Source organism: Vreelandella aquamarina, assembly GCF_044805175.1.
Classification (GTDB): domain Bacteria; phylum Pseudomonadota; class Gammaproteobacteria; order Pseudomonadales; family Halomonadaceae; genus Vreelandella; species Vreelandella aquamarina_B.
The window spans coordinates 344541-401587 of sequence record NZ_CP085232.1 but is presented as its reverse complement, the minus strand read 5'-3'; the positions used below and the strand labels follow the sequence as shown (position 1 = coordinate 401587).

The window sequence follows — 57047 nt, the reverse complement described above, 5'->3', positions numbered from 1 at the left end:
CCGATACAGCAATAGCAGTTTTATTGAACATTTTGTTTCTCCTAGCGTTTTTATTAATTGTTTTTGGCTTACAGACTCGTAAGGCTGTGTTCGGAGCTTACTGCTCGGCTTTGTTAAGGCACAACGCGACCGCCCCACAGAAATGACCAATTTGGTTTTTTTACTGCGCTTCGTTCTGCATCCCTCCAACGATGGCCAACATCCGCTACGCTGGATTAGGGTCACCCGGATGAAGGCAGACTCTCTATAGACAGCTCTTGTACACACCGCCCACTTTGGGTTAATAGTTAATAACCAAGCTAACTTCCTATCTCTACACGGCGGGCTTTACCGGGGCACGCTTCACTCCACAGCGCATTATTTGCATTAAAAACAAAAGGATAATCCACATGCAACATGACCAAAGCTCAACCCCTGTACGTAGAAGCGTTGTTGTTCAAGAGTTCACCAACAGCGTATTAGACCCTAATGCCCCGATGCTGGGACCGGTGGAGAATGGCGGTACCATCATCGCGAACACGGCTCCTGGCTGTTGGGGGCCGATGATTACACCCCGTTTGCGTGGCGGACATGAAGTGACCACCCCAGTGTTTATCGAGGGTGCAGAGGTGGGCGATGGCGTGGCGATACGGATACGCGAGATTACCATCACCTCAATTGCGACGGCCTCCGGGCACGATAGTTCACCGGAAGGCTTTTGCCTTGGCGACCCCTACGTGGCAGCGCGCTGCCCTACCTGCGACACCGTGTGGCCTGAAACGCACATCGAAGGTATCGGGCAAGATGCTGTGAGATGTGATGTGTGCAACAACCCCGTCAAACCCTTCGAGATTGTGCATGGCTATACCATCACGTTTGACGACACGCGCACCGTTGGCCTCACTGTGCCCAGCGATGTCGCCGCCACGTTTGCACAGCGTGCTGACCACTATTCGGCGCTACCCGACGGCAGCAAGCAGCACTCTATTCTTAACTATGCGCCTTCTGATATGCCGGGCACGCTCATTCGCACACGCCCGTTTATGGGCCAGCTAGGTACGTGCCCTTCCATGCCGATGCCGGATAGCCACAACGCCGGAGATTTCGGCGCGTTTCTGGTAGGCGCGCCCCATAAGTACGCGATCACACCCGAGCAGTTAGCAGAGCACAAAACCGATGGCCATATGGACATTGATGCCGTACGTGCAGGTGCCATCATTATTGCGCCAGTGAAGGTGCCAGGCGCGGGCGTTTATATGGGTGATATGCACGCAGGCCAGGGCGATGGTGAAATTGCCGGACACACCATGGACGTTGCCGGCAGCGTTACCCTACAGGTGGAAGTCGTCAAACACTACCCGTTAGATGGCCCAGTACTCTTTCCGCTACTGGAAGATTTGCCACCCCTAGCCAAACCGTTCAGCGCCTCGGAAAAGGCCAAAGGACAACGGCTTGCGGAAAAATGGGGCGTTTCTCATATTGAGCCGCTAGCGCCTATTTCGGTGGTTGGCACCGCCGCCAACCTGAACGACGCTATCGAAAACGGCCTGGAACGGGCAGCCAAACTGCTGAAGTTGAGCGTAGCGGAGGTCCGCAACCGAGCCACCGTTAACGGCGCCATTGAAATTGGCCGGGCACCGGGCGTTATTCAGGTGACGTTTTTAGCGCCTCTCGCGAAGCTTGACGAGGTGGGACTGGGAGATTTTGCCAGGGAGCAATACGACTTATAGGTTAACCAGTAATCACTCCGAAAATTTTAATTATTTTTTATTGTTTGAGCTACTCTATAGCGGTCAGCCAAGCTTCAAAGCGAGGGCAAGCTGCCCTCGCCTCCTGCAAACCATCTTCTAAAGTCACTGGATCGTGGAATTTTTTATCATACTGAGGGGCAATCGCTTTGATACGCCGAGAAGGACAGGTGTCATAACCATCGTTGAATAATTCAGCTCCTCCATATTGATCAACTACTCGACGGATCTACTCACCCAAGTCATTGATACCAAAGACATTTTATGCATTCTCAGGTACTACGAGCACTAGCGCTTCAAATTCATACTGCTGAACGTATGGAGTAAATTGATGGCGTTTATCGGCTAGCACCAAATCGTTGACCGCTGCCTCTAAAGCTTCAACACTCCCCTCTGGGCGTTTGTGAAACCCGTAAAAATCGTAAAACGTGGTCACATGGTCAAACATCGCAAGCAGCTTGCTAAGCTCTTTTTGTTCAACTCGCTCCAGCGAAACACGCCCTTGCATATCAATGGAGTAAGCAAATACTTAGCTATGAGCAATTGCAGGAGCCAATACTCTCGTCACAAACTCACACTCCGTTGCCCTTTCAACGCTAATGCCCAATCGGATCATGCTGGTGTACCTCCCAGCAATTTTTTCTCCCAGAGATCTCCTAAGCGATAGTCTTCTAACCATGCTGCTAGCGAGCTTGCCTCTAAGCGTTTCAAGGTAGAGCGATTTTGGTGATGCTCAACAGCGACCACATCGTCAGCGCCAACCTCATTAGCCAGCGATACTGACTGAGTAGAGATAATAATCTGGGTCGATTGGCTAACCAGCCTATAGATTCGGCTATCAAACCGCCGCCCTGCCGATACAGCAGCGCGAACTGCCTACCGGTTTCTTCGTTCTCCAGCAACGGCATGCTTAGCTTCCCGTGATCGTTCATAGCATCTAACACGGCATCGGTGACGCGTTTAGGGAATAAGCCGTGCATTACCTGAGCTTCCTTATGCTCAATGCGCTTGGTAAGACGATAGCTATCAAGTTCGAGCTCACTGATATCAATAGGATCTACTCGCTAGGCTTTTTACGAACACCTAGGCAATACGCTCAGCGGCGGTTTTCAACAGCCGTTCGGTGGTCTCCCAACTGACGCAAGCATCGGTGACCGAGACGCCGTAACGTAGCGCGTTGGGCGCAAGCGCTTGCTTGCCTTCGAACAGGTGACTCTCCAGCATCAGCGCTACCAGGTTGGTATCCCCTGCTTGGCGCTGGGCCAATACATCCAGCATCACTTCGCTTTGGCGGCGGTGGTCTTTACGGGCGTTAGCGTGGCTGCAATCCACCATCAAGCGGGGATTCTGGCCCGCATCGCGCAGCGTATTCACCGCTGCACGCACATGGTGCGCTTGATAGTTGGGTTCGCCGTGGCCGCCGCGCAGCACCACATGGGTATGCGGATTGCCCGCGGTCTCTTGCATCACCGGGCGTCCCTGGCTGTCCATAGCGAAGCGCTGATGGGAGTGGGCGGCGGCCTGCATGGCATCAATTGCCACCTGCACGTCGCCGCTAGTGGCATTCTTGAAGCCTACGGCGGCGCTCAAGTCGCTGGCCAGCTCCCGGTGTAGCTGGGATTCCGTGGTACGTGCGCCAATCGCTACCCAACTCAGCAGATCATCCAGGTACGGCGCCAACATAGGCTGTAGCAGCTCAGTAGCCACCGGCAGGCCGCGGGATGCAACAGCGTGCATCAGCACACGGGAGAGCGATATACCTCGTGGCATATCGCCACTACCATCTAGGTCAGGGTCGTAGGCAAGGCCTTTCCAGCCTACCGTAGTGCGCGGCTTTTCAACGTAAACCCGCATCACCGGTAAAATTTGCTCGCTTACCTCATCGCTGAGCGCCGCTAGCCGGTCGGCGTACTCTAAGGCAGCATCTGGATCGTGGATGGAACATGGGCCAACGACCACTAACAACCGGTTATCCTGGCCATTGAGAATATGCTGTACCGCTTGGCGCTGTTCGGCAATTTGTGCGCCGAGGGCGCTATTAACCGCTACTCTGCGACGAAGCTCGGCGGGTAGCGGTAGCGCGGTGGCAGACATAAGCGTTGAGACCTGGGTAAGTGAAGAGCAGGTAGGATTGATAGGGGCGTTCATAGGATTAACTCTCCGAATTCGTATGGCATAAAACGTGACATCGCATCATCAACTTGCCACCCAGGTGGGCACGATCGGAGGTGGCAGCTTGCACCGACCGCGCGTCGCTAAATCGCCAGCCATAGCCATAACCGGTGTAGCGGATGGCATTTGGGCGAGCGATTGAGTGGGCGCGATAAGACATGGTGCAGCTCCTTAATAATCTACCTATGAAAAATGAGTGTTACTAAAACGAAAGAAGCCTCGGTGGAGTTACCCACCGAGGCTTCTTTGCATGCGGCAGGCAACCAGAGCGGTGTGCCTGTTGGCGCGACGCTAGGCGTCGGCCAGGGGCACACCGTGGCTAAACCAATACGCTGCATAGTTAAAGCTGCAGGAAACACCAACGCCCGCGCAGGCATCGGCCACCGTTTCCGGTTTGGCGTGAATGCGCTGTGAAGGGCTGCCGTATGGCATGAGTGCTTCCTCGATCTAAGATATTGCTTACTTACTTTACTGACCTAATCCTGCCTGCCTGAGCGCTAAATGGCAACTAGCAATTAACGGGGAGAGGTCAATTTTCTAGCGCTGGACTTAGCTGAATGCCTGAATCCAGCCAATGGTAGCCGGTAGTGCGCTCATGCCTACCAATACTACGGTACCCAGAATAATCGGTAGAATGCCTGAGTCGTCTTTAAAGTTGTCGTCGTGATGGGCCATGACAGCCTCCTCATTATTAGTAGTAACGGCGAACGCCGTGCGTCAGGGAGTGGTCGGCCATTTTAGTGAGGCCGGGGAGCATAGGCAAATACATCCGAGAACATTCGCTCACTGCTGACCCCAAGTCGCTCCAGCACGTCCACGCAGGCATACACCATGCCCGGCGAGCCAGAGAGGTAGATATCGCAGTCACTAGGAGCCACCGGAGAGTTGGAAAGCTCGCTCTCTATCACCAAGTCAACACGCCCCTGATGATGAGCAATGCGCTCACCCGCCGCCAGCGGCTCGGTCAGCGGAAACTCGGTCACCGCATGAAACGTAACGTTGTCATATTGTTGCGCCCACTCGCAGGCAAGGTCTTCTGCGTAGAGATCACGATGTTCACGATTAGCCCACCACAGTGAAATGGGCCGCTTTGGTTGATCCCGGAGTACCGCTTCAACAATCGCCTTCATTTGGGCAAAGCCAGTGCCTGCCGCAACTAGCAGCAGCGGCCGCTCGCTTTGGGTATCCAGCACACAATCACCGCTGGGCAGGCGTACCGTTAGCTGGTTGGCCACCTGTAGCAGCTGGCGCAGCCGCTGGGAATTATCACGCTCAGGCCAGTGCTGGATTTGTAGCTCCAAGGTGCCATCGCCACGGTCACAGCTGGCAATCGAAAACGGCACCCAGGTAGACTCATCCAGCTTGACCTCAAGGTATTGGCCAGGAGCGTGCTGCATTGCTTCAGCGCGCCCGGCGAGCGTAACTTTGAACACGTCAGGATTAAGATCCTCAACGGCAGTGACCTGGCAAGTTAGCGTTTTACACGTTAACGTCCTAGCGCTCATGAAAGCCTCTTTGTAGAAAGTCGTTCGGACCACACTGCCGATTAGCCGTGGCGCGGCGTGGGTAACGGGATATCAATGCCCAGCTCATCCCAGCGTTCGTCGACGCGGGTTTTCACCGCCTCGTCCATGACAATGGGCGTGCCCCACTCCCGGTCGGTTTCACCGGGCCACTTATTCGTTGCATCCAGTCCCATCTTGGAGCCCAGGCCCGATATCGGCGAGGCAAAGTCGAGGTAGTCGATAGGCGTATTTTCCACCATCACAGTATCCCGCGCCGGATCCATGCGCGTGGTGATCGCCCACATCACGTCTTCCCAATTACGAGCATCCACATCGTCGTCTAACACAATGACAAATTTGGTGTACATAAACTGGCGCAGGAAGCTCCAGACCCCCATCATCACGCGCTTGGCGTGGCCGGGGTACTGCTTCTTCATGGTCACTACCGCCATGCGGTAGGAGCAGCCTTCCGGCGGTAGATAGAAGTCGACAATCTCAGGGAACTGCTTGCACAGAATGGGCACGAACACTTCGTTGAGCGCTACGCCTAAAATGGCAGGCTCATCGGGTGGTCGACCGGTATAGGTGGAGTGATAGATCGCATCGCGACGCATGGTCATCCGCGTCACAGTAAAGACTGGGAAATGATCCACTTCGTTATAGTAACCGGTATGGTCGCCAAACGGCCCTTCAGGTGCCATATCATCCGGATAGATGAAGCCTTCCAGAATAATTTCGCTGGACGCTGGAACTTCCAGGTCCGCATGGCCGCACTTCACCAGCTCGGTGCGGGAGCCGCGCAGCAGGCCCGCAAATGCATACTCGGAGAGCGAATCGGGCACCGGTGTGACCGCGCCTAAGATGGTTGCTGGGTCAGCGCCTAGAGCCACTGCCACGGGGAAAGGTTCACCGGGATGGGCTTTTTGAAACTCAAGAAAATCCAGGGCCCCACCGCGGTGGGAAAGCCAGCGCATAATCAGGCGATTTTTGCCGATTTTCTGCTGACGATAGATCCCCAGATTCTGGCGCTTTTTGTGGGGGCCTTTGGTAATCACCAGTGGCCAAGTAACCAGCGGCGCCGCATCGCCAGGCCAGCAGTGCTGAATCGGTAGGCGGCCAAGATCTACCTCATCACCTTCATAAACGACTTCCTGCACAGGCGCTCGCTTGACGCTTTTGGGTCCCATGCTCAGCACTTGCTTGAAGATCGGCAGCTTATCCCAGGCATCTTTCAAGCCTTTGGGCGGGTCTGGCTCTTTTAAGAAGGCCAGCAGCTTACCTACTTCACGCAGCGCTTCTACCGACTCCTGCCCCATACCCAGCGCCACCCGTTTCGGCGTGCCGAACAGGTTGCCCAGCAGCGGCATATCGTGACCCTTCACATTTTCAAACAGCAGTGCAGGGCCACCGGCACGCAGCGTGCGGTCGCAGATTTCGGTAATTTCTAGATAAGGATCAACCTCTGCTTTAATTCGCTTTAGCTCGCCCTGGGCTTCAAGCGCCGCAATAAAGTCGCGCAAGTCGTTATACTTCAAAGCACTCTCCTCAACCCGGCTGTCAGACGCTGCTCTTGCCAGCGCAGCCGCAATGCAGCGCCTTAGCGGCGCTTCATTGCCTCAAAGAATTCCAGGTTCGTCTTGGTGTCTTTCAGACGATCAATCAAGAACTCGGTCGCTGCGGTATCTTCCATCGGGTTAAGTAGCTTGCGCAGAATCCACATACGCTGCATTTCTTCTTCGGACGCCAGCAGGTCTTCGCGACGCGTACCGCTGCGGCGAATGTTGATCGCAGGGAAGACGCGTTTCTCAGCCAGCTTGCGGTCAAGGTGCGCTTCCATGTTACCTGTGCCCTTGAACTCTTCGAAGATAACCTCGTCCATTTTCGAGCCGGTATCCACCAGCGCGGTGGCGATTATCGTCAGGCTACCGCCCTCTTCGATGTTACGCGCCGCACCAAAGAAGCGTTTCGGCTTCTCCAGGGCATGGGCATCCACACCACCGGTCAGCACCTTACCGGAGCTAGGTACCACGGTATTGTAGGCACGCGCCAGTCGGGTGATGGAGTCGAGCAGAATCACCACGTCTTTTTTGTGCTCAACCAAGCGCTTGGCTTTCTCGATGACCATTTCGGCCACCTGAACGTGGCGGGCAGGCGGTTCGTCGAAGGTAGAAGCAACCACTTCACCGCGCACGGTGCGGGACATCTCGGTCACTTCCTCCGGGCGCTCATCGATCAATAGCACGATCAGATGGCACTCGGGGTTATTACGCGTGATGGAGGTAGCAATGTTCTGCAGCATCAGCGTCTTACCCGCTTTCGGCGGAGACACCAGCAGGCCGCGCTGGCCCTTACCAATCGGTGCGGTCAGATCAATGATCCGAGCGGTTAAGTCTTCGGTAGACCCGTTGCCGATCTCCATGCGTAGACGGTCGTCCGGGAACAGCGGCGTTAAGTTCTCAAAGAGAATCTTATGCTTGGCGTTTTCCGGGCGGTCAAAGTTGATCTGGCTAACCTTGAGCAGCGCAAAGTAGCGCTCACCCTCTTTGGGCGGGCGGATTTTGCCGGAAATGGAATCGCCTTTGCGCAGATTGAAACGACGAATCTGTGAAGGCGATACGTAGATATCGTCCGGTCCGGCGAGATACGAGCTGTCGGCGCTACGCAGGAAGCCGAAGCCATCCTGGAGAATTTCCAGCACACCGTCGCCATAAATATCCTCGCCGCTTTTAGCGTGTTTCTTGAGGATGGCGAAAATGATGTCCTGCTTGCGCGAACGGGCTAAGTTGTCGATACCCATTTCGCGGGCGATATCGAGCAGCTCGGGAACGGTTTTTTGCTTGAGTTCAGTGAGATTCATCGGTGTGTTAGAAAATTGCTCATGAAAGCTAGGCGCCAGGCGCCGGGAATAAGACAGGAGGCGTGGCCTAAATCATAGGGCTAAGCGCCGAGTGATGCGTTCAGACTCCCATCTAGGCACACGCTCGTAAAAGCTGGGCAGTCGTCGCAACAATGCCTGAAAACATAGAAGTGGCATCACTGACTGCTTAGCATGAGGGTGCAAACAAACTAGTTAATCTGATTGGCACAGAAAAATGCTGTTTCAGCGGGTTATCTGACGACTTGGACATCTGGCTGATGCCATCTGGATACGTACTGCTCGGGGTGCCCGAGTCAGTGCACTTGTTTAGACAACAAGCCAACTCGGATCAAGCCAGTAGCTCGATGGTAGTCAAGCCCCGCGACAAACGCAAGCCTTTGGCAATTGACAATAGTCAGAGGGCACCGCAACCTTGGCATAGCCAATTTGAAGGATAGCTCATGCCCAAGGACATTTCGCTCCCCACTGCCGCGCCCGCCACCGAATTCGAGAGCGGAGAACCGCAGCGCCTAGCCGCCATTGACCTTGGCTCCAATAGCTTTCACCTGCTGGTGGCCAACTACCAAAACGAGCGCTTACAGGTGGTCGCTCGCCTGGGTGAAAAGGTCCAGCTGGCGGCAGGGCTTGATGAAAACGGTTACCTCAGCGAAGCCGCCATGCAGCGCGCGCTAGACTGCCTAGGCCGTTTTGCCCCTTTTTTAGCCGACATTGAAGGACCCAATCTTCGCGTGGTGGGCACCAATGCCCTGCGCGATGCCCACAACAGCCAGACGTTTATCGAACGCGCGGAAGCCCAGCTTGGCCATTCCATCGAAATTATTGCTGGGCGCGAAGAGGCCCGCCTGATCTATTTAGGTGCCGCCCACGCTCTGGCCGAAAGCGGCCGCCGCTTGATTGTCGATATTGGCGGCGGCTCTACCGAGTTTATTATTGGCGAAGCCTTTGAGCCCAAAGCGCTGGAGAGCCTGCGTATGGGCTGCGTTACTTTTACTGGACGCTTTTTTGCCGATGGCGAACTCACCGAAAAGCGTATGCGCCGCGCCGAGTTGGCAGCGCTTTCGGAGCTGGCCAATATCCAGCGCCCCTACCAGCGCCTAGGGTGGGATGATCCGGTCGGCTCCAGCGGCACAATTAAAGCCGCCGCCAATGTGCTGTATGCCTACGGCGACACCCCCCAAGAGGGGGTGATTACCCGCAGTGGCTTGAAAAAACTGCGCGAGCGCCTGTTGAAATGCAAACATCTGGAAAAAGTCGAGCTGGACGGACTCAAACCCGATAGGGCACGAGTATTTCCGGCGGGTATTGCTATTTTGAGCGCCATTTTTGAAGCCTTCGACCTACAACAAATGCGCTTTGCCGATGGTGCGCTGCGTGAAGGCGTGCTCTATGACATGGCGGGCCGCAACAGCGCCGAAGATACCCGCTCAAAAACCCTAGATATGCTCAAGCGCGTGTATGACGTGGATACCCGCCAAGCCGATAACGTAGCCGAAACCGCCAAGCGCCTGTTTGCCGTAGTGAAACATCCATGGGGATTAACCACCGAGCAGGGTCACTTCCTCAGCTGGGCAAGCCATGTGCATGAGATTGGGCTGGCGATCTCCCACAGCCAGTTCCACCGCCACGGCGCTTACCTGTTAGAGCACTCGGACCTAGCCGGTTTTTCACGTCCCGAGCAACGCTTGCTGGCGTTCTTAGTGCGCGCCCACCGGCGCAAATTCCCGCTCAAGGAGTGGCAGGCACTGCCTGCCTCCCAACAGCCGAGTGCGGCAAAACTCGCCCGCTTGCTACGCTTAGCTGTACTGATTAACCATTCGCGGCCAGAAGGTGCTCCCGCGCTGCCCAGGGTTGAAGCCGATAGCAGCGACGACGCGTTAACCCTTACTCTACCCCCCAGCGATGAGCCCACGTTGCTCAGTACGGACTTAGAGCAGGAGCAAGCCTATATGGCTAGCGCAGGCTTTACGCTGAATCTGGATACTTAATCCTAGCCGGTATGAAACACTACCCCTGCCGCCTGCCACAGCACGTTGGCAGGTGGCTGGAGTGCCCCTAAGCAGTGCTCTCCCGCCATCACGACGATTAACCGTTCCCGTTCCCAGGGGGGCAATGCCCGCTCTTGCAGCAAGCGTTTTAGGTCGCGTCGGCCACGCCCAGGCAGCACGAGCACTTCCCCGCCTTGTCGCCAGCGTAGGATCACCGGCGCTGCCGAGGAGGAGTCGCGCTCTAAACGAAGCTGCAACGCACCCAGCGGCGTCGGCACACCCGGCTCTCCGTTCCAGGTCGTTTGCCAGTCGGGCTGTGTTGGCAGTGGTGCCATAAGATAAAGTCTGCGCCGCCACACCCGTGCCTGGGTTCCGGGCCACTCCACCAGTACCTGGGCATCCTGGGCGGCGGTGAGCTGGCCAAGCAGGCTGGCGAGGCGCACCTGGGGCGGGGTGGGCAGCCCTAGCTGCTGGCAGAGCGTGCGAATCAGCAGCCGCTGGCGAGGAGGCGGCAACTCCGCCAGCGCCGCCGCGTCTAGGCAGCCGGCGCCAAGTGCCAGCGTTGCCAACTCCTCGGCAGCATAGCTCGCCAGGAGCGCGTCGGCCTCACCGGCTAAGCCCGCGCTTTGCGCCAGCGAGCGCACCGCACCTGGCCAGCGCTGGGTCAGCGTTGGCAGCACTTCGTGGCGCAGCCGGTTACGATCCAGAGCGATATCTTGGTTGGTAGGGTCTTCACACCAGCGAAGCGCCATGGCGTGGGCTGCATCCGCCAAGGTTTGACGGCTGACGCTAAGCCAGGGGCGTAGGAGCGTAATGCCCTGCCACTCACGCCGGTACGGCATCCCCGCCAGCCCGCGAATCCCGCTGCCGCGCAGCGCTGCCAACAACAGGGTTTCCGCTTGATCATCTTGATGCTGGGCCAGCCACAGCGCATCACCCGGCGCCACATGCTGTGCAAAGGCCGCGTAGCGGGCACGCCGTGCCGCGCCCTCTACCCCTTCGCCCTGCACCTCAACCGCCACACGCTCGATGGCCAACGGTACGCCCAAGTGCTGGCATAGCTGCTGGCAGTGGGTTTCAAACTCACTTGCTGCTGCCTGTAGGCCGTGATTTACATGCAGGGCGCGCAGGGGGCGGCCACTGGTGTGGCAAGCCTCGGCGGCAAGCGTCAGCAACAGCGACGAATCCAGGCCACCGGAAAGGGCAACCCAAACGCAACGCCCCGGCGGGGTTTCCGCCAGGGCGTCGTGAAGCAGGCGTAACAGCCGTTTAGGCGGCTGGGGCGCCATAGCTCATTAAGCGCTGGTAGCGGCGCTCAAGCAGGGCATCGCTGTCCAGCGCCTGCAGGCGCTCAAGGCTGGCAGAGAGCGCCTCTTTCACCCGCTTCGCGGTATCCACCGGGTGGCGGTGAGCGCCACCTAGCGGCTCTTTGATGAGCGAGTCCACAAAGCCCAGCTCTTTTAAGCGCTCAGCAGTAATACCCATCGCCTGGGCCGCTTCCGAGGCTTTTTCGGCGCTCTTCCATAGAATGGAGGCGCAGCCTTCCGGCGAAATCACCGAGTAAGTGGAGTACTGCAGCATGTGCAGCTCATCGCACACACCAATGGCCAGCGCTCCGCCGGAGCCGCCTTCGCCCACGACGGTGGAGATGATCGGTGTCTTCAGGCGCGACATCACCGCCAGGTTATAGGCGATCGCTTCCGATTGGCCGCGCTCTTCGGCGTCGATACCCGGGTAGGCCCCTGGGGTGTCGATGAAGGTCAGGATCGGCATCTTGAAGCGCTCGGCCATCTCCATCAGGCGGCAGGCTTTGCGATAGCCTTCCGGACGCGGCATACCGAAGTTACGGCGCACCTTCTCTTTCACATCGCGACCTTTTTGATGGCCAATCACCATCACCGGCGCATCGTTCAAGCGGGCAATACCGCCGACGAGGGCCGCGTCATCCGCAAAGTTACGGTCGCCGTGCAGCTCGTCGAAATCGGTAAAGATGTGCTCCAGATAATCCAGCGTATAGGGGCGCTGGGGGTGCCGCGAGAGCTGGGAAACCTGCCAGGGGGTCAAATCCTTGAAGATGGATTCCGTTAACTTGCGGCTCTTCTCCTCCAGCCGTGAAATCTCATCAGAGAGGTTCACCTGGCTGTCGGAGCCCACCAAACGCAGCTCCTCAATTTTTGCCTGGAGTTCGGCAACGGGCTGTTCAAAATCGAGATAGTTAGGATTCATCGGCTCTGCCTGTAAGCTGCCTATAAAAAATAAGCCTTGTCGAAACGAGCATATTGGGCGCCATTATCGCACCCTGACCCTGCCACGCAAGGCACTGCCCGTTCAATTCAGCGTGAGCGCCTCTCACGGCGCTTGCGCTCTTGTTGATTAACGGTAGCGTAACTGGATGCCCACCTGCCCTTGCACATCGCGCAGAGCGAGCAGCAGGTCATCGCTAGGGGCGACTTTCCACTCTTCCGCCAGCTCCAGCCAGGCGACGGCATCGGGGTGGCGGTATTGAAGGCGCACGGGCAGCCCGCTGTCATCCCGGTACGGTGTCAAACTATCCCGTAGGCTTTCGACCAGCCGCCCGTTGATCTGCCCGGCATCCAGCGCCAGTTCAATGGCCTGGCCGTAGCGCACCCGCGCGGTAACCATCGGCGTCACGTCTTTACCGCGCAGGCGTAGCCCGCCGGAGAAGTCGTCGCTAGAGACTTCGCCCTCTACGATGATGACTTGATCCGACTCAATTTGGCCCCGTAGCTGCTCAAAGAGTTCACCAAATAGCGATGCTTCGATGCGCCCGGTACGATCATCCAGGGTGATAAACGCCATGGTGTCGCCCCGCTTGGACTTCATGGTCCGCATGGCGACCACCAATCCCGCCACCCGCTGCGGCTCCCGGGAGGGCTTCAAGTCGCTAATACGGGTGGAGACAAAGCGCTTTAGCTCGCGCTCGTACTCATCAATGGGGTGCCCGGTCAGGTAGAGTCCCAGGGTGTCTTTTTCACCGGAGAGCCGCTCGCGATCCGTCCACTCGCGCACATGGCGATACTCGGCGTAGACATCGCTAGCCTCTTCCTCGGCAGCAAAGGCATCGCCAAACATATCCATCATGCCCAGGTTCTGGTTGGCGTGGTTCTGCGCGGCGGCTTTCAGCGCGTCTTCCATCGCTGCAAACAGCACCGCTCGGTTGGGCCCCAGGTTGTCCAACGCGCCAGAGCGAATCAGCGCTTCCAAGGTGCGCTTATTCATCCGCTTCGGGTCGATGCGGCGGCAGAAGTCGAACAGGTCTTTAAACGGGCCATCCGCATTACGCGCTTCCACAATGGCACCAATCGGGCCTTCCCCGACGCCTCGGATAGCGCCCAAGCCATACACGACGCGGCCATCGGTATCCACGGTGAACTTGTAGCCCCCCACGTTGACATCCGGCGGCGTCACGGTGAGCTTCAAGTGGCGACACTCTTCGATCAGCGGCACCACTTTGTCCAGGTTGTCCATCTCCGTGGACATCACCGCCGCCATAAACGGCCCCGGATAGTGCGCTTTCAGCCAAGCGGTTTGGTAAGACACCAGCGCGTAGGCTGCTGAGTGCGATTTGTTGAAGCCATAACCGGCAAACTTTTCTACCAGGTCGAAAATGTTGCCCGCCAGGTCTTTATCGATACCGTTGGCCGCGCAGCCCTCCATAAAGCCTGCCCGCTGCTTGGCCATCTCTTCGGGCTTTTTCTTACCCATGGCACGGCGCAGCATATCGGCTTGGCCAAGGGTATACCCCGCCATCACCTGGGCAATCTGCATGACCTGCTCTTGGTAGAGAATGATGCCGTAGGTGGGCGTCAGCACCGGTTTCAGCAGCTCGTGCTGGTAATCCGGGTGTGGATAAGAGACTTCCGCCCGACCATGCTTACGGTTGATGAAGTCATCCACCATGCCCGACTGCAGCGGGCCGGGGCGGAACAGCGCCACCAGGGCGATCATATCGTCCAGGGAGTCGGGCAGCAGGCGCTTGATCAGCTCCTTCATGCCGCGGGATTCGAGCTGGAAGACCGCGGTGGTCTCTGCCCGTTTAAGCATCTCGAAGGTTTTGCCGTCGTCCAGGGGGATGGCGTCGATATTGAGCGGGCCCTGGCCGGCGGCGTCGCGCACCTTGTCCACCATCTCCAGCGCCCAGTCGATGATGGTCAGCGTCCGCAGGCCCAGGAAGTCGAACTTCACCAGCCCGGCGTCCTCGATGTCGTTCTTATCGAACTGTACCACCAAGCCCGAGCCATCTTCGTCGCACAGCAGTGGCGAAAAATCGGTGAGTTTGGTGGGGGCGATCACCACACCGCCCGCGTGCTTACCGGTGCCACGGGTGGTGCCCTCGAGCTTCAGGGCCATTTCCCAGATCTCTTCGGCCTCTTCGTCGTTCTCGATGAACTCTTTGAGGGCCGGTTCCTGCTCGATGGCCTTGGCCAGCGTCATGCCCACTTCAAAGGGGATCAGCTTGGAGAGCTTGTCACCCAGCGAATAGGGCTTGCCTTGGGCTCGGGCCACGTCCCGCACCACCGCCTTGGCGGCCATGGTGCCGAAGGTGACGATCTGGGAAACCGCGTTACGGCCGTATCGGTCGGCCACGTACTCAATGACCTTGTCGCGCTTCTCCATGCAGAAATCGACGTCGAAGTCGGGCATGGAGACACGCTCGGGGTTAAGAAAACGCTCGAACAGCAGGTCGTAGCCGATAGGGTCCAAGTCGGTGATTTTCTGCGCGTAGGCCACCAGAGAACCGGCACCGGAGCCACGCCCCGGCCCCACCGGCACGTTGTTGTCCTTGGCCCACTGGATAAAGTCCATCACGATCAGGAAGTAGCCAGGGAACCCCATCTGAATGATAACGTTGAGTTCGAACTCCAGCCGGTCGCGGTAACGCTGTTCAATCTCGCGAAACGCCTCGCTATCCCGAGGGTACTGTTCGGCGGGAAACAGAAAATCGAGCCGCTCTGTTAGGCCATCGTGGGAAACCTTGCGGAAAAACTCGTCCTGAGTCATGCCTTCGGGAATGCCGAATTCAGGCAGGAAGATCTCCCCAAGCCGCACATCCACACTGCAGCGCTCGGCAATCATCACGCTGTTTTCCAGCGCTTCAGGGATGTCGGCAAACAGCGCTGCCATCTCTTCCGGGCTTTTTAGGTACTGCTCTTCGGTGTAGCGGCGCTCGCGGCGCGGGTCGTCCAGCGCTTTGCCTTCACCAATGGCAACACGGGTCTCGTGGGCCCAGAAGTCTTCGCGCTCCAAAAAGCGCACGTCGTTGGTGGCGACAACCGGCGTGCCGGTCTCAATTGCCAGTTGCACGCTGGCATGCACACAGGCCTCTTCCAGCGGGCGACCGGTGCGGATGAGCTCCAAGTAGAAGCGGTCGGGAAACGCCTGCTGCCACTCCGCCAGCAGTTGGCGCGCTTCGCGCTCGTGCTCGGAGAGCAGGTAACGACCAATTTCGCCTTCGCGCCCACCTGACAGGGCAATCAGCCCGTCACTTTGCGCTAGCACCCACTGCTTATCGAGTATCGCCCGCCCCTGGCGCTGACCGTCGGTCCAGCCCTTGGAGATCAGCTCGGTCAGGTTGCGGTAGCCCACATCGTTCATCGCCAGCAGCGTGATGCGATACGGGTGGGCTTCGTCGTGGGGGTTTGCCAGCCAGAGGTCGCTGCCGATGATCGGCTTCAGCCCGGCGCCCTGGGCAGCTTTGTAGAATTTGACCAAGCCAAACAAGTTGGCTTCATCGGTGAGCGCCAGCGCCGGCATCCCGCGCTCAGCGGTCGTACTGACCAGTGACTTGAGTTTGACCAAGCCATCGACCAGAGAGTATTCACTGTGCAAACGAAGATGAACGAACGGAACCGTCATGGGACTCTCAGCATTAAACGCTAAATAAAATGAAGTGTGCGGCTACAGCAGCGCTAACTGGCGCTGTACCGGCGCGAAGCTTTTGCGGTGCTCTGCCAGCGGCCCGTGGGCTTCCAGCGCTGCTAGGTGCTCTTTGGTGGGGTAACCCTTGTGGCGGGCAAACCCGTATTCAGGATAGCGCAGGTCTAGCTCTGCCATCTGCGAATCCCGTGCCACCTTGGCAAGAATAGAGGCGGCGGCAATGGCCGGATGGCGGGCATCGCCCTTCACCACGGCCTGGCCCGGCAGCGCGTGCCCCGGCAGCCGGTTGCCATCCACCAGCAAGTACTCGGCCTGGGGGAATAACGCATCCACCGCACGGCGCATGGCCAGGTGGGTAGCGTGGTAGATATTGAGCGAGTCGACCTCTTCCGCGCTCGCTTCCGCCACCGCAAAGGCCAGCGCACGCTCGCGAATCAGCCCATCCAGCGCCTCGCGCCTGCGGGCAGTGAGCTTCTTGGAGTCGGTTAAGCCGTCGATAGGTGCCTTGGGGTCAAGAATCACGGCGGCGGCCACCACGCTACCCACCAGCGGCCCGCGCCCGACTTCGTCAACCCCCGCCAGAAAATCTCCCGCATACTCCACCACGAGCGGCGGAAAGTCGGCTGGTTTAGTCGCCATCAGGTTTAGCCTCCAGCGGCTCGCCTGCGACCAGGGCGGTAATGGCCTGCGCGGCATGTTCGCTGGCATTACGCTGCAGCGTCGCATGCATTGCCGCAAAGCGCGCCTCCAGACCGTGGCGCATCTTGGCATCGCTAAGTAGCTGGCTTATTTGCTCGGCAATCGCTTCTGGTGTGGCCGCGTGCTGAATCAGCTCTGGCACCACGCTCTCCTGGGCAATCAGGTTAGGCAGCGAGATCCACTGGGTTTTCACCAGTCGTTTGGCAAGCCAATGGGTCGCGGGAGCCATTTTGTACGCCACCAGCATGGCACGGTGGCACAGCATGGCTTCCAACGCCGCCGTGCCGGAGGTAAGCAGTACCGCATCACTGGCTACCATCGCCTCACGGGCTTGACCGTCCAGCAGCGTTACCTGTTGGGCTAACGCGGGGTAGCCTGCCAGCAGCTCGCGCAGCTCTTGATAGCGCTGGGCGGTGGCCGCAGGAATCACCACCTGTAAGCCCACGTGGCGCTGGCACAGCAACGTGACCGCATCCAAGAACGTGGCGCCCATAAAGCGGATTTCGTTACCCCGGGAGCCGGGCAGCAGCGCTAGTACCGGCACGTCCGAGACCAACCCCAGCGCACGGCGGGCCGCGTCACGATCATTCTCCAGCGGCAGCTCGTCGGCAAGCGGATGTCCCACAAAGGCTACCGGCACCCGATGACGGTGGTAAAAATCCGCTTCAAAGGGCAGCAGCGTGAGCATGGCATCCACGGCTTTGGCGATCTTCTTCACCCGCCCCTGTCGCCATGCCCATACCGAGGGGCTAACGTAGTGGGCGGTGGTCACCCCAGCCTCCCGCAGCTGCTTCTCCAGGCCGATATTGAAGTCGGGGGCGTCGATACCGATCATGATATCCGGCTGCCAGACCAACGCCTCTTCGCGTAGGGTGCGGCGCACGCGGATCAATTCGGGAAGGTGCTTGAGCACCTCGACCAGCCCCATTACCGAGAGGGTTTCCAGAGGGAAGCGGCTAACTAGCCCTTGGGCTTCCATGCGGGGGCCGCCCATGCCGCGAAACTCCACGTGGGGATGCCGGTCGCGCAGCGCTTGCATCAGCCCAGCGCCGAGGATATCGCCGGAGAGTTCGCCTGCCACAAGGTATACGCGCTGCAGTGTCATAGTGACGGGAGAGCCGGTTGAATGAGTATTAGCGAACGATGCCGCGTGTTGAGCGCTCGATGGAGTCGGCGAACAGGGCAATTTCGGGTAAATCGAAGCGGCTACGCATCTCGCTAATTGCCTGCTCGACGGTTAGGCCTTGGCGATATACGAGTTTATAGGCCGTACCTAACGCGGCAATCGCTTCGCGGCTAAATCCACGGCGCTTCAGCCCCACCAGGTTAAGGCCTCGGGCTTCCGCCGGGTTGCCGTTAATCATCACATAGGCGGGCGTGTCTTTAGTGATAATCGAACCGCCGCCCGCCATCGCATGATCGCCAAAATGGCAGAACTGATGCACTGCTGACAAACCGCCCAAAATGGCATGGTCGCCCAGGGTGACGTGACCGGCCAACGTGACTTGGTTGGCTAAAATGCAGTCGTTACCGATCACACAGTCATGCCCAACGTGGACGTAGGCCATAAACAGATTGCGTGAGCCGATGGTAGTTTCGCTGCGATCTTGAACGGTACCGCGATGCAGCGTGACGCCTTCACGGATGACGTTATCGTCACCCATCACCAGGCGCGTTGGCTCGCCTGCGTACTTTTTGTCCTGGCAGTCTTCACCCACCGAGGCAAACTGAAAAATACGCGTGCGCTCGCCTAGCACCGTGGGGCCTTTCACCACTACATGGGGGCCAATGACGGAGCCGGCGCCAATCGTGACGCCTGGCCCGATAACGCTAAACGGGCCAACCTCAACGTCGTCAGCAAGCTGCGCTGCTGGGTCAACCAATGCTGTAGGATGTATCAAGCCACCTTCCTCTCGGCACAAATGATTTCCGCTTCGCAGGCTAGCTCGCCGTCCACCGTGGCACGGCAGGCAAATTTCCAAATACCGCGTTTACCGCGAATCACGTTCGCTTCCAGTTTCAACTGGTCGCCGGGCATCACTGGACGCTTAAAACGCACATTGTCGCTGCCAACAAGATAGTAAACGTAGCCATCGGCGGGCAGTTTGTTAACCGTTTTAAAGCCCAGGATACCGCACGCTTGCGCTAATGCCTCAATCACCAGAACACCCGGCATAATCGGGTGATGAGGAAAGTGGCCATTGAAAAACGGCTCGTTGATGCTGACATTTTTATACGCAACGATGGTTTCGCCCACGGTTAACTGCGTGACTCGATCCACCAGCAAAAAAGGATAGCGGTGGGGCAAGTATTCGCGAATTTCGTTGATATCCATAACCATCGTAACGACCTCTAAAATGACAAAAGGCCTGAGCAGTATCAGGCGCGCACCAGCACTCCCGCTGGTAAAAAGGCAGTGGATTATAACCTGCTGCTATTAAGCCTCAAGCCATCTGCCCGGTAATTCTTTCTTCGGGACGCAGCGCCTTATGTGCCACGCTGGTTTTTTTCCAGCCGTGCCAACCGTTTGGCAATATCGTCGAGCTGCTTAAAGCGCACGGCATTTTTACGCCATTGGGTATTACTCATGGCACCGGTGCCGGAGGAGTAGACGCCAGGCTCATGGATCGAGTTAGTCACCAGGCTCATACCGGTGACCTGGACACCGTCGCAGATGGTAAGGTGTCCCGATAATCCAACGCCACCGCCCAACATACAGTGCTTGCCCACCTTGGTGGAGCCTGCAATGCCGACACAGCCTGCCAATGCACTGTGGTCACCAATGGTGACGTTATGGGCAATCTGTACCTGGCTGTCGATTTTGACATCGTTGCCGATGATCGTGTCCCCCAGCGCGCCTCGGTCGATGCTGGAGCAGCTGCCAACTTCCACGTCGTCGCCGAGCACCACGCCACCGAGCTGGGCAATTTTATGCCAGCCTGCACCATCATGGGCAAACCCGAAACCGTCGCCGCCAATCACACAGCCGCTTTGCAGAATCCCCCGTTTACCCACGATCACACCGTGGCAAACGGTGACATTGGCGTGCAGCCGTGTATCGTCACCAATGACACAGTCGGCGCCAATCACGCTACCTGCCCCCACGACTACACGATCCCCCAGCACCACGCCTGGCTCAATTACTGCGTTAGCCTGTACGCATACGTCCACACCAAGAGTGACGCCCTCAGCAACCACCGCCGAAGGGTGGATACCGGGCACATCCCGCGCTGGTAGGGGGTCAAACAGTTGAGAGAGCTTGGCGTAGCCTAAATAGGGATTCTCCAGCTCCAGGCGCGGCACCGGACAGTTTTTTCCATGCTCGGGGTGCAGCAGCACCGCCGCCGCTTTTGTGTTGGCTAAATCTTTTAAGTACGCACGATTGGCGAGAAAAGCGACCTGATCCGGCGCTGCTTCCTTGAGCGTTGCCAAACCACGAATTGGCTGGTCGGCGTCGCCTTCGAAATCAACGTTCAGGTGACGTGCGATATCCGCAAGAGTGAGGTGATGAGAAGCGTGCGTCATGGGAGCCCAAGGAAGCAGTGGTGCGGCTAAGCCGCACCCGTCAACATTAAATTAGTTTAGCGAATCGAAAATCTGCGTGACTTCGTTGGTCACGTTGGGCAGGTCCGTCGAGGAGTGCAGCACGCCCTGAGGCTCTACCAGCACGTCAATGTTATGACGCTCTAGCACCTGCTCGACCGCCTGCTCCAGTTTGGCTTCTGCGCCCTGGAGGAACTGCTGCTCGGAAGCCTGCTGGGCCTGCAGCACTTCACGGCGTAGCTGCTCAAAGCGGCCACCCTTCTGCTGCAGCTCGGCAATCAGCGATTCGCGCTCGGACTGGGACATAGTCTCCCCTTCCTGCTGTAGGCGGGTTTGCAGCTGCTGCAGCTCACCGCCTAGCGCTTCCGCCTCGCGCTGTTGGCTGCCGATTTGCCCTTCCAGCTGACTCAATGACGCCTGGGCCGACTGGGTGTTCATCAACGCAGCGCGCCAGTCCAGAACAGCCACTTCGGCAGCATAGGCAGGCAGGGTCATCGCCCCGAGCAGACACACGGCAGCGGTCAGTTTACGCATCATAGCGAGACTCCTTATATTAGAACGTTTGACCCAGCGAGAACTGGAAGAACTGCGTATCGTCACCACTTTCGTCGTTTAGCGGCTCAGCCACGCTGAAGGTCAGCGGGCCAACGGGGGTTAACCAGGAGAGGCCGATACCGACACTGTAGCGCAGCTCACCCAGATCAACCCCTGAGCTACACTGCTGACGCTCGGCATCCGCTTCTAGTACGTCGTAGCACGAACTTAGGAAGGTGTTACCGGCATCCAGGAACAGAGAGGGCTGAACCGAGCGCTGATTTTCCACAAACGGCATGGGGAAGAGCACTTCGGCAGAACCTTCTACCAGAACGTTACCGCCCATTGTCCGGTCACGACCACCCTCGCGAGCAGGCGTGGTCCGCTCCCCCAAGGTATTGGAAGTAAAGCCACGCACCGAGCCTAAGCCACCCGCGTAGAAGTTCTCATAGAATGGGTAGGGGTCGTTACTTCCTAGGGTGTCGGCATAGCCGAGGTTGCCGCTAAACTTCAGCGCCCAGGTTTCATCGTCGTTCATCGGGAATAGCTGCTGAGCACGGGCCTGGAACTTGTAGTATTCCGCGTCGCTGCCCGGCACGCCGGTTTCCAGCGATACGCGCTGGTAGTTACCAGCGGTGGGCATAATGCCACGGTTCAGGTTGTTGCGCGTCCAGCTAGCGGTCAGCTTCAAGCTTTGTGCATTCTCGCCCTGATCTTCCACATAGCGACGGATCTCGGAGGCGGTGTCGAAGTAGGTCTTCACCGTGATCTCTTCAACGCTGGCACCAAAGTTCAGGCGGGACAGCTCGCTGATCGGGTAGCCAAAGTTGATACCGGCACCGTAGGCATCGGTCGAGAAGGTGGAAATATCCGAGTCGGCGTAGTCGGTTTCCCGGTAGAACAAGTTATAGCCACGGGAAATGCCGTCCAGCGTCCAGTAGGGGTCGGTAAAGGCGAAGTTGACGCTGGTAAAAGTATCACTGCGCTGGGCGCCAACGTTAACGCGGTTACCGGTACCCAGGAAATTGTTCTGGGCCAGCCCTACCCCGTAAATCACCCCGGCGCTTTGAGAGAAACCGACGCTGGCCGAGACCGAACCAGAGGGCTGCTCCTCCACGGTATAGGTGACATCCAGCATATCCGGCTCACCCGGAACCGGCTGGGTATCCACTTCTACCTGGCTGAAGAAGCCCAACCGCTCCAGGCGCTGACGCGACTGGGTGATCGACTCCGTGGAGGCAGGCGCGCCTTCTAACTGAATCATTTCACGCCGCAGCACTTCGTCCTGGGTGGTGGTGTTGCCGTAAAACTCGATGCGGCGCACGTAAGCACGCTGGCCAGGGTTGACGGCAATCACCAGGTCTACGGTTTCACCGTCATCTGCCATTTCAGGGACACCCTGAACATCGGCAAAGGCAAAGCCCTCTGCACCTAAACGCTGGCGCAGCGCTTCCGTGGAGGCATTGACCTCGCCCCGGGAGAAGATATCGCCGCTATTGATTTCCAGCAGGCTACGGGCTTCGTTCTCGCTGATCTGCAGATCCCCGGCAAAGCGGATGTCGCCCACGCGGTACTGATTGCCTTCATCAATATTCAGGGTAATGAAGATTTCCGATTTCTCGGGACCGATTGATACCTGGGTTGAGGTGACATCGAAGTTGACGTAACCACGGTCCAGGTAGAACGAGCGCAAGCGCTCAATATCTCCAGAGAGTGCTTCACGGGAGTACTCATCGTTGGAGAACCAGCCAAAAATGCGGCCGGGACGGTCATCTAACTCGAACACTTCGCGCAGGGTTTCATCATCGAAATCCTGGTTGCCGACAATATTGATCTGGCGGATCTTGGCGACTTCACCTTCGTTGATATTAATGTTGACCTGGACGCGGCCCTCATCAATTTCTTCCACCTCAACGTCGATACCTGCGCTGTAGCGCCCCTGGGACTGATACACCCCCTCTAGCTCCCGCTCAATCTCCTCAAGGGTGGAGAGCTGAAGCACCTGGCCTTCCGAGAGTCCCGACTCGCGCAGACCGTTGCGCAGGTCTTCATCAGAAATCTGGTCGTTGCCTTCGATATTCAGGCGCGCAATGGTCGGCCGCTCAACGACCTGGATCACCAGCACGTCGCCCTCCCGCGCCAGCGATACATCTTCAAACAGGCCGGTGGCGAACAGGTCCCGAGCGGCAGCGGCTAGCTGTTGCTCGTCAACGCGGTCATTCGCACTGACAGGGAACGCATTAAAGACCGAGGCGGCCGAAACCCGCTGTAGTCCTTCCACACGAATGTCTGAAACATCAAAGGATTGTGCTTGGGCGCCGCTGGCACCTACCAGCAAGAGAGCCGCCATTCCAAGGGTCTTGATTTTCATGCAGTCAGTTCGCTCGCGTTGGTCTGCCCGTCGATTAAGATAGGCACCATATACATTTGTGCAGGCAGATGACAAGGCATCCTGCGCGCTACACGCGTTATTACCACAGGCGCATCAAATCGAAATAGAGCGCCATTAGCATCAGGGTGCCAACCATGGCAAGCCCGATGCGTAGCCCTATCGCTTGTGTCTGCTCAGATACCGGCCGCCCACGCACGACTTCGACAAAATAGTAAAGCAGATGGCCGCCGTCGAGCACGGGAATAGGCAGCAAGTTCAGCACGCCTAAACTGATTGAAAGATACGCTAGAAAGCCCACAAAGGCTTCCACACCCGCACGCGCCGAGTCGCCAGAAATCTGCGCAATCGTAATCGGCCCCGACAGGTTAGAGGGGGAAATCAGCCCTACTAACATTTTGCGGATGGCATCCACCGTCAGCAGTACCATTTCACCGGTACGTGACAGCGCTTGGCCTACGGCCTCAATCGGCCCATAACGAATTTCGCGCTGCAGCGATTCAGGCCAGCTAAACGGCGCTGCACCTGCACCAATGTACCCAACCTCGGCACCACTCTCCAGCGTATTACGCCTCGGCGTGAGTGAAAGCGTTCCTGCGTCGCCATCGCGCTGATAGCCAACGCTGAGCGTCTCCCCTGCACTATCGCGGATCACCGCAACAAACTGCATCCAGTCATTGATAGGCTCGCCGTTAAGGGAAACGATGTGATCCCCCGGCCGGAGCCCAGCCTCCGCGGCGGCTTGCCCATCTACCACCTGGCCAAGCACAGCAGGCACGTCAGGCCGCCAGGGTGAAAAGCCAAGGCTCTGCAACGGCTGGGGTGGGTCCTGGCGAACCATATAGTTGCTGACCGGCAGCCGATAGCTGCGGGTGGCGCTGGCACCTTCCGGTGTCGCCTCAATGGTTAAATCGCCGCTGAAGCCAATCATAGAGACCAGCTTGAGGTTGATCTCCTCCCAGGAGCGCATGGCATCGCCCTGGATCGCGGTAATTTCGCTGCCCTGCTCCAGCCCCGCCTCTGCGGCGGGGGAGTTAGGCGTAATATCGCCGACCACGGGAGCTACGGTGGTTGTGCCCGCTACAAACAGGGCCCAGTAAGCCACAATGGCCAGTAGGAAGTTAGCGATGGGGCCTGCGGCCACAATGGCAATGCGCTGCCACACGGTTTTGCGGTTAAAAGCTTGATCAAGCTGCTCTTGCGGTACGGGCGCTTCGCGCTCGTCGAGCATCTTGACATAGCCGCCCAGCGGGATGGCAGCCACCGCAAACTCGGTGCCATGGCGGTCCACCGTTGTCCATAGCGGCTTGCCGAAACCCACCGAGAAGCGCAGCACCTTGACACCACAGCGGCGTGCAACCCAAAAGTGACCAAACTCGTGAAAGGTGACTAGCAGCCCCAACACGACGATGACGGCTAAAATATTCTGTATCAGGCCCACTTTTCACTCCTTTGTACAACACGCTGCTCAACGAAAGCTGAGGCTAGGCGGTTAACTGGCGTATGGTTAACGTGGCCTGCTCCCGCGCCCAGCGGTCCGCAGCAAGCACGCGCTCCAGGGAATCAGCCTGCCCTTGATATGGCATAGCCATCACCTTCGCAACAACGTTCGGTATCGCACCAAATGCGATGCCTCCTGACAAGAACGCTTCAACGGCGACTTCATTAGCAGCGTTAAGCACTGCCGGAGCAGCACCGCCTATCTGCATCGCCTCCCGCGCTAGGCGCAGGCAAGGGAAGCGCGTCTCATCCGGCGCTTCAAAGTCGAGCCGTGCGACTTGGAACAGGTCTAACGCTTCCACACCTGCATCAATACGCTCAGGCCAAGCCAGCCCATAGGCGATCGGAGTCCGCATATCGGGGTTACCCAACTGGGCAATGACAGAACCATCGTCATAGGCCGCCATGGAATGAATCACGCTTTGCGGATGAACAACGACCTGAATCTGCTCGGGGGCGGCGTCAAACAGCCAACACGCCTCAATGAGCTCAAGGCCTTTATTCATCAGCGTGGCGCTATCCACGGAAATCTTACGCCCCATGGACCAGTTAGGGTGGGCGCAGGCCTGCTCCGGCGTAGCGTTTGCAATATCGGCGGCCGACCAGCCGCGAAACGGCCCGCCCGATGCCGTCAGCAGCAGCTGTCGTACACCATGCTTTGCTAATCCACCGCGATGCTCGCTGGGTAGACACTGATAGATGGCATTATGTTCAGAATCGATGGGCAGCAAAGTAGCGCCAGAGCGGGCAACGGCATCCATAAACAGCGCACCGCTCATTACCAGCGCCTCCTTATTGGCCAGCAGTACGCGCTTACCCGCTTCGGCCGCCGCCAGCGAAGGCAGCAGGCCCGCTGCCCCCACGATAGCCGCCATCACGATATCTACCCCAGGTGCTCGGGCCACTTCGCAAAGTGCCCCCGCCCCCGCCATGACGACGGTATCTAGGCCTGCCTGAGACAGCGACTGCTGCAGCCACTGCGCGTCAGCCTCCTTATCCAGCACCGCGAACTGCGGAGCATGGGCTTTGCACTGGGCAAAAAGCGCCTCTTTCGAGGTATGCGCCGTTAGCGCATAAACGCGGTAGCGCTCGGGATGACGTGCAATCACGTCCAGCGTGCTTTTGCCGATAGAGCCGGTGGCGCCTAGCACGGTGACAAACTTGACGGAGGAGTGGCTCATAGCGCGCCCACCTGGAGAGGCAGTACCTGCAGATAGAACAGCGCAAAGATGGGAATGGCAGCCGTCAGGCTGTCGATACGATCCAGCACGCCACCGTGACCCGGCAATAACTGGCTGGAGTCTTTAATATTACGGTGGCGCTTCAGCATACTTTCAAGCAAATCGCCCAGCACGGAGATGAGGGTAACGACGGCAGTAATGACGACCAGTGCGACGCCCCCCATCGCTCCAAGGGGCTGCCAAATGGCAAACAGCAGCGCTAGCAGCGTCGTGGCAGCTAACCCACCATAGACACCCTCCCAGGACTTACCCGGGCTAACCCGTGGGGCGAGCTTGCGCTTTCCCCAGCGGCGCCCAGCAAAGTAGGCGCCGATATCGGCTGTCCAGACCAGCAGTAGTACAAACAGTAGCCACACCGCACCGCTCTCACGCAACACGTTAAAGCCTACCCAGCACGGCAACAGCACCCAAACGCCCATCAGCAGGCGGCGCGAGGTGGCTTGCCACTGCTGGCTGCTATCGGGGTAATGGGTCACCCAATAGAGGTTCAGCAGCCAACCGGCGGCTGCCAGCCACAAGGGCCAAACCGCAAAGGCGGCACCACTTAGCCACAGCAGCGCCATGAGCACCGCCATACCGGCCACCAGCGCTAAACGCGTACGCGCGGCGATAACGCCCGCTAAGTTTGTCCATTCCCAGGTACCTAACAGCACAATGAGCGCTGTAAAGAGCGCAAAGGCACCTCCCTGTAATCCAAACAGACCAATTAGCGTTACGGGGGCTAACCAGGCTGCGGTGATCATCCGCTGTTTAAGCACCTTGCGCCTCTATTTGTTCGTCGGTCATGCCAAAGCGGCGACGTCGTAAGCAAAAGTCGTCAAGCGCTTTGTCAAAAGCCGCCCCATCAAAATCTGGCCATAGCAGGGGCGAAAAGTGCAGTTCGGCGTAGGCCAGCTGCCATAGCATAAAGTTCGAGAGCCGCTGCTCGCCACTAGTACGAATACAAAGGTCCACGGGTGGCACCTGGTCAGTATTCATAGCGGCATCCAAGCGTGCCTCATCAATCGCCTCAGGTGCCAACTCACCGGCAGCAACCTGTTCGGCCAGCTGGCGCGCGGCCCTGGCAATATCCCACTGGCCGCCGTAATTGGCGGCAATCACCAGATGCAGCCCGGTATTATCTGCCGTCAGCGCTTCGGCGCGTTGGATGTGCTTTTGAATCGCATGGGAGAACCCGCGTTGCTCGCCAATGATCGTCAGGCGAATATTGCGCTCATTAAGCTTTTTGACTTCACGCTTGAGCGCCATCAAAAACAGCTCCATCAGCGCATTCACTTCAGCGGCGGGGCGCTTCCAGTTTTCGCTGGAGAATGCAAACAGGCTCAGCGTTTGAATGCCTCGCTCGGCCGCACGCTCAATCACCGCGCGCACGGCCTCAACACCTGCGCGATGGCCGCGTACACCCGAAAGCCCACGTGCCCGCGCCCAGCGGTTGTTACCATCCATAATGATAGCAACATGGGACGGCAGCGCTTCCTCGGATCGAGAAGGCGTCGTGCCGCCCGGCTGCTCTTGGGGAAGCTGCGGAGACGTCATGGGTTCTCGCACCAAAGATCAGTCATAAATAAGCCAAGCGATGGCCCACGGGCAGACGCGCCGCCCGTGGCTAAATGAACGCAGGGATTAAACCTGCATGAGATCCTGCTCTTTCGCGGCAAGTGCCTTGTCGATTTCGGCAATATACTTGTCGGTTAGCTTCTGGATTTCATCTTCACCCTGACGCTGATCGTCCTCGGTAATCTCTTTCTCCTTGAGCAGAGATTTGAAGTCACCGTTGGCGTCGCGGCGCACGTTACGTACCGCCACGCGGGCGGTTTCCGCTTCGCTGCGCGCCTGCTTGATATAGCCTTTACGCGTCTCTTCGGTCAGCATCGGCATCGGTACGCGAATCACGTTACCAGCGCTGGACGGGTTCAGGCCCAGGTCGGAGGTCATAATCGCTTTTTCGATTTTCGGCACCATGCCCTGCTCCCAGGGAGCGACGGTCAGGGTACGGGCATCTTCAACGTTCACAGAAGCTACTTGGTTCAGCGGCACCTGACCACCGTAATATTCAACAGTCACGGCATCCAGGATGCTGGGGTGAGCACGGCCCGTGCGGATTTTATTGAAGTTGCTGTGCAGCGCCTCAACGCTCTTCTTCATGCGAGACTCTGCATCTTTCTTGATGTCGTTGATCACGTTGTTACCCTCTGTCTATCAGCGTGCCTTCCTTGCCCCCAACCACGAGGTTAAGCAGGGCACCAGGCTTGTTCATATCAAATACCCGCACCGGCATATTATGGTCACGTACCAGGCAGATTGCGGTCAAATCCATTACGCCCAGCTTCTGGTCCAGAGCGTCGTCATAGGAGAGCTGGTCGTATTTTACGGCGTCGGGGTGCTTCACCGGGTCCTTATTGTACACGCCGTCCACCTTGGTGGCCTTGATGACAACGTCTACGTCTACTTCAATGCCGCGCAAACAAGCAGCAGAGTCGGTGGTGAAGAACGGGTTACCGGTGCCAGCCGAGAACAGCACCACGTCGCCCGACGTTAAATAGCGGATGGCAGTGCGGCGGTCATAGTGCTCCACCACACCGCTCATGGGAATCGCCGACATCACCCGGGAGCGAATATTGGAGCGCTCCAGCGCATCGCGCATGGCGAGGGCATTCATTACCGTTGCCAGCATTCCCATGTGGTCACCCGTGACCCGATCCATGCCGGCTTCATTCAGCGCCGCACCACGGAACAGGTTACCGCCACCGATCACAATCCCGACCTGCACGCCAATCCCGACCAGCTGGCCGATCTCCAGCGCCATGCGATCCAGCACTTTCGGATCAATACCAAAATCGTGCTCACCCATCAGCGCTTCGCCCGATAGCTTCAGCAAAATACGCTTGTACTTCGACTTTGATTTATCAATTTTAGTGGCAGCAGTAGGGGTAGGCTCTTGAACATCACGCGACATGGCATCTCTCCTGGGGCAGACCTGGGCACAGGTGGGCGAGGTAGCGCCTGTAATTTCACAGGGGCCGGATACACGAAGGCGTGCGCTCGCGCGCACGCCATCTTCTTGCTGGAACCTCTGACCTTAGCGACGGCCAGCCTGTTCCATAACTTCTTTAGCGAAGTCGACTTCTTCTTTCTCGATGCCTTCGCCCACTTCAAAGCGAGTGAAGCTGACCACTTCACCACCGGCTGCTTTGACGAATTCAGCAACGGACTGGTTCGGGTCTTTAACAAACGGCTGCTCGGTCAGGCTGTTCTCGGCCAGGTACTTCTTCAGGCGGCCTTGAACCATCTTCTCAGCGATCTGCTCAGGCTTACCGGCCATGTCCGGCTGGGCCAGGATGATTGCCTTCTCTTTGTCCAGCTGCTCTTGCGGCATATCGTCAGGATGGGCAACCGCCGGGTTGATCGCTGCTACGTGCATAGCAACGTCTTTAGCTGCTTCGCTGGTGCCGCCTTTCAGGACGGTCAGAACGCCAATGCGGCCGCCGTGAACGTATTCGCCCACTAGACCACTTTCAACGGCATTCACGACAACGGCACGACGCACGCCGATGTTTTCGCCGATTTTCTGAACCAGCTGCTCACGAGCGGATTCCAGATCACCCGCCATGACTGCGGCAACGTCTTCGTTTTTCGCTGCAAAGAACGCATCAGCAATCTTGTTAGCGAAGCCAATGAAGTTGTCGTCACGGGCAACGAAGTCGGTTTCAGAGTTGATTTCGACCATTACGCCGTAGCTGCCATCGTCCGCTACGCGAGTAACAACGGCACCTTCTGCAGCGGTACGACCCGCTTTCTTCGCGGCTTTAAGACCAGAGCTTTTACGCAGGTTTTCGATCGCGACTTCGATGTCACCGTCGGCTTCGGTGAGTGCTTTTTTACACTCCATCATGCCAAGACCGGTACGTTCGCGCAGTTCCTTAACCTGGGAGGCGCTGATAGCTGCCATGGGATTTCACCTCGGAAATGGTTCTAACTGAGAGTTAAACGCGCTACAGAGTATAAGCACGATAGATGACCGTTGCGTATCACTGTGCAGAGCGCTTGCCGGTATTGATCCGGCATGATCGGCCCACTTGGGCGAACCCGAAGCGGGAAAAAGGGGGCATAGGCCCCCTCTTAACACGATGCGGCTCACCTGCCCGCCGCACCACTGCAGCCTTACTCGGCGGCAGCGTTAGTGTCGGCGGAAGCGGCTTCTTCAGTCACTTCGACGAACTCGTCCGGACGACCTTCTTTCGCACGACCACACGCGTCGGCAATCGCCTTCACGTAGATCTGGATAGCGCGGATGGAGTCATCGTTACCCGGGATCACGTAATCAACGCCATCCGGGTTAGAGTTGGTATCTACCACGCCAATAACCGGGATACCCAGCTTGTTGGCTTCGTTGATCGCGATACGCTCGTGGTCAACGTCGATAACGAACAGTGCGTCCGGCAGGCCGCCCATGTTCTTGATACCGCCGATAGAACGCTCAAGCTTCTCTTGCTCACGCGTTGCCATCAAGACTTCTTTCTTGGTCAGCTTGTCAAACGTGCCGTCTTCGCGCATGGTTTCCAGGTCGCGCAGACGCTTGATAGACTGACGGATGGTCTTGAAGTTGGTCAGCATGCCGCCCAACCAGCGATGGTTGACGAACGGCTGGCCAACGCGATTCGCTTCTTCTTTGATGATCTTGCTAGCGCTGCGCTTGGTGCCAACAAACAGAATCTTGTTGTTGGATGCCGCCATCTTCTCGACCACGTCGATCGCTTCGTTCAGCGCCGGCAGGGTGTGCTCGAGGTTGATGATGTGAATCTTGTTGCGCGCGCCGAAGATGTATTTACCCATCTTCGGATTCCAGTACTTAGTTTGGTGACCGAAGTGAGCACCTGCTTTCAGCAGGTCACGCATATTAACGTGAGACATGGTAAAACTCCTGAAACTCGGGTTAGGCCTCCACGCACCCCATGGATCCGACCAGTAGCGCCGTCAAACGTCGCTAAAGGCACCCGGGACCATGTGCCGGTGCATGTGTGTTTTCAAGGCTTGCTGTTGTGCAACCCAGCAGCGCTGCGTTGCGATTTCGTTGCCCTTTCGCGCCGCACCAGCCAGTAAAGAAGCATTGGATGGCGATTGCAGGAAAGCGCGCGGCTTTATACCATAGATCATTGCCAAGATGAAGTCGCAGCCGCGTCTCGGCGCTCAATTTGCCGCTCATCACTTACCCAGAAGCCACATCGAGAATTCATGAACGTTCCTATCAAAACGCCTTCTGAAATCGAGAAAATGCGCGAAGCCGGTCGCCAGGCTGCCAGCGTTATCGAGATGATCACTCCCCACGTCAAAGCGGGTATTAGCACCGGCGAGATCGACCGCCTGTGCCACGAGTACATCGTTAACGAGTTAGGCTCTACTCCGGCACCGTTGAACTACCACGGCTTCCCCAAAGCGACCTGCACCTCTATTAACCATGTGGTATGCCACGGCATACCCGATGACGCCAAAAAGCTCAAAAACGGCGACATCATGAACCTGGACATCACCGTACGCACCCCCGATGGTTACCACGGCGATTCCAGCGTGATGTTCGTGATTGGCGACACCATCCAGGGGGAGCGGCTCTGCCGTATCACCCAGGAGTGCTTATATAAAAGCATTGAGTTGGTAAAGCCCGGTGTACACCTATCCGAACTCGCCCGAGTGATTCAGAAACACGCTGAGGCCCACGGCTATTCAGTAGTACGCGACTTCTGTGGCCACGGCATTGGTGCCGATTTCCACGAAGACCCGCAGTTCCTACACTACGACGGCTACGCGCCAGACGCGGATATCCGCTTGGAGGCGGGCATGTGCTTCACCATCGAGCCGATGATTAACGTGGGCGGCTACAAAACCAAAGTGTTGCGTGATGGCTGGACCGCCGTCACGAAGGATCGCAGCCTGTCGGCCCAGTGGGAGCATACCCTGCTCGTCACCGACACCGGCGTTGACGTGCTCACCGCACGCAGCGACGAAGACTTTAGTTTTCTGAACCGCTGATGCTTCTTCACCACTACCGGTTTGAGCCGGACACGTCGCTTTACGACCTTGACCGGTTTCGCAGCGAGCTTGCCGGGTCGCGCTCCCCCATCGCCCCATTCAAAGCCGCGCTGCGGGAAATACAGGCGCGTCTGGATGAGCAGTTCCGCGCTGGCGCCGATATTCGCGACTTGGTGCGCGGCCGGGCGTGGTATCTCGACCAGCTGCTCGCTATCGCCTGGGCACAGCACGCCTGGCCCGACGACGGCGTGGCGCTGGTGGCCGTGGGCGGCTACGGGCGCGGCGAGCTGCACCCCCACTCCGATATTGACCTACTGCTACTGCTCGAGCATGACGATGACACCCCCTACCGGGAGCCGCTGAGCGCTTTTATCACCTTCCTATGGGATATCGGCCTAGAGATTGGCCACAGCGTACGCTCGCTTAATGACTGCGAACGTGAAGCCGCAGCGGACGTGACGGTGATTACCAACCTGCTGGAGTCACGTCTGATCGCCGGGCCGGAAAGCCTGCGCGAGAAAATGCGTGAGCGTTTAAGCACACCCAACCTATGGCCCGCCGACCGCTTTTTCGAGGCCAAGTGGCAGGAGCAAATCGCCCGCCACTACCGCTACAACAACTCCGAGTACCACCTGGAACCCAATCTCAAAAGCTCCCCTGGTGGCCTGCGCGATATCCAGATGATTGGTTGGGTCGCTAAGCGCCACTTCGGCACCGAGCAGTACACCGATATTGTCGCCAACGGCTTTATGAATGATGCCGAGCTACGCATTCTTAGCCAGGGCCAAGCATTTCTTTGGCAGGTGCGCTACGCCCTGCACATGCTAACCGGACGCGCCGAGGACCGGCTGCTGTTTGATCATCAGCGCACCATTGCCGAGATGTTCGGCTTTAAAGATACCCCCGAGCGGCTCGCGGTCGAGCAGTTCATGAAACGCTACTACCGCCACGTGACGGCCCTCGCCGGGCTCAACGATATGCTGCTACAGCACTTCGACGAAGTGATTTTGCGCGGCAAGGAGTCGTTGGAAACCGTTAAGCTGAACGAACGCTTTGAAACCAAGGGCGGCTATATCCAGGTGCGCTCCCGTAACCTGTTCCGCGAGCGCCCGGCGGCCATGCTGGAACTCTTCCTGCTGATGGCCAAGCACCCGGAAATCGAAGGGGTACGCGCCGACACCATTCGGCTGATTCGTGACCACCGCCACCAAATCGATGACCACTACCGGGAAGACCCACGCCACCAGCGGCTGTTTATGGCCATTATGCGCGCGCCGGGTAACGTCCCCCGCCAGCTGCGGCGTATGAACCGCTACGGCATCCTCGGCAAATACCTGCCGGAGTTTGGCCGCGCGGTGGGGCTGATGCAGCACGATCTGTTCCATATCTATACGGTGGATGCCCACACCCTGCGCCTGTTGAAGTTTCTTCATGGCTTCCGCAAACCGGATGCCAAGGTTGACTTCCCTGTGGCAGCCGCCTTGATCCATCAACTGCCCAAGCTGGACCTGCTGTGGATTGCCGGCCTGTTCCACGATATCGGCAAAGGGCGTGGTGGCGACCACTCAGAAATCGGCGCGCGGGATGTCGAGCAGTTCTGCCAACGCCACCACATCTCCCAGCACGACACTAATTTAGTCAGCTGGCTGGTGGAGCATCATCTGCTGATGTCCATGACCGCCCAGAAGCGCGATATCAGCGACCCGGACGTGATCCGCGACTTCGCCCTCATCGTGCGCGACGAAACCCGCCTGGACTACCTCTACGTGCTCACCGTCGCTGACATCAACGCCACCAACCCCACGCTGTGGAACGGCTGGCGGGCGTCGCTGCTGCGCCAGCTCCATGCGGAAACCAAACGCGCCCTGCGGCGCGGCCTGAAAAACCCACCGGACCGCGACGACTGGGTGCGCGAAACCCGCACCGAAGCACGCTCGCTGCTGCAAACGGTGGGGGTTGATAGCACCCAAATCGACCAGCTGTGGGAGTCTCTGGGCGAGGATTACTTCCTGCAGTACGCGCCCAGCGAGATTGTCTGGCAAACCCAGGGCATCCTGAACCACCAGCCCTCCCCGCTACCGCTGGTGCTGATCAGCGCCCCCACTACCGATATGGCCGAGGGCGGCACCAAGGTGTTTATCCACACCCGCTCGGTGGATGACCTGTTCGCCGCCACCGCCGCTGCCATGGAGCAGCTGGGGCTCTCAATTCACGATGCCCGCATTGCTACTTCCCACAACGACTGGACGCTCAACACCTTTATCGTGCTGGATAGCCACGGCCAGCCGATTCGCGATCCGGAGCGCATTGAAGAGATGCGCCAGCACTTGGTAGAAGAGCTGGATGACCCGGATGACTATCCAGAAATCGTCACTCGACACACGCCGCGCCAGCTCAAGCACTTCAAAGTGCCCACCGAGGTGGTCATTGAGCAGGACCCGGCCAACGAGCGCACCCTGCTGGAACTGACCGCCCCCGACCGCCCCGGCCTGCTGGCCCGGGTAGGGCGCATCTTTATGGAGCAGGATATCGCCCTCTCCGCGGCCAAGATCGCCACGCTGGGCGAGCGGGTGGAGGACGTTTTCTTCATCACCACCAAGGCAGGCGAGCCGCTCACCGACCCCGAACGCCAGCAGCAGCTCCGCGAACGGCTGATTGAGGTATTGGGGGTTTAACCTAGAAAGTAGGCACACCCTGGTGGTTAGGTTTGAGCCTGCCCCAGGGCTTGCCTATAATCGGCGATTCGATAAATTAAATGGTTTTGCCCACAGTTCCCGCCCTTACGCTCTCAACGGACGCGCCATGAACCCTGATCTCAACGCCCTACACCCCTATCCGTTTGAAAAGCTGGCCGCCCTCAAAGCGACGCTTACGCCCCCGGCGGGACTGGCGCATATACCGCTGACGATTGGCGAACCCCAGCACGCCCCCTACCAAGGCGCACTGGAGGCGCTCATCGCCCACCAGTTAGAGATGGCCCGCTACCCGGCCACCAACGGCCTTCCCGCCCTACGCGACGCGATTGCGACCTGGGCCACCCAGCGCTTCCAACTGGCGGGATTGGATGCCGAGCGCCAGGTGCTGCCGGTGAACGGCACCCGCGAAGCCATCTTCGCCTTTGTACAGGCCGCGCTGGACCGCACCCGCCCCGCTAAAGTGGCCGTGCCCAACCCCTTCTACCAGATTTACGAAGGCGCCACCCTGCTGGCAGGCGGCGAGCCACTCTACCTAGACTGCACCGCCGAGAACGGCTTCCGCCCCGATTTTTCAGCGGTCAGCGCCGACACCTGGCGCGACGTACAGATCGTGTTTATCTGCTCGCCGGGCAACCCCACCGGCGCCGTCACCCCGCTGGCCGAGTTCAAACAGCTGATTGCCCTGGCCGACGAGCACGACTTCATCATCGCCTCCGACGAGTGCTACTCCGAACTCTATCTGGACGAGAACACGCCACCGCCAGGGCTTTTGCAGGCCTGCGCCGAGCTTGACCGCGATGACTACCGCCGCTGCGTGGTGTTCCATTCGCTCTCCAAGCGCTCCAACCTACCAGGGTTGCGCTCTGGCTTTGTGGCGGGGGATGCGGACCTATTAGCCCCGTTTAAGCGTTACCGCACCTACCACGGCTGCGCCATGTCCTTGCCGCTGCAGCACGCTTCGATAGCGGCTTGGCAGGATGAAAACCACGTGCGGGCCAACCGCGACGCCTACCGCGAAAAATTCAGCGCGGTGACGGATGTGCTTGCCCCGGTGATGGAGTTCCCCACTCCAGAAGCAAGCTTCTACCTCTGGCCAGCGGTACCTGGCGGGGACGATATCGCCTTTACCCAGCGGCTGTTCAGCGAACAGCACGTCAGCGTACTGCCCGGCAGCCTCATGGGCCGCCCGGGGCAAAACGGCCAGAACCCAGGCGCGGGTCGGCTACGCTTAGCCTTAGTAGCGGAGCTTGAGCCGACGCTAGAAGCGGCCAAGCGCCTTCGCCAACTGGTCGAACGCGGCTAGCGCACCGCGCCGCATAAGACGACGAAAGGAGGCTGTATGCTGACGCTCTATATCATTAGCACCTGTGATACCTGCCGCAAAGCGCGCAAAGCACTGGATGAGAAAGCGCTGCTGTATAAAACCCACGACCTGCGTAAAGATGGCCTTTCCGCCGCGCTGTTAGAGCACATCCTAAATCGCGTCCCGCTGGTGGAGGTGATCAATAAACGCAGTAAAACCTGGCGCGACCTCTCCGACGAAGAGAAAGACTACGATGCCAACTCTGCGCGCCAGCTACTGCTCAAATACCCCACGCTGCTAAAACGGCCGCTGCTAGAGCTAGATGACGGCTCCATACTGATCGGCTATCGCGACGGCGATTACGACAAGCTAAGTGGCTAACCCTTACTCATTATTTGCAACCAACCTCTAAGGAATACGCGTTATGCTGAGCTTTGCGCTTGGAATCGGCACCCAAAACACCCAGGGCGACTGGCTGGAGATCTACTACCCGGCACCGTTACTCAACCCGGATGAGAGCCTGATCGCAGCGGCCAAGGAAGCCCTGGACGCACCCGCTGGCAACGCCCCGGTGAGCTTCCTGCCGGAAGACTGCACGCGCCTGGCCAAAGCGCTGGAAGCGGCAGGCCACTCCGAGCAGGCGGCGCTTGCTGAGTCGTTTGCCGCTAGCCAGCGCCCGCTGGTGGCGATGTTCCTGGAGTCCGACCAACCGCCGCAAACCGCGCCTGAAGTGTACCTGAAGCTACACCTGCTCTCGCATCGCCTGGTGAAGCCCCACGGCCTGGACCTGACCGGCATGTTTGGCCTGCTGCGTAACATCGCCTGGACCAACGAAGGCGCCATCGATATCGAAGAGCTGCCCGCCCGTCGCCTCAAGGCGCGCTTGGCTGGCCGCACGCTATCCGTCGACTGCGTGGACAAATTCCCCAAAATGACCGACTACGTGGTGCCCACCGGCATCCGCATTGGCGACACCGCCCGCGTACGCCTGGGCGCTTACCTGGGCGAAGGCACCACGGTCATGCACGAAGGCTTTGTCAACTTCAACGCAGGCACCGAAGGTCCCGGCATGATCGAAGGGCGTATTTCCGCAGGCGTGATGGTCGGCAAAGGCTCCGACCTCGGCGGCGGCTGCTCGACCATGGGCACGCTCTCCGGCGGTGGCAATATTGTCATCAAAGTGGGTGAAGGCTGCCTGATTGGTGCCAACGCCGGTATCGGCATTCCGCTTGGCGACCGCTGCACCGTCGAAGCAGGGCTCTACATTACTGCCGGATCCAAAGTGACGCTGCTGGATGACCAGGGTCAGGAAGTGAACACCGTCGCCGCCCGCGAACTGGCCGGCCAAGACGACCTGCTGCTACGCCGCAACTCGCAGAATGGCCGCATCGAATGCCTGACCAATAAAAGCGCCATTGCGCTGAACGAGGCGCTACATGCCCATAACTGAGCCTGAAGCACTGTCACCCACGCTCACGCTAGCATTTGAACTGCTTAGCCGGGCATCGGTGACGCCAGATGACGAAGGCTGCCAGGACCTGATGATCGAGCGCTTAACGGCGCTCGGTTTCCATATTGAGCAGCTGCCGTTTGGCGATGTGAAAAACTTTTGGGCGGTACGCGGCCACCACGGCCCGGTGATCGCGTTTGCTGGGCACACCGACGTAGTGCCCAGCGGGCCGCATACCAGTTGGCAATACCCTCCTTTTGAGCCATGCATTGACGACCAAGGAATGCTCTGCGGGCGTGGCGCAGCGGATATGAAGGGTAGCCTCGCCGCCATGCTGACAGCGGTGGAGCGCTTCGTCGAACGCCATCCAGATCACGATGGCCGCATTGCGTTTTTGATTACGTCTGACGAGGAGGGGCCGGCGGTAGACGGCACTCGCGCCGTGGTTGAGCATCTACGCGAGCGCAATGAGCGTCTGGATTACTGCATCGTGGGCGAACCCTCTTCCACCTCGCGTTTGGGCGATGTCATCAAAAACGGGCGCCGTGGCTCGCTGGGCGGTGTGCTGCATGTGCAGGGTGTGCAGGGCCACGTGGCCTACCCACACCTGGCACGCAACCCCATCCACCAGGCCATGCCGGCCCTGGATGCACTCGTCAACGAGCACTGGGATGCAGGCAACGACTTCTTCCCCGCTACCAGCTTCCAGATTTCCAACTTCCGCGCAGGCACCGGCGCAACTAACGTTATCCCCGGCGAAGTGGAAGTCGTGTTTAACTTCCGCTACTCAACGGAAGTCACCCACGCAGAGCTAAAAGCGCGCACCGAAGCGATTTTGGATAAGCATGGCCTTGAGTACCACATTGACTGGACGCTGAACGGTGAACCGTTCCTCACCGCCGAGGGCGAGTTGGTAGACGCCGCGATTCGTGGTGTCGAAGCCGTTACCGGCGAGCGCCCGCAGCTCTCCACCAGCGGCGGCACCTCGGATGGGCGCTTTATTGCGACCCTAGGCGCGCAGGTGGTAGAACTGGGCCCGCTCAATGACACCATTCACAAGGTGAACGAGCGCGTACGTGCCAGCGACCTGGATGCGTTGAGCCGTATCTACGAAGCAACCCTTCAAGCGCTACTGACCAACAACGAGGTACGCGTATGATGGAGCGGTTTCCGGATATCGAAGTGTATCTGGCAAAGGCCATGCTGGATGATATTAACGCCTGGCTGGAAGCGGTGCTGAACGCACCGCCGCTTACCCCGGCAGGCAAAGGCAAGTGGAAAACCCGTGGCCACCACCAGGGCGATAGCGTCCCGGTACTGCTGGTAGATAACGCTGCCGATGGCTTCGCCAGCCTTTGGTTCGATAGCGCCCATACCCCGTGGCACACCGACCAGGAGTGCGCCCAGCACGCCGCTGAGGCGCTGCAGGTCGAAGTCCGCTGCTCCCTGGGGGGCTGGCACCCCGGCGATGACCCAGACCGTTTCTGGCAAGTGCTGCCCGGCGGCCAGGAGAAAGCCATCGAATGGCCGGATTCAGGTCGTTAATATCGGGTAGGGGCCGGGGTCACCCTCGGCGCCCTCCCACACCACCGTACGTACGGTTCCGTATACGGCGGTTCATGCAGAACGTTTAAGCCATCTTACCGTATCCAGTACCGAGATCAGACCCTGGTCATTAAACCACTTTCTCGGGAGAGCCTGGTTCATGTGCGATGCCCCGGCATTCCACCAGGGGCCTCGCCCATTACCCGCCGATTTCCAGGCACGGTACGCGTCCAGCCCCAGCCCCCGAAGTTTCCGGCGCCGGGTCACTGGGCGTTTCCATTGCCGCCAGATTAGGCCACGTAAGTGGCGACGTATCCATTGATCCAGCGCTTCCAAGGGCCGTTTCACTTCAACAAGGCTGAAGTAGTTGGCCCATCCACGCAGGACTGGCCCCAACCCGTCGATTATCCGTTGGATGTTGCGCCCCCTGCCACGCTTCAGGATCTCACGCACCCGCTGCATCATGCGCTTCAGACTGGTCTTGGCCAGCGTCAGTTTCGACTGTTTGTGCCAAGTAAGACGGTAGCCCAGATAGCTGCGTTTCCATGGCCGATCCACCGCACTTTTGGCCCGATTGACCGTTAGCCGAAGTGAGCTCTCGAGATACTCACTCAGGCTTGCCATGACACGTTCTCCCGCCCGCCGACTGTTGACGTACACCTGCACGTCATCGGCGTAGCGGCAGAAGCGGTGGTCTCGGCGCTCCAGTTCCTTGTCCAGGTCATCCAGCAGGATATTCGCCAGTAGCGGGCTGAGCGGCCCGCCTTGGGGCGTCCCCTGCCGTCTCGGCGTGGGCAAGCCGTGCTGGAACATGCCCGCCACCAGATAGCGACGGATCAGGCGAAGCACGCGTTTGTCGTCAACGCGCCGCGCGACCCGTGCCATCAGCAGATCGTGGTTCACTCGGTCGAAGAAGGCTTCCAGGTCAAGGTCGACCACCCAGCGGTGGCCAGCGGTGACGTGGGCCTTCATGGCCGAGACGGCCTGCTTAGCGCTGCGCTTAGGGCGGTAACCGTAACTCGACGCGGAGAAGGCCGGGTCGAAGAGCGGCATGAGTGCCTGTGACAGCGCCTGCTGGATCAGTCGGTCAGTGACCGTGGGCATTCCGAGCTGCCGCACTCCACCTTTTGGCTTGGGGATCGTGGCGGCTCGGATCGGGCTGGGGTGATACGCATCGGCCAACAGCCGCTCGCGCAGCGTTGGCCAGTGCTGCTTTAGGTGGCTAGCCAACTGATGCACCGTCATGCCATCAACACCTGGTGCACCTTTGTTGGCAACCACCTTACGGTAAGCCCGCTGCATGTTCTCCGGGTCAACGACCCGTTCCATCAGCGAGGCTGACTCCGCTTTCGTCCACGATAGCGACGCCGGGACCGTCTCGACGCTCACCGGCCGGGGCCCGGAGTTCTGCTCCTGCCCCTCTGGGTGAGTGACGGTAGCAGCGTCATAGTCTGTCTTCATGATCGATCCTCGAGACGTTATCGCCTACTCGCGGTTCTTCATGTTCGGCCCTTGGTGCCGCGGTGAACCGGCACTTACTATGGCCTCGGCTGACGTCTGGTGGTTCATCCCGCCGTCTCTCGACGTCGGTAGCCCGTGGCAAACCACCAGACCTCCCAGGGTAAGACGCGCGACCTTCCCGCTTATGCCTGTCGGATATACATCATGGCGTTCCGTGCAAGTATTGGGCTTTGATGATTATGGCCATCTCACCCCGCCATAACGCCTCGTATCCGCTTCCTGTTCGTCAGGCCAACGTTTTGCCTCGGGCTGCCTTCAGATTCTCCCTCGCGAGAGACACCCTTGCCGTCGGCTAGCACTTCCCCTTACCGGGCGTGCAGGGGACTTTCACCCCCAAGTCATCCTGAGGCACCACCCTCAGGAACAGCGCCAGTCACGGCGCTGCGCGCCATGCCTGGCGCACCATAAAAAACCCCCGCCGGGGCGGGGGCTTACTCTACCAGTCAAGCGCCTGGGCGTTTACTCAATAATACTGACGTCATCGGCCTGCAGGCCGCGATCGTTTTTAATGACGTGGTAGCGAACAATCTGGCCTTCAGCCAGCATTCGCGGGCCACGGCCGCGAATCGCACGGAAGTGAACAAACACATCTTCCCCGTTATCGCGGGTAATAAAGCCGTAGCCTTTGTTAGTGTTAAACCACTTTACTTCACCCTCTTCACGGCCATCGTTGGGGTCGATGATATCTTCCTCTTCGTCATCTTCCACTACGGGGGCTGCCTGGGGTTGGCGCGGTGCGGGTTTCACTCTTGTGACATCCGCTTTAACCACCATCGGCGGTGCCAAAGCAGCTGCTGCTAATGTACCGATAAACAACATCACAAAGCAGCCTAGCGCCACAGCGGCATATACGCTGAAAGCAGCTTCGGCTAACCACTGTTCAGCCATTGGTGCATTGGTTAAATGAACAATCCCCGCCAGAAGAAGTGGCGTGGGGGCGGCAAGTAATACACTGATAAAGAAACAGCGAAAAACAACTTTTGGGTTCATAGATGATAAAAGCTCTCTTGTTGTATGGGTAACAGACGAAGGACAATACTCGGATGATTAGGCCCATTCCTAACAGTACCGAGCATACTACACAAGGTAACGATGTTATCATGACAAACGAATTATCGCCTGCTGAGCTGGCTCAACGTCTTGAATCATTGGAGAGTCGGTTAGCTTACCAAGAGCACTGGTTGGACACGCTGGATCAAGCGGTCGCCCAGCAGGAGCGCCGCTTGGAAAAACTGGAGCAGTTGAGCGCTTTGATGCGTGAACGGCTACGGGAGCAGCATCAGGCACTCCAGGCGGGCGATGCTCAAGGCAGTTTTCGTCCGGAAGACGATATTCCACCTCACTACTAGGCCACAATTAGCGGCTCATCGCCCACCCGAAAGCGGTGGGTTACTTCACCAAGCTGGCCGGATCAACGCTTTCCAGCCCAAATGCATCGGCAACGGCACGATAGGTCACTTTACCATCGTGAACGTTAAGGCCGGGCAGGAAGTGCGCATCGTCTGCCAGTGCTTTCTGCCAGCCTTTATCTGCCAATGCCAGCACAAAGGGCAGCGTGGCGTTGGTCAGCCCCAGAGTAGAAGTACGCGCTACGGCACCGGGCATATTCGCTACACAGTAATGCACAATGCCATCAACGATGTACGTCGGCTCGGCATGGGTAGTAGGCCGGCTGGTCTCAAAGCAACCACCTTGGTCAATGGCCACATCCACCAGCACGCTACCCGGCTTCATATCTGCCAGCATCGCACGGGTAATTAGCTTAGGCGCAGCCGCACCGGGAATGAGCACGGCACCAACAATCATATCCGACTCTTTCGCCGCCTGGTCCAAGGCATCCGCCGTTGAGTAGACGGTTTTTATCCGCCCCTGATAACGGTCATCCAGTACTTCTAGTCGGGCAATGGATTTATCCAGGATGGTGACATCGGCCCCCAGACCAAGCGCCATACGGGCAGCGTTTTCACCCACAACACCACCGCCAATCACCGTCACTTTTCCAGGGGATACGCCCGGCACACCTGGCAGCAGCACCCCAGAACCACCCTGAGCTTTTTCTAAGCTGTGCGCACCTGCCTGCACGGCCATACGGCCTGCGACGGTACTCATCGGGGCCAGCAGCGGCAGGCCGCCTTTCGCATCGGTGATGGTTTCGTAGGCAATGCAGGTCGCGCCGCTAGCCAGCAACCCTTTGGTGAGGGATTCTTCAGCCGCTAGGTGTAAATAGGTAAACAGCGTGTGGTTAGGCGTTAGTCGTGCAACTTCTTCTGGCTGCGGCTCTTTAACTTTTAAAATCAGCTCGGCATTTTGCCACAGCGCATCAACGCTCGCTTCAAGGGCAGCCCCCGCCGCTTGGTAATCGCTATCCTGAAAACCAGCCCCTTCACCGGCGCCAACCTGTACACTTACCGTATGACCACGCCCAACGAGTTCACGCACACCGGTGGGGGTCAGTGCAACCCGGTACTCATGGTTTTTAATCTCTTTTGGAACGGCGATTTTCATTGTTGGACTCTCCGATTTCAGTATGGATTAACTGCCGATGAGTGCATTACAGCACAGCCGGTGAGAACCACCACCCCTTAAAAGCAAAACAAAAAAAACGCCGGTTAAGGCGTTTTTTTGGCAGAAAAATCTACCTGTTAACAGTGCTAGACAAAAAAATCCATGCCCACCCTTCTACTCCATCGGCACTCTACTCCACCACCACAGCGCTGCCATAGATACGCCGATACTCTTCCGGCAAGCGCTTCGGGCGGCCACTAGAGAGTGCGACACAGGCAAAACGAGTGCGGGCATTGAGCAGCGTTTTGCCATCCTCCACACGCTTTAACTGAAAGCGGCGGGTTAGGCTAAAGCGGCCATCACACGCCACAATCCACGTTGCCAGCTGCAAGGCATCTTCTACAAAAGCAGGCGCAAGGTAGTCCAGCTCATGGCGATGCACCACCATTGCCCTATCCAGGGTTTGATAGCGCTCAAGGGTTAGCCCTAATGCTTCAGAGTGAGCCCAACTAATTTGCTCTACCCAGCGCAAATACTCGCTATTGTTGACGTGCTGGTAAGCATCTATCGCCTCCGGCGTCACTTTTAGGTCGATCACAAACGGGTTCGGCAACGCCCACTCCATGTGGCTATCTCCTCTTTTTGACTACCTCACATCACTTGCTTAACCGCTGACGGCGGGGTTAATCGCGGAATACCCGCACACCCAGCGCTTTCAGGTAAGACGTTTCCGGTATAGCTGGGTGTACCGGATGATCCGGCCCTTGGTGGCCTTGGAAAATTACCTGACCGTGGCGGTCCTGGTGGCGCACCGCACCGCGCACCACGTCTACCAGGCGCTCAGGAGCCAGGTGCATGGAGCAGGAAGCGGATAGCAGCAGCCCATCGCGGCCCAGTAGGCGCATCGCTTCACGGTTAAGACGCGAGTAGGCGCGCTCACCGTTGGGGATGTCCTTACGCTTTTTGATAAACGCGGGCGGATCGAGAATCACCACGTCGAACTGTTCGCCATCCGCCTTCAGTGCCGCCAGGACTTCAAAAGCATCGCCTTCGCCGATCGCCACCTGCTCTTGAACGCCGTTGAGTTCGGCGTTGCGCGCCACTTGCTCCAGCGCCGCGCCGGATGCGTCCACGCAGAGCACTTCTGATGCGCCGCTGGCCGCCGCCTGAACGCCCCAACCGCCCACATAGCTGAAGACGTCCAACACGCGCTTACCGGCCACTTGGCTGTTGAGCCAGGCACGGTTGACCCGGTGATCATAGAACCAGCCGGTTTTCTGGCCGTTCAGCACCGGGACGGCAAAGGTGACGCCATTTTCGACCAGCAGCACTTCATCGGGCAGCGTACCTTTGACGACTTCCACGTGGGCTTCCAGGCCCTCCTGACGGCGGCCACCGGTGTCGTTGCGGAAGACGATAGCGCTCGGCTTAACCACTTTTTCCAGGGCATCAACGATGTCTTCCGCCAGCGCCTGCATACCGGCCGTATTGAGCTGCACCACCAGCACATCGCCGAAACGATCAATCACCAGGCCAGGCAGTAGGTCGCCCTCGCCGTGAATCAGACGGTAGAACGGCTGGTCGAACAGGCGCTGGCGCAGCGCTAGGGCCTGATTAAAGCGATGCACGAACAGCGAGCGATCCAGGCGCATTTCAGGGTCGCGAGACATGATGCGGCCGCAGATCAGCGAGTGCGGGTTCACGTAGGCAACGCCCAGGGTTTTACCGTTGGATGCCTCTACCAACACAGGCTCGCCCGCTGCAAAGTTTTTCAGCGGCGTCTCTTTGATATCGACTTCGTTGGAGTAGATCCACAGATGGCCAGCTTTCAAGCGGCGATCGGCGTTTTTATTCAGGCGCAGGCGTTGGGTCACAACAATCTCCAAAAGAGCAGGCTTACAGAGCGCTTAGGCGCTGTAAGCATAAGCAAAACAGTTCACCGCCCCAAGGCGGCCGCTAACGCTGGCAGCCAGGGCAAAATACGCTGGCCCGCTGGCCAAGGGTAATGCGCTTCAGCTCGCTGCCACAGCGTAGGCAGGGCTGCCCGTGGCGCCCGTAGACGTTCAGCCGCTGGGCAAAGTAACCGGGTTCCCCCTGGCCGCTGACAAAATCGCGCAGCGTGGTGCCACCTTGGGTAATGGCCGCCGCCAGCACCTCTTTCACCGCCGCCGCCAGCGCATCGTAGCGCGCTCGGGAAATACGCCCCGCCGCACGGCGCGGGTCGATGCCTGCCATAAACAGCGCTTCGGCAGCGTAGATATTGCCCGCCCCCACCACCACACGGTTGTCCATCAAAAAGGGCTTTACTGCCACCCGCTTATTACGCGACAGGCGATAGAGCCACTGGCCGTTGAAGGCATCGCTAAGTGGTTCAGGGCCAAGGTGGGCTAGGCGGGTATCGCGGCTGCCGTCGCCCTGCTGCCAGTCGACAAACCCAAACCGACGCGGGTCGTGATAGCGCAGCACGTAGCCGCTGGCGGTCACCACATCCACATGGTCGTGCTTTTTCGGCAAATCCCCCAAGCGGGCAATACGCAGGCTACCCGACATGCCTAAGTGCCACAGCAGCGTGGCACTGCCATCGGCGGTGGCTAGCGGAATCTGTAGGTATTTAGCTCGTCGGGCCAACTCGCCCACTCGCGCGCCGACTAAGCGTTCGGCTAGGTCGTCCGGCACCGGTACCCGCAGGCGTGGCTGGCGCACCCGCACTTCGGTAATTTCCTGCCCCTCTATATAGGGGGCGATGCCACGTCGTGTGGTTTCAACTTCAGGCAGTTCGGGCATGATGAAAGCCTATGATGACAGCACAGTGACAGCGATTAACGGTCATAGCGCTAACGACAGACATGCAAAAACCCGGCTTTGGGCCGGGTTTTTCAACAGGCGCTCGCCTGCGGTGAAAGCCGATCATCGTAACCGCGATTACTTGATCTTGGCTTCCTTGTAGATAACGTGCTTACGGACCACCGGGTCGTATTTCTTGAATTCGAACTTATCCGGGGTGTTCCGCTTGTTCTTATCAGTGGTGTAGAAGTGGCCAGTACCGGCACTAGACACCAGCTTGATCTTATCGCGCATGGTTTAACTCTCCCAAAAGTGCTTAGCAAAAGCTAGCTTAGATAGCGTCGCCGCGTTTGCGGATGTCGGCCAGAACCGTCTCGATACCTTTCTTGTCGATGATGCGCATACCTTTAGAGGAAACGCGCAGCTTGACGAAGCGGTTTTCGGATTCAACCCAGAAACGATGGGTGTGCAGGTTCGGCAAGAAACGACGACGAGTCTTACGCTGGGAGTGAGAAACGTTGTTACCAGTTACCGGACGCTTGCCGGTAACCTGACATACTTTGGACATGAGAGCCTCCAACCGCTTGGCGAGTTGTTCAAAACTGTCGGGCAAACCGGAGCAGGGAGGGAGTCGACGCAGTTAACCGCCTAGCTGTACCCAAATCCGTTATTCAACCCAAGTTCAAAGGTGGCACTTTATACCAGAGCACCCGGCTACCAGCAAGCGAAACCGCCCAAAAAGGCCAAAAAAGCGCGTTTTTGGACAATTTACTTAGCAAAATGGCAGTAACCCACAGGCTCGCCACACGCCTCATACCGGTGGGATGACGGCTATAGCCAGCCGCGCTCGGCAAATGACACCACTTCTCCGTCCCCCACCACAAAATGATCGAGTACCCGCACGTCAAAGAGTGCAAGGGCATCTTTCAAGCGTTCAGTGATACGTCGATCGGCATCGCTGGGCTCAGCCACACCCGATGGGTGGTTGTGGGCCAGGATGACAGCACCAGCGTGTAGTTCCAGCGCACGCTTGGCAACTTCGCGGGGGTAAACGGATGCGCTGTCTAGGGTACCGCGAAATAGGGATTCATAGCGAATAATTCGGTGCTGTGTATCCAAAAAAAGTACGGCGAACTCTTCATGCCCCAAGTGACGCAGCTGCGAGCTTAGATAGTGGCGCACCAGCGCAGGCGACGTTAGGGCATTGCCACGGGCGAGCTGGCTAGCCAAATGCCGCCGAGAGAGTTCCAGGGTAGCCTGCAGTTGGGCATACTTGGCGCTCCCCAAGCCACGGGCAGCGCAGAACTGGGTTTGGTCCGCCTCTAGCAGCTGCCTTAAGCCCCCGAAGCTTGCCAGCAAGTCCCGCGCCAAATCTACCGCCGAGCGCCCCTGTACGCCGACACGCAGAAAAATGGCGAGCAGTTCGGCATCGGAAAGCGCCTGTGCGCCCATATTCAGTAACTTTTCCCGCGGCCGTTCGCTTTCGGGCCAGTGATTAATCCCCATCCACGCCCCCCTTCCGGTTCTTTTAGCGTGCTGCCTCGGCCGCACACCTCACTATACCTAGCTTTATGACGACTCTGCCGAGCATGCCAAAATAATCAGCCAAATGGTATGGTAAGCCCCTTATTGATCGTCACACTGGACTGCCCACCATGGCCCCACTTTCGCACTCTCCCTTATCGTCGCTAGCGGGTAAGCGCCTACTGCTGGGCGTTAGCGCCGGCATCGCAGCCTACAAAAGCGCCCTTATCGTGCGGCTGCTAAAACAGGCTGGCTGCGAGGTTCGTGTAGTGATGACCGAAGGAGCCCAAGCGTTTATTACTCCTCTTACCCTACAGGCTCTCTCCGGCGAACCGGTGCGAACCTCGCTACTCGACCCTGAAGCGGAAGCTGGCATGGGGCATATCGAGCTGGCCCGCTGGGCGGATGCCATCGTCATCGCCCCGGCCACCGCCGACTTGATCGCGCGGCTGGTCCATGGCGTGGCGGATGACTTACTGACCACTCTATGCCTTGCTTCTGAAGCACCGCGCCTCATCGCACCGGCCATGAACCAGGCCATGTGGCGCCACCCAGCCACTCAGCGCAATGTGGAGCAGCTGGCCAAAGACGGCTGGCAGTTGATTGGTCCGGCAGCGGGAGACCAGGCCTGCGGCGACATCGGCCCAGGGCGCATGAGCGAGCCGGAAGAGATCCTGGAAGCAGTGATCCGCCACTTTGCGCCGCCTGTCGCCGCTTCCGCCAGCGCACCCCACGTGGTGATCACCGCCGGCCCCACTCGCGAGGCGCTGGACCCGGTGCGCTACCTGTCAAATCACAGCTCGGGGAAAATGGGCTACGCCCTGGCCGCGGAAGCGGCCGCCCAAGGGGCGCGGGTAACGCTGATCAGCGGCCCGGTGAATTTGCCTACTCCCCAAGGAGTCGAGCGGCTCAACGTCGAAACCGCCGTACAAATGCATGCAGCAGCGCTTGAGCTAGCGCCCCAGGCGGCGCTGTTTATCGGCTGCGCGGCGGTGGCCGATTACCGCGCCGCCAGCGCTGCCGAGCACAAGCTTAAAAAAACCGACGACCAGGACACGCTGACGCTCACGCTGGTGAAAAATCCAGACATCATTGCCGACGTAGCGGCGCTGCCTGAAGGCCAGCGCCCCTTTGTGGTGGGTTTTGCCGCCGAGACCCAAGACGTCGAGCGCTACGCCCAGGACAAACTGGCCCGCAAAGGGCTGGATATGATCGTCGCCAACGATGTTTCCCAGCAGGGCCTGGGCTTTGGCAGCGACGACAACGCAGCGCTGCTGCTATGGCGCACGCCTACCCATACCGAGCAGCTTGTTGCCCCGCCGCAACCCAAAACCCAACTGGCAGCGCTGATTATTCAGCATGCACTCAAGCAACTCTCTTTGACCTCTTCTGGAGCCTAACCATGAGCAGCCCCCGCCCTCGCCTGCAGTGCAATGTGTTGGATGAGCGCCTGCACGACTACCTCCCCTCCTACGCCACGGCAGGCTCTGCGGGCATGGACTTACGTGCCCTGTTGGATGAGCCGCTCACCCTTGCTCCCGGCGAATGTCAGCTCGTCCGCACCGGCCTTGCCATCTATATTGAAGATCCGGGTTTAGCGGGAATGATTCTGCCGCGCTCTGGCCTCGGCCATAAACACGGCATCGTGCTGGGTAACCTAGTTGGGCTCATCGACTCCGACTACCAGGGCGAGCTAATGATCTCGGTATGGAATCGCGGCCAGGACAGCTTCACGATTGCGCCCTTCGAGCGGCTCGCCCAGTACGTTCTGGTCCCCGTGGTGCAAGCTGAACTCGATATCGTCGATCGCTTTACCGACTCTACTCGCGGCAGCGGCGGTTTCGGCAGCACCGGCCGTCAGTAACCCCGTTCGCCAGCCCACTCCCTTTTCAGCGTTTTTCAAGGACCGATGATGACCGTACCCGCTTCGATATTTCGCGCTTACGATATCCGCGGCATCGTGGATGACACACTAAGCGAAGCCACCACCGAACTGATTGGCCGCGCCGTCGGCTCAGAAGCCGCTGAGCGTGGCGAACAGACGGTGGTTGTAGCGCGAGATGGCCGCACCTCTGGGCCGCGCCTGCAAGCGGCACTCATTCGCGGCCTGCAGGCCGCCGGGCGGGACGTTATCGATATCGGCATGGTGCCCACGCCGGTGCTCTACTTCGCCACCCACACGCTGCCAGAGAGCCGCTCAGGGGTGATGCTCACCGGCAGCCACAACCCGCCGGACTACAATGGCTTTAAAATCGTCCTGGCGGGCGAAACATTATCGGGCGACGCGATTACTGCGCTCTTTGAGCGCATTCAAGCGGGCAACTTCACCCAGGGCCAAGGCAACGTGAGCAGCCAAGATCTGCGCGCCCGCTACCTGGAACGCATCATGGGCGACGTAAAGGTGGAGCGCCCGCTCAGCGCCGTGGTGGATTGCGGCAATGGTGTGGCCGGAGAGCTTGGCCCGCAGCTTATTCAGCGGCTTGGGGTCACCACCACACCGCTGTTTGACGAGATCGATGGCCGCTTCCCCAACCATCACCCCGACCCCGGCAAACCGGAAAACCTGCAGGATCTGATCCGCCACGTCCAGCAGAGCGGTGCCGATATCGGCCTTGCCTTCGACGGCGACGGTGATCGCCTGGGCGTCGTCACGCCCCGTGGGCGTATGATTTACCCTGACCACCTGTTGATGTTGTTTGCCACCGATATGCTGTCGCGTAACCCCGGGGCGAAAGTGGTGTTCGACATCAAGTGCACCGGCAATCTTGCCCGGGTGATTAGCGAGGCTGGCGGCGAGCCTGAGATGTGGCGCACCGGCCACTCACTGATCAAAGCGCGTATGAAGGAGACCGGCGCGCTACTGGGCGGTGAAATGAGTGGGCATATTTTCTTTAAAGAGCGCTGGTACGGTTTTGATGACGGATTGTACTCGGCGGCCAGGCTGCTGGAGATCCTCGCCCGGTTCCCCGGCGACGCAGACGCCTTCTTCGACCAGTTTCCCCAGGATATCAGCACCCCCGAAATTAACGTCAGCGTTGCGGAGGAAGCAAAGTTCGCCATTGTCGAGACGCTTGCCAGGGAGGGCGACTTCGGCGAAGGTATCAAAACCACGTTGGATGGCATTCGCGTTGACTACGCGGATGGCTGGGGGCTATGCCGCGCCTCGAACACGACGCCTGCGCTGGTACTGCGTTTCGAGGGCAAAGATAGTGCAGCGCTGGCCCGCATCCGCGCACGCTTTGAAAAAGCGCTACACGGTGTCGCCCCCACCCTGACCATACCGGCCTCGACAACAGCATGATCGCGCCCATAGAACGCGCGACGTGTTAAAACCGTTGTCATACAAGCGCGTAAGCGCCTAGCAACGTAACAGACATTAAAAAGAGCAAAGGGACAACGTCATGAGTTCAGCTAGCCGCGACCCCCAGGTCGTTGTGGAGGTGCTGTCAGAAGCCCTCCCCTATATTCAGCAATTTTCCGGTAAAACCGTTGTCGTTAAATATGGCGGCAACGCCATGACCGAAGACACGCTGATCGACTCATTTGCTCGTAACATCGTGTTGATGAAGGAAGTTGGCATTAATCCGGTAGTGGTTCACGGCGGCGGCCCGCAAATCGGCAGCCTGCTGGAGAAGCTCAATATCGAATCCCGCTTCGTGAATGGTATGCGGGTCACCGACTCGCAAACCATGGACGTGGTCGAGATGGTGCTGGGCGGCCTGGTGAACAAGAGCATCGTCAATCTGATCAACCAGAGCGGCGGCAAGGCGATTGGCCTCACCGGCAAAGATGGCGCTCAGATTCGCGCCCGCCAGCTGAAGGTAGAGCACCAGAGCCCGGAGATGACCGCGCCGGAAATTATCGATATCGGCCATGTGGGCGAAGTGGAGTCGATCTCCACCGACCTGATCGAGATGCTGGCCGCTCGGGACTTTATTCCGGTCATCGCCCCCATCGGCGTGGATGACAAAGGCAACAGCTACAACATCAATGCCGACCTGGTGGCAGGCAAGCTGGCCGAAGCGCTAAACGCTGAAAAGCTGATGCTGCTGACCAACGTGGCAGGCCTGATGAACAGTGAAGGCAAGGTGCTAACGGGGCTTACCACCACCCAGGTAGACGGCCTGATTGCCGATGGCACTATTTACGGCGGTATGCTGCCCAAAATCCGCTGCGCGCTGGACGCAGTAAAAGGCGGCGTGAATAGCGCCCATATTATTGATGGTCGCGTCCCCCACGCCGTGCTGCTGGAAATCTTTACCAATGCCGGGGTAGGTACCCTAATCACTGACGCAGGATAACCGCGACGGAGGGCAAGAGTCATGAGTGACGATCGCAAACCCCGCCGCCGCGAGCAAATTCTGCAGGCGTTAGCCATTATGCTGGAAGAGGACAGCGGCAAGCGGGTCACGACGGCTGCGCTGGCTCGGCAAGTAGGTGTTTCCGAAGCGGCGCTTTACCGCCACTTTCCCAGCAAGGCGCGCATGTTTGAGGGATTGATCGACTTCATCGAAGAGAGCATTTTCGCGCGTATTACCCGCATCCTTGACGATATCCCTGATGCCTCCACCCGCTGCGGTACGATTTTATCGCTACTGCTAGGGTTCGCTGAGAAGAACCCCGGGCTTGCCAGGGTGCTAGGGGGCGATGTGCTGACCGGCGAAACCGCACGGCTTCGCCAGCGGGTGCATCAGCTGTTTGAGCGTTTGGAAACCCAACTCAAGCAGGTGCTGCGGGAGGCCGAGCTGCGCGAAGGGGTGCGTACCAGCATTTCTGCCTCGGCAGCAGCCAACCTACTGATTGCCCAGGCCGAAGGGCGTATTTCCCAATATGTACGCAGCGATTTTAAACGCCTGCCTACCGAGTACTGGGAGGACCAGTGGACGCTGCTTTCCGGACAATTACTGAGAGACACTCCTCAACTAGCCTAACCGTAACGCCACAAGCCCAAACAAAACGCCCCGAAGGTAGCACCTTCGGGGCGTTTAACTGCGCTGGCCTAGCCAAGCGAATTATGCCGCGATGGCGGCGTCGCCCATTTTTTGGCGCAGCTTCTTCATGGCGTTCTTCTCAAGCTGGCGGATACGCTCGGCACTAACGCCGTATACATCGGCCAAGTCGTGCAGCGTGGCTTTATCATCGGTGAGCCAACGACGCTGCAGAATGTCCCGGGAGCGCTCATCCAGCTCTTTCAGCGCCAGCTGCAAGCGGCGGGTGGAGTCCTCTTCAAAGTCGCTATCCTCTAGCTGGGCCGCCGGATCGGCGGAGGCATCGTCAAGGAAGTAGGCAGGCGCTTGGTAAGTACTCTCCTCATCGTCGCTGGGCGAGGCGTCGTAGCCTGCATCAAACGCCGAGAGGCGGCCTTCCATATCGCGCACGACTTCGGGCTTCACATCAAGGTCTTTAGCGATGGCATCGACTTCATCGTTATTCAGCCATGCCAAACGCTTTTTCGCGCTACGCAGGTTGAAGAACAGCTTGCGCTGGGCTTTGGTGGTGGCGATTTTAACGATGCGCCAGTTACGCAGCACAAACTCGTGAATCTCTGCCTTGATCCAGTGCACGGCAAACGACACCAAGCGAACGCCCTGGTTGGGGTCGAAACGCTTGACCGCCTTCATCAAACCAACGTTACCTTCCTGGATCAGGTCCGCTTGCGGCAGACCATAACCTGAATAACTGCGGGCAATGTGCACCACGAACCGTAGGTGCGAAAGCACCAAACGGCGGGCCGCTTCCAGATCGCCTTCATCGTAAAGGCGGAACGCTAGCTCGCGCTCCTCCTCCACGCTCAGCACAGCGATGCCGTTAACCGCTTGAATGTAGCCTCCCAGGTCATTGCCTGGTGAAAGCTGTCCCACCGGTAGAAGACTAGTGCTCATGTTGCAGATGGTCTCCCTTAAAACCTATCGTGGTTGACGTACTGGCCTAACGCCGTAAACGTACTGCCTGAACGTCTTGAATTAACTCTTAAGACCTTAATTGAAGCTCAAGGTTCAAACGACCGTTGCATTCACTGCATCAGTCGCAAAACAGGGTGGAAATCCCCGTTTATCACCCGCATCACACAGCATACTGCTCAATGTATGCCCCGCATGTAAACCTAACATGACACATAACTTATCATGACATACAAACTGCCTACATGCGTTAGCGCGGACGAATGCTGGAGAGATGGCGCGTTACGGCAAGCCATGCGCCCAGCCAGCCGAGTAGTGTACTGCAAGATAGCAGAATTGTAGAGCCTGTCACGTCTAGCTGCGGCAAGGTAAAGCTGGCACCGTAGCTAGCCGCCAGCGCCTCTACCGGGAGGGAGAGCCAGTGGTTGCCCAGCCCGAGAAGGCCCAGAGCCAGCAGTCCACCGCCAACCCCGTACCAGGCACCGCTGTACAGGAAAGGCCGCCGCACAAAGGCGTGGGTGGCCCCAATCAGCATCACCACTTCGATCTCTCGGCGGCGACTCTCCACCGCCAGTCGGATGGTGTTTCCCACCACCAACAACACGCCGAATCCAAATAGCACGCCTAGCGCCAGCGCTACGCGACGGCCTAGATCCGCTAAGTGGCGCAACCGCTCTACCCAGGCTAAATCGACGCGCACTTCATCAATACCGGACAGCCCCTCTAACCGCTGGGCTAGCCCGGCCATGGCCTCGGGGTCCACATTTCGCGGGGAAATGACGATGCTTGCGGGGAGCGGATTATCGTCAAGCCCTGCGAGGGTATCGTCGATCCCCAGCGACTGCTGAAAATCCGCCATGCCTTGCTCGGGGCTAATCAGACGCGTCCCGGCAACGCCTTCATCGGCGGCAACGGCTTCCTCAATCCGCGCCGCCTGCGCTTCATCAATGTCCATTTCCAGGTAGACGGTGAGTGTGGCGCTTTCGTCCAGCTCCGCATCCAGCAGTTTAGCGCTATCCAGGGTAAGCCACAGCGCGGCGGGGAGCACCAGGGCAATGGCAATCGCCAGCATCGTGAGCAAGTTACCCAGCGGGTGGCGTACTAGCCGATAGAGGCTATCCAGCGCCATAGCCCGATGGTGCCGCCCCCAAGCGCGTAGGCGGCTGCTAAAACGGGTTTGCTGGGAGCGCGCTCCGCTGCGTGGGGCTTTTTCCGAGGCTGGCCCGGTGGGTTTGGGCGTGTGGCGCTTCCCCCGAGGGGCGGCACCGCTTTGGCGGGTATTGGCTGAGCGCGTCATACGGCTCCTTCATCGGCCACCAGGCGGCCATCCTGCAGGCGAAGAATACGATGGCGTAGGCGGGCAATCAGCGCTAAATCGTGGCTAGCAATCATCACCGTGGTGCCAATACGGTTAAAGTCTTCGAACAGCGCCATGATATCGGCTGAGAGCTGCGGGTCTAGATTACCGGTGGGCTCATCGGCGAGCAGCAGGGCGGGCTTGTTGACCACGGCGCGGGCGATGCCCACGCGCTGCTGCTCACCGCCGGAAAGCTCAATGGGCAGGGCCTTTTCTCGGTGCAAAAGCCCCACTTTATCCAGCGCGGCCCGCACCCGCCGCGCCGTTTCACGAGGCTCAACGCCCTGAATCTCTAACGGCAGCGAAACGTTATGGAACACGCTGCGATCAAACAGCAGTTGGTGGTCCTGAAACACCACGCCAATCTGGCGGCGGTAAAACGGCACCTGGCTGGCGTGGAGCTGGGCGATATCGTGCCCTGCCACCACCACCCGGCCACGGCTGGGCTTTTCCAGGCGCATAATCAGCCGCAGCAGCGAGCTTTTACCCGCACCGGAGTGGCCGGTGAGGAATACCATCTCGCCTCTTGCAACGCGAAAATTCAGGTGCGCCAGCGCCTCGAAGCGCCCTCCATAGCGCTTCCCCACATGCTCAAAGGCAATCATGCGCGACCATCATCCCCTGGGCGGTCGAACAGCGCGTTAACAAAGTCGTTAGCGTTGAAGGGGCGAAGGTCATCCAGCCCCTCGCCCACGCCGATAAAGCGGATCGGCGTTTCCAACTGCTTCGCCAGGGCAAAAATAATCCCACCTTTGGCGGTGCCATCCAGCTTGGTCAGGGTAATGCCGCTAATCGGTACCGCCTCGTTAAAGGTAGTGGCCTGGGAAATCGCGTTCTGGCCCGTGCCCGCATCCAGCACCAGCATCACCTCATGAGGCGCCGTGTCATCCAGCTTTTGCATCACGCGGTGCACTTTTTTCAGCTCTTCCATTAGGTGGCTCTTGTTGTGCAGCCGCCCGGCGGTGTCAGCAATCAGTACATCTACGCCGCGAGCTTTAGCGGCCGCCACCGCGTCGTAAATCACCGAGGCGCTATCCGCCCCCGTATGCTGGGCAATGACCGGTACGCTGTTGCGTTCGCCCCACACTTTAAGCTGTTCCACCGCCGCCGCACGGAAGGTATCCCCGGCTGCCAACATGACGCTCTTGCCTTCGCGCTGAAAACGCTGAGTCAGCTTGCCGATGGTGGTGGTTTTACCCACGCCGTTGACCCCCACCACGAGAATCACGAAGGGGCCGTCACTCTCTTTCTCAAAGCTGAGCGGCTCCGACACGGGGGCCAGCAGCGCGGCCAGCTCCTCCTGCAGGCCGCGATAGAGCGCTTCGGGATTATTCAGCTCTTTGCGGGAAACCCGTGCCTCAAGGCGCTCGATGATCTCGCTCGTCGCTTCGATACCCACATCGGCCATGAGCAGCTGGGTTTCCAAATCTTCCAGCAGCTCGTCGTCAATATGCTTTTTGCCAAGGAACAGGTCGGCAAGGCCATCGGTGAGATTGGCGCGGGTTTTCCCCAGGCCGGCCTTAATGCGGGCAAACCAGCCTTTCTTTTCGCCCTTATCCGATACCGGCTTCTCTTGCAGCGCGGGCTTCTCGGCTGGCTCTGGCTCTGGCTCTGGCTCTGGCTCTGGCTCTGGCTCTGGCTCTGGCACAGTTTCCGTGACCGGCGCGGGCGTTACCTCCTCGTCTACCACCGTAGGCTGAACGTCCTCTTTGGCCACCGGTTCGGGAGCCTGCTCCTGAGCCAGCGCTTCAGACGGCTCAGCTTCGCTTTCCGGCTCGGGCTTTGGCACATCGTCTACCGACGGCTCTACCAACGGCTCAGACGGCAGCGCCTCTTCCCCCCTGGCCTGTGTCTCGGCGGAAGCGGAGGCGTCAGCGCCAGAGGTAACCTCCTTGTCAGAAGTACCTTCGGGCTCATCCGGCAGCGCTGGCTGCTCCTGGGCGTCCTGTGGCTCCTGCTGGGAGTCGTGCTTTTTCTTACGTTTGAAAAAACCGAACATAGGTGTCATCCGACTAAATAGGTGAACATTGCGATTATCCTACCACCGCAGGCCAAGACTTTGGATAAGCAGCCCGCTACAATCCGCGTTATGAAAAGACAACGCTCCTCTCGCTCATCCGTTCGCACGTCGGCTGCCCGGCGCGGGCCTTCCAAGCCGCCGGGTAAACTGCGGATTATCGGCGGCGATTTTCGCCGCCGCCAGCTACCGGTGCTCGACCATCCGGGCCTGCGCCCTACGCCGGACCGCGTGCGTGAAACGCTGTTTAACTGGCTTGGCCAGGCACTGTATGGCAAGCAGGTGCTTGACCTGTTTGCGGGTACCGGCGCCCTGGGGATTGAGTCGCTCTCACGGGGGGCATCGCAGGT

Annotated in this window: 55 protein-coding genes and 1 pseudogene (2 of these 56 cut by a window edge); 16 read left to right on the top strand and 40 right to left on the bottom strand. The window is 58.7% G+C overall.

Annotated elements, in window-relative coordinates; all coding sequences use genetic code 11:
* Positions 1-31, bottom strand: the 5' portion of a protein-coding gene (locus tag LG300_RS01945; RefSeq protein ID WP_404376733.1) for a sugar ABC transporter substrate-binding protein. It extends 908 nt beyond the left edge of the window; the window shows 31 of its 939 coding nt (coding positions 1-31); it begins with the start codon at positions 29-31; its stop codon lies beyond the left edge, outside the window.
* Between the two features lie 358 nt (positions 32-389).
* On the opposite strand from LG300_RS01945, the gene LG300_RS01940 reads away from it, so the two are divergent.
* Entirely contained in the window at positions 390-1709 is a 1320-nt protein-coding gene (locus LG300_RS01940) for an acetamidase/formamidase family protein (protein WP_404376732.1), read from the top strand.
* A 49-nt stretch (positions 1710-1758) separates the two neighbouring features.
* On the opposite strand, the pseudogene LG300_RS01935 reads toward LG300_RS01940, so the two are convergent.
* From LG300_RS01935 to rho, 8 genes and pseudogenes are all read right to left on the bottom strand, one after another.
* A pseudogene (locus tag LG300_RS01935) lies at positions 1759-2235 on the bottom strand (DUF4276 family protein).
* A 199-nt stretch (positions 2236-2434) separates the two neighbouring features.
* Complete coding sequence (locus tag LG300_RS01930; RefSeq protein ID WP_404376731.1) at positions 2435-2707, bottom strand: hypothetical protein; 273 nt, start codon at positions 2705-2707, stop codon at positions 2435-2437.
* A 103-nt stretch (positions 2708-2810) separates the two neighbouring features.
* Complete coding sequence (locus tag LG300_RS01925) at positions 2811-3875, bottom strand: 3-deoxy-7-phosphoheptulonate synthase (RefSeq protein ID WP_404376730.1); 1065 nt, start codon at positions 3873-3875, stop codon at positions 2811-2813.
* 315 nt (positions 3876-4190) lie between these two features.
* Positions 4191-4331: a hypothetical protein gene (locus LG300_RS01920; RefSeq protein ID WP_404376729.1), complete on the bottom strand. Its 141-nt coding sequence runs from the start codon at positions 4329-4331 to the stop codon at positions 4191-4193.
* 117 nt (positions 4332-4448) lie between these two features.
* Positions 4449-4574 (bottom strand): hypothetical protein, encoded by a 126-nt coding sequence (locus LG300_RS01915; protein ID WP_404376728.1) that lies wholly within the window; start codon positions 4572-4574, stop codon positions 4449-4451.
* 62 nt (positions 4575-4636) lie between these two features.
* Positions 4637-5404, bottom strand: a complete 768-nt coding sequence (locus LG300_RS01910) for an NAD(P)H-flavin reductase (RefSeq protein WP_404376727.1) — start codon at positions 5402-5404, stop codon at positions 4637-4639.
* Between the two features lie 41 nt (positions 5405-5445).
* On the bottom strand, positions 5446-6939 hold the full coding sequence (gene ubiD / locus LG300_RS01905) for a 4-hydroxy-3-polyprenylbenzoate decarboxylase (protein ID WP_404376726.1): 1494 nt from the start codon (positions 6937-6939) through the stop codon (positions 5446-5448).
* A 62-nt stretch (positions 6940-7001) separates the two neighbouring features.
* Complete coding sequence (gene rho / locus LG300_RS01900; RefSeq protein WP_054640799.1) at positions 7002-8261, bottom strand: transcription termination factor Rho; 1260 nt, start codon at positions 8259-8261, stop codon at positions 7002-7004.
* A 461-nt stretch (positions 8262-8722) separates the two neighbouring features.
* On the opposite strand from rho, the gene ppx reads away from it, so the two are divergent.
* On the top strand, positions 8723-10267 hold the full coding sequence (gene ppx / locus LG300_RS01895) for an exopolyphosphatase (RefSeq protein ID WP_404376725.1): 1545 nt from the start codon (positions 8723-8725) through the stop codon (positions 10265-10267).
* A 2-nt stretch (positions 10268-10269) separates the two neighbouring features.
* Here the strand turns inward: ppx and tilS are convergent, their stop codons facing one another.
* The 18 genes from tilS to rpsB form a co-directional block, all read right to left on the bottom strand.
* Positions 10270-11556: a tRNA lysidine(34) synthetase TilS gene (gene tilS, locus LG300_RS01890; protein ID WP_404376724.1), complete on the bottom strand. Its 1287-nt coding sequence runs from the start codon at positions 11554-11556 to the stop codon at positions 10270-10272.
* Positions 11537-12493, bottom strand: coding sequence for an acetyl-CoA carboxylase carboxyl transferase subunit alpha (accA, locus tag LG300_RS01885; protein WP_404376723.1), 957 nt, complete (start codon positions 12491-12493; stop codon positions 11537-11539). Before accA ends, tilS begins: the two co-directional genes overlap by 20 nt.
* Before the next feature lie 147 nt (positions 12494-12640).
* Entirely contained in the window at positions 12641-16144 is a 3504-nt protein-coding gene (dnaE, locus tag LG300_RS01880; RefSeq protein ID WP_404376722.1) for a DNA polymerase III subunit alpha, read from the bottom strand.
* Positions 16145-16186: 42 nt separating this feature from the next.
* Positions 16187-16804, bottom strand: coding sequence for a ribonuclease HII (gene rnhB, locus LG300_RS01875; RefSeq protein ID WP_404376721.1), 618 nt, complete (start codon positions 16802-16804; stop codon positions 16187-16189).
* Positions 16794-17969, bottom strand: coding sequence for a lipid-A-disaccharide synthase (lpxB, locus tag LG300_RS01870; RefSeq protein ID WP_404376720.1), 1176 nt, complete (start codon positions 17967-17969; stop codon positions 16794-16796). Before lpxB ends, rnhB begins: the two co-directional genes overlap by 11 nt.
* Before the next feature lie 28 nt (positions 17970-17997).
* The gene (gene lpxA, locus LG300_RS01865) at positions 17998-18765 is read right to left on the bottom strand and encodes an acyl-ACP--UDP-N-acetylglucosamine O-acyltransferase (protein ID WP_404376719.1); all 768 of its coding nucleotides are present in this window, start codon (positions 18763-18765) and stop codon (positions 17998-18000) included.
* Positions 18762-19205 (bottom strand): 3-hydroxyacyl-ACP dehydratase FabZ, encoded by a 444-nt coding sequence (fabZ, locus tag LG300_RS01860; protein WP_404376718.1) that lies wholly within the window; start codon positions 19203-19205, stop codon positions 18762-18764. The genes lpxA and fabZ overlap by 4 nt, the downstream gene beginning before the upstream one ends.
* Before the next feature lie 146 nt (positions 19206-19351).
* Positions 19352-20389, bottom strand: coding sequence for a UDP-3-O-(3-hydroxymyristoyl)glucosamine N-acyltransferase (lpxD, locus tag LG300_RS01855; protein ID WP_404376717.1), 1038 nt, complete (start codon positions 20387-20389; stop codon positions 19352-19354).
* Between the two features lie 51 nt (positions 20390-20440).
* A complete protein-coding gene (locus LG300_RS01850) occupies positions 20441-20941 on the bottom strand; it encodes an OmpH family outer membrane protein (protein WP_404377961.1) in 501 nt (166 codons plus the stop codon).
* A gap of 19 nt (positions 20942-20960) precedes the next feature.
* Positions 20961-23312 carry an outer membrane protein assembly factor BamA gene (gene bamA / locus LG300_RS01845; protein WP_404376716.1) on the bottom strand — a complete coding sequence of 784 codons (2352 nt, stop codon included), beginning with the start codon at positions 23310-23312 and terminating at the stop codon, positions 20961-20963.
* Between the two features lie 100 nt (positions 23313-23412).
* Positions 23413-24771 (bottom strand): RIP metalloprotease RseP, encoded by a 1359-nt coding sequence (gene rseP, locus LG300_RS01840; RefSeq protein ID WP_404376715.1) that lies wholly within the window; start codon positions 24769-24771, stop codon positions 23413-23415.
* A gap of 43 nt (positions 24772-24814) precedes the next feature.
* Positions 24815-26011: a 1-deoxy-D-xylulose-5-phosphate reductoisomerase gene (gene ispC, locus LG300_RS01835; protein WP_404376714.1), complete on the bottom strand. Its 1197-nt coding sequence runs from the start codon at positions 26009-26011 to the stop codon at positions 24815-24817.
* Positions 26008-26829, bottom strand: coding sequence for a phosphatidate cytidylyltransferase (locus LG300_RS01830; RefSeq protein WP_404376713.1), 822 nt, complete (start codon positions 26827-26829; stop codon positions 26008-26010). The genes ispC and LG300_RS01830 overlap by 4 nt, the downstream gene beginning before the upstream one ends.
* Complete coding sequence (uppS, locus tag LG300_RS01825) at positions 26822-27607, bottom strand: polyprenyl diphosphate synthase (protein ID WP_404376712.1); 786 nt, start codon at positions 27605-27607, stop codon at positions 26822-26824. The genes LG300_RS01830 and uppS overlap by 8 nt, the downstream gene beginning before the upstream one ends.
* Positions 27608-27694: 87 nt before the next feature.
* Positions 27695-28252, bottom strand: coding sequence for a ribosome recycling factor (frr, locus tag LG300_RS01820; RefSeq protein ID WP_404376710.1), 558 nt, complete (start codon positions 28250-28252; stop codon positions 27695-27697).
* 4 nt (positions 28253-28256) lie between these two features.
* A complete protein-coding gene (gene pyrH, locus LG300_RS01815) occupies positions 28257-29027 on the bottom strand; it encodes a UMP kinase (protein ID WP_404376709.1) in 771 nt (256 codons plus the stop codon).
* Positions 29028-29150: 123 nt separating this feature from the next.
* Complete coding sequence (gene tsf, locus LG300_RS01810) at positions 29151-30020, bottom strand: translation elongation factor Ts (RefSeq protein ID WP_404376708.1); 870 nt, start codon at positions 30018-30020, stop codon at positions 29151-29153.
* Positions 30021-30232: 212 nt separating this feature from the next.
* Positions 30233-30982 carry a 30S ribosomal protein S2 gene (gene rpsB, locus LG300_RS01805; RefSeq protein WP_404376707.1) on the bottom strand — a complete coding sequence of 250 codons (750 nt, stop codon included), beginning with the start codon at positions 30980-30982 and terminating at the stop codon, positions 30233-30235.
* A 321-nt stretch (positions 30983-31303) separates the two neighbouring features.
* On the opposite strand from rpsB, the gene map reads away from it, so the two are divergent.
* The 7 genes from map to LG300_RS01770 all read left to right on the top strand — a co-directional run bounded on the left by map (position 31304) and on the right by LG300_RS01770 (position 39089).
* Complete coding sequence (map, locus tag LG300_RS01800; protein ID WP_404376706.1) at positions 31304-32095, top strand: type I methionyl aminopeptidase; 792 nt, start codon at positions 31304-31306, stop codon at positions 32093-32095.
* Positions 32095-34770, top strand: coding sequence for a [protein-PII] uridylyltransferase (locus tag LG300_RS01795; RefSeq protein ID WP_404376705.1), 2676 nt, complete (start codon positions 32095-32097; stop codon positions 34768-34770). The genes map and LG300_RS01795 overlap by 1 nt, the downstream gene beginning before the upstream one ends.
* Before the next feature lie 127 nt (positions 34771-34897).
* Positions 34898-36094, top strand: coding sequence for a succinyldiaminopimelate transaminase (gene dapC / locus LG300_RS01790; protein ID WP_404376703.1), 1197 nt, complete (start codon positions 34898-34900; stop codon positions 36092-36094).
* A 36-nt stretch (positions 36095-36130) separates the two neighbouring features.
* On the top strand, positions 36131-36475 hold the full coding sequence (locus LG300_RS01785; protein WP_404376702.1) for a Spx/MgsR family RNA polymerase-binding regulatory protein: 345 nt from the start codon (positions 36131-36133) through the stop codon (positions 36473-36475).
* Between the two features lie 43 nt (positions 36476-36518).
* Positions 36519-37544 (top strand): 2,3,4,5-tetrahydropyridine-2,6-dicarboxylate N-succinyltransferase, encoded by a 1026-nt coding sequence (gene dapD, locus LG300_RS01780; RefSeq protein WP_404376701.1) that lies wholly within the window; start codon positions 36519-36521, stop codon positions 37542-37544.
* On the top strand, positions 37531-38703 hold the full coding sequence (gene dapE, locus LG300_RS01775; RefSeq protein WP_404376700.1) for a succinyl-diaminopimelate desuccinylase: 1173 nt from the start codon (positions 37531-37533) through the stop codon (positions 38701-38703). The genes dapD and dapE overlap by 14 nt, the downstream gene beginning before the upstream one ends.
* On the top strand, positions 38700-39089 hold the full coding sequence (locus LG300_RS01770) for a hypothetical protein (protein WP_404376699.1): 390 nt from the start codon (positions 38700-38702) through the stop codon (positions 39087-39089). The genes dapE and LG300_RS01770 overlap by 4 nt, the downstream gene beginning before the upstream one ends.
* 72 nt (positions 39090-39161) lie before the next feature.
* Here LG300_RS01770 and ltrA read toward each other — a convergent pair whose 3' ends face one another.
* Complete coding sequence (ltrA, locus tag LG300_RS01765) at positions 39162-40550, bottom strand: group II intron reverse transcriptase/maturase (protein WP_404376698.1); 1389 nt, start codon at positions 40548-40550, stop codon at positions 39162-39164.
* Between the two features lie 519 nt (positions 40551-41069).
* A complete protein-coding gene (locus tag LG300_RS01760) occupies positions 41070-41600 on the bottom strand; it encodes a cold-shock protein (protein ID WP_404376697.1) in 531 nt (176 codons plus the stop codon).
* 110 nt (positions 41601-41710) lie between these two features.
* On the opposite strand from LG300_RS01760, the gene LG300_RS01755 reads away from it, so the two are divergent.
* Positions 41711-41959, top strand: coding sequence for a SlyX family protein (locus LG300_RS01755; protein ID WP_404376696.1), 249 nt, complete (start codon positions 41711-41713; stop codon positions 41957-41959).
* A gap of 40 nt (positions 41960-41999) precedes the next feature.
* Here the strand turns inward: LG300_RS01755 and ald are convergent, their stop codons facing one another.
* The 7 genes from ald to radC form a co-directional block, all read right to left on the bottom strand.
* Positions 42000-43115, bottom strand: coding sequence for an alanine dehydrogenase (gene ald, locus LG300_RS01750; RefSeq protein WP_404376695.1), 1116 nt, complete (start codon positions 43113-43115; stop codon positions 42000-42002).
* Positions 43116-43305: 190 nt separating this feature from the next.
* Positions 43306-43740 (bottom strand): acyl-CoA thioesterase, encoded by a 435-nt coding sequence (locus tag LG300_RS01745; RefSeq protein WP_404376694.1) that lies wholly within the window; start codon positions 43738-43740, stop codon positions 43306-43308.
* A 58-nt stretch (positions 43741-43798) separates the two neighbouring features.
* Positions 43799-44989 (bottom strand): class I SAM-dependent rRNA methyltransferase, encoded by a 1191-nt coding sequence (locus LG300_RS01740; RefSeq protein ID WP_404376693.1) that lies wholly within the window; start codon positions 44987-44989, stop codon positions 43799-43801.
* Positions 44990-45071: 82 nt separating this feature from the next.
* Positions 45072-45899: a bifunctional DNA-formamidopyrimidine glycosylase/DNA-(apurinic or apyrimidinic site) lyase gene (gene mutM, locus LG300_RS01735; protein WP_404376692.1), complete on the bottom strand. Its 828-nt coding sequence runs from the start codon at positions 45897-45899 to the stop codon at positions 45072-45074.
* 138 nt (positions 45900-46037) lie between these two features.
* Positions 46038-46193: a 50S ribosomal protein L33 gene (gene rpmG / locus LG300_RS01730; RefSeq protein WP_009098622.1), complete on the bottom strand. Its 156-nt coding sequence runs from the start codon at positions 46191-46193 to the stop codon at positions 46038-46040.
* Between the two features lie 37 nt (positions 46194-46230).
* The gene (gene rpmB, locus LG300_RS01725) at positions 46231-46467 is read right to left on the bottom strand and encodes a 50S ribosomal protein L28 (protein WP_038481085.1); all 237 of its coding nucleotides are present in this window, start codon (positions 46465-46467) and stop codon (positions 46231-46233) included.
* A gap of 263 nt (positions 46468-46730) precedes the next feature.
* Positions 46731-47405 (bottom strand): DNA repair protein RadC, encoded by a 675-nt coding sequence (radC, locus tag LG300_RS01720; protein WP_404376691.1) that lies wholly within the window; start codon positions 47403-47405, stop codon positions 46731-46733.
* 149 nt (positions 47406-47554) lie between these two features.
* Between radC and coaBC the strand changes: the two genes are divergently transcribed.
* The 5 genes from coaBC to slmA all read left to right on the top strand — a co-directional run bounded on the left by coaBC (position 47555) and on the right by slmA (position 52354).
* The gene (coaBC, locus tag LG300_RS01715) at positions 47555-48823 is read left to right on the top strand and encodes a bifunctional phosphopantothenoylcysteine decarboxylase/phosphopantothenate--cysteine ligase CoaBC (protein WP_404376690.1); all 1269 of its coding nucleotides are present in this window, start codon (positions 47555-47557) and stop codon (positions 48821-48823) included.
* A gap of 2 nt (positions 48824-48825) precedes the next feature.
* The gene (gene dut / locus LG300_RS01710) at positions 48826-49287 is read left to right on the top strand and encodes a dUTP diphosphatase (RefSeq protein ID WP_404376689.1); all 462 of its coding nucleotides are present in this window, start codon (positions 48826-48828) and stop codon (positions 49285-49287) included.
* 48 nt (positions 49288-49335) lie between these two features.
* A complete protein-coding gene (locus LG300_RS01705) occupies positions 49336-50724 on the top strand; it encodes a phosphomannomutase/phosphoglucomutase (protein ID WP_404376688.1) in 1389 nt (462 codons plus the stop codon).
* A 100-nt stretch (positions 50725-50824) separates the two neighbouring features.
* On the top strand, positions 50825-51724 hold the full coding sequence (gene argB / locus LG300_RS01700; RefSeq protein WP_404376687.1) for an acetylglutamate kinase: 900 nt from the start codon (positions 50825-50827) through the stop codon (positions 51722-51724).
* A 21-nt stretch (positions 51725-51745) separates the two neighbouring features.
* Positions 51746-52354 carry a nucleoid occlusion factor SlmA gene (slmA, locus tag LG300_RS01695; RefSeq protein ID WP_404376686.1) on the top strand — a complete coding sequence of 203 codons (609 nt, stop codon included), beginning with the start codon at positions 51746-51748 and terminating at the stop codon, positions 52352-52354.
* 81 nt (positions 52355-52435) lie between these two features.
* Here slmA and rpoH read toward each other — a convergent pair whose 3' ends face one another.
* The 4 genes from rpoH to ftsY form a co-directional block, all read right to left on the bottom strand.
* Complete coding sequence (gene rpoH, locus LG300_RS01690; protein ID WP_404376685.1) at positions 52436-53305, bottom strand: RNA polymerase sigma factor RpoH; 870 nt, start codon at positions 53303-53305, stop codon at positions 52436-52438.
* A gap of 268 nt (positions 53306-53573) precedes the next feature.
* Positions 53574-54620: a permease-like cell division protein FtsX gene (ftsX, locus tag LG300_RS01685; protein ID WP_404376684.1), complete on the bottom strand. Its 1047-nt coding sequence runs from the start codon at positions 54618-54620 to the stop codon at positions 53574-53576.
* Positions 54617-55285, bottom strand: a complete 669-nt coding sequence (gene ftsE / locus LG300_RS01680) for a cell division ATP-binding protein FtsE (RefSeq protein ID WP_404376683.1) — start codon at positions 55283-55285, stop codon at positions 54617-54619. Before ftsE ends, ftsX begins: the two co-directional genes overlap by 4 nt.
* Positions 55282-56679, bottom strand: coding sequence for a signal recognition particle-docking protein FtsY (gene ftsY / locus LG300_RS01675; protein ID WP_404376682.1), 1398 nt, complete (start codon positions 56677-56679; stop codon positions 55282-55284). The genes ftsE and ftsY overlap by 4 nt, the downstream gene beginning before the upstream one ends.
* Before the next feature lie 90 nt (positions 56680-56769).
* On the opposite strand from ftsY, the gene rsmD reads away from it, so the two are divergent.
* A protein-coding gene (gene rsmD / locus LG300_RS01670) for a 16S rRNA (guanine(966)-N(2))-methyltransferase RsmD (RefSeq protein WP_404376680.1) crosses the window boundary here: on the top strand, positions 56770-57047 show its 5' portion. Its footprint extends 343 nt past the window's final position; 278 of the gene's 621 nt are visible here — the first part of the coding sequence; it begins with the start codon at positions 56770-56772; its stop codon lies off the right edge, out of view.

What these genes read in the sequence shown, in the direction of transcription:
- LG300_RS01940 (WP_404376732.1), top strand. Translation starts at nt 390, where the DNA reads ATGCAACATGACCAAAGCTCAACCCCTGTACGTAGAAGCGTTGTTGTT.
- LG300_RS01930 (WP_404376731.1), bottom strand. Translation starts at nt 2,707, where the DNA reads ATGCACGGCTTATTCCCTAAACGCGTCACCGATGCCGTGTTAGATGCT.
- LG300_RS01925 (WP_404376730.1), bottom strand. Translation starts at nt 3,875, where the DNA reads ATGAACGCCCCTATCAATCCTACCTGCTCTTCACTTACCCAGGTCTCA.
- LG300_RS01920 (WP_404376729.1), bottom strand. Translation starts at nt 4,331, where the DNA reads ATGCCATACGGCAGCCCTTCACAGCGCATTCACGCCAAACCGGAAACG.
- LG300_RS01915 (WP_404376728.1), bottom strand. Translation starts at nt 4,574, where the DNA reads ATGGCCCATCACGACGACAACTTTAAAGACGACTCAGGCATTCTACCG.
- LG300_RS01910 (WP_404376727.1), bottom strand. Translation starts at nt 5,404, where the DNA reads ATGAGCGCTAGGACGTTAACGTGTAAAACGCTAACTTGCCAGGTCACT.
- rho (WP_054640799.1), bottom strand. Translation starts at nt 8,261, where the DNA reads ATGAATCTCACTGAACTCAAGCAAAAAACCGTTCCCGAGCTGCTCGAT.
- ppx (WP_404376725.1), top strand. Translation starts at nt 8,723, where the DNA reads ATGCCCAAGGACATTTCGCTCCCCACTGCCGCGCCCGCCACCGAATTC.
- tilS (WP_404376724.1), bottom strand. Translation starts at nt 11,556, where the DNA reads ATGGCGCCCCAGCCGCCTAAACGGCTGTTACGCCTGCTTCACGACGCC.
- accA (WP_404376723.1), bottom strand. Translation starts at nt 12,493, where the DNA reads ATGAATCCTAACTATCTCGATTTTGAACAGCCCGTTGCCGAACTCCAG.
- dnaE (WP_404376722.1), bottom strand. Translation starts at nt 16,144, where the DNA reads ATGACGGTTCCGTTCGTTCATCTTCGTTTGCACAGTGAATACTCTCTG.
- rnhB (WP_404376721.1), bottom strand. Translation starts at nt 16,804, where the DNA reads ATGGCGACTAAACCAGCCGACTTTCCGCCGCTCGTGGTGGAGTATGCG.
- lpxB (WP_404376720.1), bottom strand. Translation starts at nt 17,969, where the DNA reads ATGACACTGCAGCGCGTATACCTTGTGGCAGGCGAACTCTCCGGCGAT.
- fabZ (WP_404376718.1), bottom strand. Translation starts at nt 19,205, where the DNA reads ATGGTTATGGATATCAACGAAATTCGCGAATACTTGCCCCACCGCTAT.
- lpxD (WP_404376717.1), bottom strand. Translation starts at nt 20,389, where the DNA reads ATGACGCACGCTTCTCATCACCTCACTCTTGCGGATATCGCACGTCAC.
- LG300_RS01850 (WP_404377961.1), bottom strand. Translation starts at nt 20,941, where the DNA reads ATGCGTAAACTGACCGCTGCCGTGTGTCTGCTCGGGGCGATGACCCTG.
- bamA (WP_404376716.1), bottom strand. Translation starts at nt 23,312, where the DNA reads ATGAAAATCAAGACCCTTGGAATGGCGGCTCTCTTGCTGGTAGGTGCC.
- ispC (WP_404376714.1), bottom strand. Translation starts at nt 26,011, where the DNA reads ATGAGCCACTCCTCCGTCAAGTTTGTCACCGTGCTAGGCGCCACCGGC.
- uppS (WP_404376712.1), bottom strand. Translation starts at nt 27,607, where the DNA reads ATGACGTCTCCGCAGCTTCCCCAAGAGCAGCCGGGCGGCACGACGCCT.
- pyrH (WP_404376709.1), bottom strand. Translation starts at nt 29,027, where the DNA reads ATGTCGCGTGATGTTCAAGAGCCTACCCCTACTGCTGCCACTAAAATT.
- tsf (WP_404376708.1), bottom strand. Translation starts at nt 30,020, where the DNA reads ATGGCAGCTATCAGCGCCTCCCAGGTTAAGGAACTGCGCGAACGTACC.
- rpsB (WP_404376707.1), bottom strand. Translation starts at nt 30,982, where the DNA reads ATGTCTCACGTTAATATGCGTGACCTGCTGAAAGCAGGTGCTCACTTC.
- map (WP_404376706.1), top strand. Translation starts at nt 31,304, where the DNA reads ATGAACGTTCCTATCAAAACGCCTTCTGAAATCGAGAAAATGCGCGAA.
- LG300_RS01795 (WP_404376705.1), top strand. Translation starts at nt 32,095, where the DNA reads ATGCTTCTTCACCACTACCGGTTTGAGCCGGACACGTCGCTTTACGAC.
- dapC (WP_404376703.1), top strand. Translation starts at nt 34,898, where the DNA reads ATGAACCCTGATCTCAACGCCCTACACCCCTATCCGTTTGAAAAGCTG.
- LG300_RS01785 (WP_404376702.1), top strand. Translation starts at nt 36,131, where the DNA reads ATGCTGACGCTCTATATCATTAGCACCTGTGATACCTGCCGCAAAGCG.
- dapD (WP_404376701.1), top strand. Translation starts at nt 36,519, where the DNA reads ATGCTGAGCTTTGCGCTTGGAATCGGCACCCAAAACACCCAGGGCGAC.
- dapE (WP_404376700.1), top strand. Translation starts at nt 37,531, where the DNA reads ATGCCCATAACTGAGCCTGAAGCACTGTCACCCACGCTCACGCTAGCA.
- LG300_RS01770 (WP_404376699.1), top strand. Translation starts at nt 38,700, where the DNA reads ATGATGGAGCGGTTTCCGGATATCGAAGTGTATCTGGCAAAGGCCATG.
- ltrA (WP_404376698.1), bottom strand. Translation starts at nt 40,550, where the DNA reads ATGAAGACAGACTATGACGCTGCTACCGTCACTCACCCAGAGGGGCAG.
- LG300_RS01760 (WP_404376697.1), bottom strand. Translation starts at nt 41,600, where the DNA reads ATGAACCCAAAAGTTGTTTTTCGCTGTTTCTTTATCAGTGTATTACTT.
- LG300_RS01755 (WP_404376696.1), top strand. Translation starts at nt 41,711, where the DNA reads ATGACAAACGAATTATCGCCTGCTGAGCTGGCTCAACGTCTTGAATCA.
- ald (WP_404376695.1), bottom strand. Translation starts at nt 43,115, where the DNA reads ATGAAAATCGCCGTTCCAAAAGAGATTAAAAACCATGAGTACCGGGTT.
- LG300_RS01745 (WP_404376694.1), bottom strand. Translation starts at nt 43,740, where the DNA reads ATGGAGTGGGCGTTGCCGAACCCGTTTGTGATCGACCTAAAAGTGACG.
- mutM (WP_404376692.1), bottom strand. Translation starts at nt 45,899, where the DNA reads ATGCCCGAACTGCCTGAAGTTGAAACCACACGACGTGGCATCGCCCCC.
- rpmG (WP_009098622.1), bottom strand. Translation starts at nt 46,193, where the DNA reads ATGCGCGATAAGATCAAGCTGGTGTCTAGTGCCGGTACTGGCCACTTC.
- rpmB (WP_038481085.1), bottom strand. Translation starts at nt 46,467, where the DNA reads ATGTCCAAAGTATGTCAGGTTACCGGCAAGCGTCCGGTAACTGGTAAC.
- radC (WP_404376691.1), bottom strand. Translation starts at nt 47,405, where the DNA reads ATGGGGATTAATCACTGGCCCGAAAGCGAACGGCCGCGGGAAAAGTTA.
- coaBC (WP_404376690.1), top strand. Translation starts at nt 47,555, where the DNA reads ATGGCCCCACTTTCGCACTCTCCCTTATCGTCGCTAGCGGGTAAGCGC.
- dut (WP_404376689.1), top strand. Translation starts at nt 48,826, where the DNA reads ATGAGCAGCCCCCGCCCTCGCCTGCAGTGCAATGTGTTGGATGAGCGC.
- LG300_RS01705 (WP_404376688.1), top strand. Translation starts at nt 49,336, where the DNA reads ATGACCGTACCCGCTTCGATATTTCGCGCTTACGATATCCGCGGCATC.
- argB (WP_404376687.1), top strand. Translation starts at nt 50,825, where the DNA reads ATGAGTTCAGCTAGCCGCGACCCCCAGGTCGTTGTGGAGGTGCTGTCA.
- slmA (WP_404376686.1), top strand. Translation starts at nt 51,746, where the DNA reads ATGAGTGACGATCGCAAACCCCGCCGCCGCGAGCAAATTCTGCAGGCG.
- rpoH (WP_404376685.1), bottom strand. Translation starts at nt 53,305, where the DNA reads ATGAGCACTAGTCTTCTACCGGTGGGACAGCTTTCACCAGGCAATGAC.
- ftsX (WP_404376684.1), bottom strand. Translation starts at nt 54,620, where the DNA reads ATGACGCGCTCAGCCAATACCCGCCAAAGCGGTGCCGCCCCTCGGGGG.
- ftsE (WP_404376683.1), bottom strand. Translation starts at nt 55,285, where the DNA reads ATGATTGCCTTTGAGCATGTGGGGAAGCGCTATGGAGGGCGCTTCGAG.
- ftsY (WP_404376682.1), bottom strand. Translation starts at nt 56,679, where the DNA reads ATGTTCGGTTTTTTCAAACGTAAGAAAAAGCACGACTCCCAGCAGGAG.